We start from the raw sequence: 46,497 nt of genomic DNA, 5'->3' as shown, positions 1-46,497 counted from the left end.
CTCCGTAAAATAGATCCGACGTCGATAAGCCATTCCAACACTCCATCTTTGCTCTCAAAGTGAAGTGTTGCGTCGATCCATTGAGACCGCCGGACAAAGCGGACATTCCGGACTACTGTATGTGGTCGTCTTTTTCCTAAAAAAGACTGCCTGAGCGAACCTATTGATCGTTCGCCGTGCAGAAGAAAGCCGTAGCAGAACTCGCTTTTTTGGCGTGCGGTCTGTATGCAAGTTGTAGAAGCGGCTCCCAACGTTTATCGGGAGCCTTGTTTACTGAATAGGAGGGTCTTTGGAAAATCAGGCGTGTCCACCACCGATCAAACCGATACCCGAAGTCAGACCGAACCAAGCTTTGACCCGCAGACCAACCGCCTTGATGATGCCCATTGCTTGGATCCCGTGTGCGACAAGTGTTCCTTCCATTTCACCTTCAAAATTGGTGGTGTAAGATTGGACGATGCAACCGCTACCTGGCACCAAAAGTTCGCGGTGTTCTGGGTGCACCAGATCGAGATGCACAACGATCTGACCCCGTTTCGCCTTTTCACTTGGCTCAATCAGGCGACCGCTAGGCGCTAGTTGACCGGAAGATATCTGCTCCTGAATACGTACGATCCTTGCAGGAAGAACGGTATTGCGCATCGAGATGTTGAAGTTGCTTTCGCACGCCACCTCTGCGGCCATACCTTCGTACAATTCAGTGCGAGAAACCTGCGAGAAACCGGCGACGATACGTCCTTTCTCTAGGTCTTTGCGATCGGGTACAATCAGCATTGCCGGGCTCATTGCGGCTTGTGCGGCGCGTGAACCGACATTCAGGGTGACTTGTTCAATTACACCATCGACAGAGCTCAGCGTCAGAGTCTTTGACAGCTCCACCTGAGCCTGCGTCAACGATGCGCGCGCCGATGCAAGCTGGGCGGGCAGAACAGCAGTCGCCTGAACTTGTGCCACGCCAAGTTGCGTCTCAGCAGCCTCAACCTCTGCTTCCCGAGTGCTCAAGGTCGCCTGCGCGCGTTCCAGCTGGCTTACTTGAAATGCCGCTGAGCCTTTTGCCTGAAGCGCTTCGTGGTCCATCAGCACCAACTCAGCCTGTTCTCTAGCGGTAACTGCGGCATCCACAACGGCCTGCGCGGTCTGGACCTGCAACTCTGCTGCCAGTTTCGCGCTTTCTATCTCTTCAACTTTGCGCATCGCAAAATCTACAGCGGCTTGTTCCGACGCATTCTCGACTGCAAACAGCGGATCGCCCGGTTCGACACGATCGCCGCCCTTTACATAGATGTCTGTGACGGTTCCGCCGTTCTCGGCAACGACCGGAACAGTTCTGAATGGCACGAGGCCGGTGTAGGACTTGGGATAGTAGTAGAATACAGCAAAGAACACGATCAGGGCCAGGACGAACCACATGAAGAGCGCTCGGTGAACATTGTAGAGGGTGACCGGTAGCCCGCGCCATTTCAGATAAATCACGCGCAGGACAAACGGAAAAGATGTGACGAGAAGCTCAATCATTTTGCCAACTCCTCTTTCGATGGACGCCACCACAGCATGAAGTCGCGAGCGATTGCGGTCAGGATTAAGGCACCCGGCAGTAGACTGCTGAAGTGGCTCAGGGCAGGCATCAGCTCATACGCCAAGGCGACAGTGAGCATTGTCGGAATAGTTGTGCGCAGCGGAGTGCCGATTGACTTGTGTTCGGTGTAACGTTCAAAGCGCGCATACAGATGTACGACCAGCAGGATCGCAATGGCGAGAACGACCAAGCCTACCCAAGCATAGGTGTCGGTTTGATTGGGCGCGACCCACCATCTGGGATCGCCGCCAGCGGCAAAGGCCGGAGTTGAAATGACGCCAATTAAGGGCGCCACAAGGAACGCGGGTGGTTTCATGTTTCAGGTCCTTTTGTTACGCAGCCACGCTGCGCATGTAGATTTTCAGTGTTTGGAGAACGTCAATTCTCGGTGGGTTGTTGTGCGGTTTCTGAGGGTTGTTCCGGCAGGGTGTAGGGAGGGTCCCAGCGACGTCCGTTCGGTGTTTTTTCACCAAGCGCCCAAGTGTGCAGACCTTGGATGTTTCCCCCGGACCACTCTTGTTTGACGGAGTTTTGGATTGCCTTCAGTACGCGGTAGTATCTTGCGAAGTAGATCATGGTCGTTTCCTTTCTGATGACCCGGACCTAACCGTCATCGCGCTTGCGATCCTGAGGGTTCTGGACATTTGTTATTGGCTTCTGGACAATTGCAGTAACTGCAGGGAGTTGCGTGCAAGTCAGGGGAGGACGCACAAATGCCACGCATTAGCGCTTACAGACTGCAAAACGTTGGGCTGCGTTATTCGCAAGAACCCGGAACACGCATTCCGTTTCCTGAGGTCTTGGAGATGGCTGGGGTGCCCATTGATATCGGCAACAGCCCCGATGCCACTGTCGAGTTGCTTCACGAGGCGGGTACAGTTGAAACTGCGTGCCGGGTTTTGAAAGACAAAACTTTCGCAGCGCGGGTTGGCCTTTCGGCGCAAGGTCCCGGAACACTTCTGGCATACATCGTGCGGGCAGCCGAAACGGTGAAAGACGCGCTAGCCTTGACGCAACGCTTTTATGCAATGCAGGATCCTGACTTGCGTCTTGACGTAGTGGGGGCGCCCGAAGAGCCAAAGATCACTCTGGAGAGCAGTGTTATCCCGGCGCATCAATACCCTCGCCACCGTGAGATGCTGATATTCGGTCTTTATAAGCGTGTTCAACAAATCACCTCTGGTGGGCTTACCCCGATCTCTATTGAGTTGGAAACGGACGATGCCGAGCACTGCCAGTTGCTGGCCGATTTGGCAGGATGTGAAGTCTTAGGCTTCAAGTCCGGATACGCCTTGGCTCTGCCGTCAAACGGCATGAGTTTTCGGATACCTACGGCAGACTCCACATTGTTGGGGCATTTACGTATGCACGGGGAAGAGCAACTGAAGGCTCAACCTGATGCAGTCCGCAGTCTATCCGACCGCATTGTGGACATGCTCGGGGAGCGTCTTCCCGGACCGATACCAAACGGCGACGATATCGCCGCAGAGCTTGGACTGACGCGGCGCACTATGTCCCGGCACCTGTCGGCCGAGGGAACAAGCTTTAAGGTACTCTTGGAAGGGGTGTTGTGCGACCTGTCCAAGCGGATGCTTCGTAGTGGTGAGGGTGTTGCCCGTGTTGCCTTCATGCTTGGATTTGCGGATCAGGCCGCTTTTTCGGTGGCTTTCAAGCGCTGGACAGGTGAAACACCCGCGAGGTTCCGTAAAGCTGGCCGCTAAAGGGCTTAGTGACAGGGGACGGAAGATGTCCAAGATCCACAAAACCTTGTCCCGTCTCCAAAAGAAAGCGGGCCATCGGGTCACCTAGTTCAATGGCACACAGCAGCTGCGGTGGTTGCTGACCCAGAACAAGGAAAACCCTATGAAGACCTCGAAGAAGAAAATCTTTATTGCCCCGATCTCCGGCGCACTTCTAATCACCATGGCAGCCACGGCTCAGGCCGACTACGTCACCGACAAAGCGATCAAGGGCGCAGTTGTCGGCGCCACCATCGCCGGTATCGCAGGCGAAAGCATCGTAGGTGGTGCTGCCGCAGGTGCCGCAGTTGGCGCCGTGGGGGGTGCGATCCAGAAGGACAACTTCGAAGACGCGCAGGACGAAGCCCAGGAGCGCCGCGACGACTTCAAGGAAGAACACAAAGACTGGAACGACTAAAGCTCGACCGCCAACGAAACAGAAAAAGGAGAAACACAGCCGAACAAACCCGACCGGTTGGCATGCGCTGTTAGCATCCAGACGCAGTTTGACTGACCATCCCGCACAGAACTCGCACAGTTTCTGATAGGTTGCCATTCGGCTCGGAAAACGAGCCGGGTGGCAACTTTGTTTTGAACCCTCAAACGTCACACGTTTGCGGAAGCCGCGGGTCCGGACTTCGGTCGCCAATCTCAACCGCCGCTTTGTCCAAAACCCAAAAACAACCGTCCAGAACCCAAACGAACTGAAACCGGCACCAACCCAAATCCGGCTCATCTGAATGACATCGACGAGCTGGCAGCCGAGTTACTTCTGTTCACTGCCGCACTTTGCAACCCAATGCCAAAGGAAACGGCAATGAACTTATTCGCAAACTTCGACGCAGAAACCCTGGCACGCATCCAGTTTGCCTTTACTGTGTCGTTTCACATCATCTTCCCGGCCTTTTCCATCGGCTTGGCGAGCTTCTTGGCCGTCCTCAATGGCCTCTGGCTATGGCGCAAGAACAACGTCTACCTCAACCTCTTCAACTACTGGAAAAAGATCTTCGCCGTAGGCTTTGCCATGGGCGTCGTGTCCGGCATCGTGATGTCTTACCAGTTCGGCACAAACTGGAGCGTATTCTCGGACACCGCGGGCCCTGTGATTGGTCCCTTGATGGCCTACGAGGTCATGACCGCCTTCTTTCTTGAGGCTGGGTTCCTCGGCATCATGCTCTTTGGTCGCGAACGCGTCGGTCCGAGCTTACACATGATGGCCACTGCAATGGTCGCTCTTGGTACTCTGATTTCGGCTACGTGGATCTTGTCGGTCAATTCTTGGATGCAAACCCCGGCTGGGTTCGACATCAACGAGCTGGGGCAGTTCATCCCCGTTGATTGGTGGTCGATTGTCTTCAACCCATCCTTCCCCTACCGCCTGACCCACATGGTCCTTGCTGCCTATCTCACAACCGCCTTCGTGGTGGCAGGGGTTGCGGCTTGGCACTTGCTACGTCGTAATCGCACGGCCGAGGTTACCCGGATGTTCTCGATGGCAATGTGGATGGCCGTTCTGGTCACCCCGCTGCAGATCGTTGCCGGCGACCTTCATGGTTTGAACACGCTGGAGCATCAGCCGCAGAAAGTGATGGCGATGGAAGGTCACTTTGACAGCCATCCCGAAGGTGCACCGCTTATCCTGTTTGGCATTCCAAACGAAGATGAAAAGCGCGTGGACTATGCCATCGAAATCCCGAAACTATCATCGCTGATCCTCAAACATGACCTTAACGCCCCGCTTGATGGGCTGGACACTATCCCCGACGACGAGGAACCCCCTGTCGCGATCGTGTTCTACAGCTTCCGCATCATGCTCGCTATCGGCTTTGCCATGCTGGTCGTCGGCCTGTGGTCGCTTGTTCAACGGGTACGGGGTCGCCTCAACGAAGATCGCTGGTTGCACCGGACATCCGTTCTATTGGCGCCCAGTGGGTTTGTAGCGGTACTGGCCGGTTGGATTACCACCGAAGTGGGGCGCCAGCCGTACACGGTATACGGGCTGATGCGGACGTCAGATTCCCTTTCACAAGTGGATGCACCTACTGTTGCCGCGTCTTTGGTAGCCTTCATCGTAGTGTATTTCACTGTGTTCGGAGCGGGCACGTTCTACATGCTGCGCCTCATGGGGAAACCACCTGTCGAAGGTTTCCAGCAACGTCACAAACCCCTTGAAATCTCTATTTTGGCGGAGGCAGCGTAATGCTTGAACTCTCGACAATTTGGGCGGGCATAATTGCTTTTGCCGTTCTGACCTATGTGATCCTGGACGGGTTCGATCTAGGAATTGGGATCCTCTTTCCATTCGCAAAAACCGACAAAGATCGCGATGTCATGATGAACTCGGTCACTCCAGTATGGGATGGGAACGAGACCTGGCTGGTTATGGGCGGCGGAGGTTTGTTCGCTGTTTTTCCGCTGGCTTATTCCGTGGTGATGCCCGCGATCTATTTGCCCGTTATCATCATGCTTCTTGCGCTTGTTTTCCGCGGTGTCGCCTTCGAATACCGGTGGCGAACGGTGCGTGGGCGCTGGCTGTGGGATGTCGCGTTTCACGGTGGTTCAACCGTGGCTGCCTTCTGCCAAGGCATCACGCTTGGCGCGCTGGTCCAGGGCATCCCGGTCGAAGATCGGCTCTACGCAGGTGCACAGTGGGATTGGCTGACGCCGTTCTCTGTCCTAACGGGTGTGGCCTTGGTGATCGGGTACGCCTTGCTGGGCGCGACCTGGCTCAATATGAAAACAACGGGCGGAATACAGCACCAGATGCGTTCCTATGCACGTCCACTGATGCTCATGACGCTCGGGTTGATTGGCCTCGTCAGTCTTTTGACCCCGCTCCAAGATCCGATCTATCTGATCAGATGGTTTTCTTGGCCCGGTGTCGTTTTCTCTGTGTGTGTGCCGGCTGTTGTTGCTCTCATTGCTTGGATGCTTCATCGCGGCCTGAAGACACAGCGCGACTATCAGCCCTTCTTCTGCGCCATTGCATTGTTCGTCGCTTGCTTCATTGGCATTGGGATCAGTTTCTACCCCTATATGCTACCCCCAAGCCTAACGATTGCCGAAGCCGCAGCGCCGGACAGCAGCTTGGCCTTTGCTCTGATCGGAGCCGTCATTCTGCTGCCTGTGATCCTGGCCTACACCGCCTACACGTACTGGGTTTTCCGCGGAAAGATCGATCCAGAGGAGAGCTACCATTGAAACTGCTAAAGCAAGTTTTCTGGTTTAGCGCAATCTGGTTCGGCAGCGTCTTGTGCCTAACCACTGTCGCTTACGTAATCAGGATGTTCATCACTTGAAATGGCAAGGATACCAATGTTCGCGCGTCGGCATGTCTAGATCACGCAAATATTAGTCCAAGCGCCGAAAGAAACCCCGTTCCGGCCTACCAAATTCCCAAGAACAAGCGGCTGGCTGGGTCGTCTCTAACTTAACCATTCAAGGGGGCTTTGATGCTTTCTAATCCAAAACAAATGTCTGTGCAATGGGATCAGATTGATCCGGCTCTGCCCACTCCGCCTAAGCCAAAAAACCGGAGCAACAAACGCTCGTCTGGCAAGTTGCCAAAATTGTTCACCGGGCACCTTGCCGCAGGGCTTTCGACCTTTGTTCTATTGCCCTTCACCTCGGCCCTAGCAGGGACGGTCACGAAAGATCTCTCTCCAATTGTGGACATGTTGCTAGTCCTGCTCTCTGCATTTGTTGTTTTTGCTTTCACAGCCGCAATAGTTTTGAAAGGGTCAACACTGCGGGCTGTCCTCGGGCGAGGATTGGCCTCTCTCGGTACAGCGCTCATCGTTTCGCCCGTGGGGCTCTCGGTCCTGTTCGCATTATACCTGCAAGACTGGTTATCGATCGTAGTAGACACGTCTATCGAGCAGGCGGGAAAAACAGCGATATCCCTGTTTGGCGGTATCTTCGTTGCCAATGCCCTCGCAATGGGATTGGCGTTTGGATGTTTGTCCTTGCTACTTGGAATCAGGCTAATGCAAAATCGTCCAAAACCACTCGTTTCACCTTAGGCGAGTGAACTTCCGCTTTGGACTTTAATCGGTCATTGAAACTAAATAGAATAGCGGACTTCATGCCAGTCCTGAATAATCAAATAAAATACAAAAAGGCCTACTCACTTTCGCAAGCAGGCCTCTAAGAAGGTCACTCTCCGATCAACCGATCACATCCGCGAGGCGACGTTTTCCCAGTTCACCAGGTTGTCGAGGAAGTTCGACAGATACGCCGGACGCTTGTTGCGGAAGTCGATGTAGTAGGAATGTTCCCATACGTCACAACCCAGCAGTGCGGTCTGACCAAAGCACAGCGGGTTCACCCCGTTCTCGGTCTTTGTGACAGCCAGCGAGCCGTCGGAATTCTTGACCAGCCACGCCCATCCCGAACCGAACTGACCAGCACCGGCAGCGCTGAACTGCGACTTGAATTCGTCAACCGAACCGAAGCTTTCGGTCAGAGCCTTCTCCAGCTCGCCGGGCATGGCGTTGCCGCCTGGGCCCATCATCTCCCAGAATTGGTTGTGATTCCACAGCTGGCTGATGTTGTTGAAAATACCGTTCTGCGCGACGGCGTTTGCGTCGTAGGTGCCAACGATGATCTCTTCCAGCGACTTGCCGTCCCACTCGGTGCCGGCGATCAGCTTGTTGCCGTTGTCGACATAGGCCTTGTGGTGCAGGTCGTGGTGATATTCCAGCGTTTCCGCCGACATACCCTTGGCTGCCAGCGCGTCATGTGCATAAGGAAGATCAGGAAGTTCAAAAGCCATGTCGGCCCCCTGTTGAAAATGAATGTTGCGGTTCCAAAGGTTAAATGCTTTGACAGCCGCCGCAGGTCAAGGCCCGCGACACAAAAACCCGGAGGTCCGCGATGCTGACACAGGCGCGCAAAATGTTTTATCGCGCCCGCGGATACTATGCGGGCAACCTGAACGGTGAGCGCTTTCGTCTGGACCCCTACCACTCGAAATTCTGGCGGAAGGCATCAGCCGGGGAGTGGGAGCCTGAGACATTTTCAGTGCTGGACCAATATCTGTCGCCCGCGCAGGATTATCTCGATATTGGTGCGTGGATCGGCCCCACGGTCCTCTATGCGGCGCGGCGCGCTCGCCATGTATGGTGTTTTGAGCCTGACCCAGTGGCTTACCGCCACTTGGCCTGGAATCTAGAGTTGAACGACATCCGCAACGTATCAGCTTTCAGCATCGCCTTGTCTGATGGGTTTGGGGTGACCCGAATGGCATCAGCGCACGGAGAGGCAGGTGATTCCACCTCGTCATTGCTCCACGACGGAAGCCATGGCACTGACGCACTCACTGTCGGTTGGGATCAATTTTCTGAATCCGTAGACCTGACTAATGTTTCTTTGGTCAAAATGGATATTGAAGGCGCCGAATTTTCGGTTCTGCCCTCTCTGCTTCCCTGGCTGGAAAAAGAAAGCCCATCGCTGTTGCTCTCAACGCATGCACCTTATCTTAGCGCAGATAATCGTGGCGCAGCTATGAACAAACTATCAGAAGACCTGGCCTTCTATCCCCATTGCCACGACCCACTTACTGGCGAAACCGGCAAATCAGCCCTCACCAGCCAACGGGCACTCACCCAGTTCCCGACCTTCCTGTTCAGCGCGAACTCCTGACGCTGAGAAAAGGTGGTCCGCACTTCATCTGGCCCAAGGTATCCTGGGGGTGAGGCCGCAGGCCGAGGGGGCAAAGCCCCCTCACCCATATATCATCAAGCGATCAGGGATTAATAAACCCCAACCTCACTGCCCGGCTGCGCTGCAACCTTGAACAGTTTGAAAACATAGTCCGCCGCCGAGCGGAAACAGACAATGCGGAAGGTCTCGGCGTCGTCCATCCAGAAGGCACCGGCCACCTGCGCCAAACGCGATCGGCGGATCTGGCCGGGTTGGAATGCTTCAGCCGACAGCTCGACCGGGGCCAGTTTGCCAAGAACCTCACGCGCATTGGAGCCCGACACCCGGAACACTGCCCGGGCATCTGAAACGTTGACCGCCAGCGCGTGCGTGGCGCTCAGCGCGTTGGTCATCGCGGCGAGTTTGGCCTCGACCTCAGCATAAGGCACCAACACCAGCAACTCGTCGGTGGACATCCAACAAACACCGGTGTCGCCGTCGACAAGTGCTTCACGTTGGCCAGGCACTTTCTGCCCGGTGGCATCCTTTACAGCCTTAGCCAGCACCTTATCGGACAAATCACCGCGTAGTGTGATCATGCCCTGCAGACCGCATTCCTCAACCTTGGCGATGCCATCATAAGAGGCGTGGTTCAGTGCGCTGATGGGTTCAGACATTCTGCTTCTCCCCGTCCTTGTCATAGAAGATCGGGTCCACGATCTTGGCTTTGTAGGTTTTGCCATCGGTGCCCGGGAACTCGACCACTTCGCCCATCCGATCCGGTCCATGCTTGATCAGGCCCATAGCAATGCCTTTACCCAGATTGGCCGAATAATAGGTCGAAGTTACACGCCCGATCATATTACGCTGACCGTTGGCATTGACGCCTTCGCCCACCGCATAGGCGCCGTCCGGCAGAACCGATCCATCCACAGTCTCAAGACCGACTAATTTCCAGCGTTCTGGATCGGCCATATGGCTGCGCGAATGGGCACGTTTTCCGAGATAGTCCTCTTTCTTCTTCGACAGCGCCCAGTGCAGCCCCAGATCCTGCGGGATCACGGTGCCGTCAGTCTCGTCGCCGATCATGATAAAGCCCTTCTCGGCCCGCAGGATGTGCAGACATTCGGTGCCGTAAGGCATCACGCCGAATTCCTTGCCTGCGTCCATCAGAGCATCCCAGAACGCCTGCCCTTGAGAGGCGGGAACCGCGATCTCATAGGACAGCTCGCCAGAGAACGAGATGCGGTAGGCCCGCGCGTCGAACTCTCCGATCTTGCCATCGCGCCATTCCATGAATGGCAGCACCTCTTTCGATAGATCCATGCCACCCAGCTTTTGCAGCACCTTGCGAGCGTTCGGACCGACAACGGCAACCTGAGCATATTGCTCGGTCACGTTGGCGACATAGACTTTCCAGTCCCACCACTCGGTCTGAAGCCACTCTTCCATGTGACCATGGATACGCTCTGCTCCACCTGTGGTGGTGTGGCAGAGCCATGTGTCCTCGTCGATACGAGCGACCACGCCGTCGTCGATCAGGAAGCCGTTCTCCGAGCACATCAGGCCATAGCGGCATTTGCCGACCTTCAGAGTGGACATCATGTTGGTGTACATCATGTCCAGGAACTTGCCTGCGTCGGGGCCTTTGACGATCAGCTTGCCCAGCGTCGAGGCATCCAGCAGACCGAGATTTTCGCGGGTGTTCTTCACCTCACGATTCACCGCGTCATGCACGGACTCACCGGGACGCACATAAGCATACGTCCGACGCCAATGACCGACTGGTTCCCAATCAGCGCCATTTTTGTCGTGCCAATTGTGCATCGGCGTCTGCCGGATCGGTTGGAACACGTCACCGCGGGCTTCGCCACCAATCGCACCCATCGAAATGGGCGTATATGGCGGGCGGAAAGTAGTGGTTCCCACTTTCGGGATCTCGGACTCAAGCGCATCAGCCAAGATCGCCAAGCCATTGATGTTACTCAGCTTACCCTGATCCGTCGCCATACCCAGAGTGGTATACCGCTTGGTGTGTTCAACACTCTCATAGCCTTCGCGGGCTGCGAGCTGCACATCAGAGACTTTGACGTCATTCTGAAAGTCCAGCCATGACTTCATGCGCAGCTGAATTTCTGCGTTGGCAGGCATGAGCCAGACGGCTTCCATCGCAGCTTCTTCGGTGGTTTCACCAACAGGAGCCTTGGTGTTTTTGGGTTTGAAGCCCGCTGCTTTCGCGGCTGCTTTACCTGCCGCATGTGCATCAGTCAGCACCTCGGCCAATGCCAGTGGTCCGTTCGACGCCCCAGCTGCAACGACGAACCCATCGCCATCGGCACCCAGAGGCGGACGCGCCGGGTCGGGACGGAAATGGGCCTGGGCCTCATCCCAGATCAGCTTGCCACCACAATGCGACCACATGTGAACAACCGGAGACCAGCCGCCCGACATCGCAACCGCATCACACTCAACCTCTTCGCGGGCGCCACCGATGCCGTTCTGATTACACAGCTCGACCTTCTTGACGCGTTTTCCGCCTTTGACCTTTGCAATCGCCTTGCCCGGATCAACACGGATGCCCAGCTGTCGCGCCTCTTCTGCCAATGGACCTGCGGTATCGCGCGCATCGACCACACGCAGAACATCCACACCCGCCTGTTTCAGAATGATCGCCGTGCGATAAGCATCGTCATTGTTCGTCGCAACGATGACACGCTCACCCGGTGTCACACCCCAGTTGACCACATAGTCGCGCATTGCTGCGGCCAGCATTACACCTGGTACGTCATTCCCAGCGAAGGAAAGCGGTCGTTCGATTGCACCGGACGCCGTAACCACCTGTTTGGCGCGGATCCGCCAAAGACGGTGACGTGGCCCCTGGGTGCCGGGCTTGTGGTCGGTCAGGCGTTCGTATCCCAACACATAGCCATGGTCATAGACTCCTGCCCCCATGCAGCGGTTGCGCATGGTGACATTGTCCATTGTTTCGAGTTCGGAAACCAATTGTTCCACGAACTTATCCACAGGCTCACCGCCGACAGTTCCACCATCAACAGAGGCGCGACCACCCCAATGGGCTGTCTGCTCGATCAGCAACACCTTGGCACCCGACTGCGCAGCCGTTTTGGCCGCTTGCAGACCTGCGATACCACCACCAATCACCAGAACATCGGTGAAAGCATAGAAGTGTTCGTAGGTGTCCGCGTCCTTGGTTTCCTTATCCGGAGCTTTGCCCAGTCCCGCCGACTGACGGATGAAAGGTTCATACACATGTTTCCAGAACGGCTTCGGGTGGATGAACATCTTGTAATAGAAACCGGCCGGCAAGAACCGCGACAGATGCGTGTTGATTGCACCAATGTCGAACTCAAGGTTCGGCCAGTGGTTCTGCGACACCGAGGTCAGACCATTGAACAGTTCGGTCGTGGTCGCGCGCTGGTTCGGTTCGAAGCGGCCGCCCTGCCCCAACCCGACCAGAGCGTTAGGCTCTTCCGCGCCGCTGGCAACGACGCCGCGCGGACGGTGATACTTGAAAGACCGGCCCATCATCATCTGGTCATTGGCCAGCAGAGCCGACGCAAGCGTATCGCCTTCATAACCCTGCATTGAGGTGCCATTGAAGGAAAAGTTGACCGGTTTCGACCGGTCGATCAGCCGGCCTTGTTTTGCGAGACGGGTGCTCATTGTGCGGACCTTTCGCGGGTGGAGGCGTCAAAGCCTCCGGCGGGAGTATTTTTGAAAAGATGAAGCATCAGGAGAACTCTCTCCACGTCCATCCAGGACGTTTTGCGGTGATGGTGTCTTTGATTTCTTTTGGCGGCTCGGTGGTCTGGGCGGAATAGGTCCCGAACACTTCGAGCGATTGGGTGCAACGGGCGGCGTGGAACCACTTGCCGCAACCGTTGGCGTGGCGCCAGCGTTCGAAATGAACACCCTTGGGGTTTTCACGCATGAACAGGTAGTCATGGAATTCGTCATCAGACGAACCAGGGCCAAAGCGCTTCAGATGCGCCTCGCCACCTGCAGCCAATTCAGTTTCTTCGGCGTCGACGCCGCAATAGGGGCAATTTAGGATCAGCATATGTTCATCCTTTTGGCGGTTGGTCGACAACTTGGCCGACCAGAATTCTAATCAGTGGCGCGTTTGGGCTGTACCCCTAGTGCGCCACCCCGGCGGCGACGCTTTCGTCGATGAAGCGGCCTTCTTTGAAGCGGTCGAGCGAGAAGGCTTCAGTCAGCGATGAGTGGCCTGTCGCCATCAGCTGTGCCATGCCCCAGCCGGATCCCGGGATCGCCTTGAAGCCTCCGGTGCCCCAGCCACCGTTAATAAAGCAGCCCTGCAACGGCGTCTTCGACAGGATTGGAGACCGATCGCCAGTCATGTCCACGATACCGCCCCACTGGCGCAGCATCTTGAGGCGAGAGATCATCGGAAAGGTCTCGACCAGCGCACGGACGGTTTCCTCAATGTGGTGGAACGAACCGCGTTGGGTGAAGTTGTTGTAGGCGTCTGTGCCGCCACCGATCACCATCTCGCCCTTGTCGGACTGAGACATATAGCCATGCACCGTGTTGGCCATGACGACCACATCCATGCAGGGTTTGATTGGCTCGGACACCAGCGCTTGCAGGGCAACGGCCTCGAGCGGCAGACGGAATCCCGCCATCTCGGCCAACTGGCCAGAATGGCCCGCAACTACGATGCCCAGTTTGTCGCAATCAATGGCACCCTTGGTGGTGTCGACACCGACAACGCGGCCATTTTCCTGGCGCACGCCGGTAACTTCGCACTGCTGGATGATGTCCATACCCATTGCGGAACATGCACGTGCATAGCCCCACGCCACGGCATCATGGCGCGCGGTGCCGCCACGCTCCTGCCAGAGCCCGCCCAGAACCGGATAGCGCGGGCCTTCCAGATTGATGATCGGCACCAGCTCTTTCACGCGCTCGGGTCCAATCCACTCGGTCTGGACACCCTGCAGCGCATTCGCATGCGCGGTGCGCTGATAGCCGCGAATCTCGTGCTGAGTCTGCGCCAGCATGATCACGCCGCGCGGGCTGAACATGATGTTGTAGTTCAACTCCTGGCTAAGATCCTCGTACAAGCCGCGCGCCTTTTCGTAGATCGCCGCCGAAGGATCCTGCAGATAGTTCGAACGGATAATGGTCGTGTTCCGACCCGTGTTGCCACCGCCCAGCCAGCCCTTCTCGATCACCGCAACATTCTGAATGCCGTAGTTCTTCCCGAGATAGTAAGCAGTTGCCAGACCATGCCCACCTGCACCGACGATGATAGCGTCATAGCGCTTTTTCGGTTCAGGAGAACGCCAGGCGCGTTCCCACCCGGTATGGTAGCGCAGCGCTTCGCGCGCCACAGCAAAGGCTGAGTAGTGTTTCATGAGCGAATCCGTTCGGTCTTCGATGATTGGCGCAGATATGCCGTGCATTGACATATTAGCCCTGCCGCACAACGTCGCAATAATGCACTATTGCGACATGACCGCCCCCAGCGGCCATTTGTCCCTTTTTTCCATGCGCGGACAGGTCTAAGTCAGGGCAACCATTTTGGAGGGACCATGTCGTTTTGGGTTCTCATCTTCCTGATTGCACTGCTCATCGCCGTTTTTCTGGGTTACACTATGCTTCGCGGTCGTCGCGACTCGGGCCCTACCGCCGCCTATGACCTGCGCGTCTATCGCGAGCAGCTGACAAGCGTTGATCGAGACTTGGCGCGCGGGGTTATCGCAAAAGCCGATGCCGAACGCGTGCGCACGGAAATCGCTCGCCGAATCTTGGCGACTGATGCGCAGATGCGCGGCGAGGCTGAAAGTACAGGACCATCACCAACAGTCACCGTCGTGGCCTTCGTCGTCATGGCGGCCATACTGATTGGTGGAGCGCTGGCAATGTATCGCCAACTGGGTGCGGCCGGATTTCCAGATATGCCACTTTCGGCGCGGTTGGAAATGGCAGAAGAACTGCGCGAGAACCGGCCTGGCCAGGCAGAAGCCGAGGAATTGGCAACGCCGGTGCAAGCACCGCCACTGGACGAAAGTTACGAAAAGCTTCTGAATCGATTGCGCGAAACAGTGGCCGTACGACCGGATGATCTGCAAGGGCAAACTCTGTTAGCGCAGCATGAGACCAATGCCGGAAACTTTAAAGCAGGTTATGAGGCGCAGACGCGTGTAATCGAGCTGTCGGGTGAAAACGCACCGGCACAAGCTTACTCCGATCAGGCCGAGATGATGATTCTGGCCGCTGGTGGTTATGTCTCTCCCGAAGCCGAGGAGGCATTGCGATACGCGCTCGAGCGAAATCCAAGATTGGGTCTTGCGCGATATTATTGGGGACAAATGCTGGCGCAGACCGGACGACCAGATATGGCCTATCGGGTTTGGGTGGACACATTGCGCGACGCACCTGCAGGTGCGCCTTGGGCAGACGCCATTCGTGCCCAGATCGACGATTTGGCGTTTCGCGCAGGGGTATTCAACGCGCCGGATCTGTCTGCAACGCCAGCGGCACCAGGTCCCAGCCAGGAAGATATGGACGCTGCCGCCGAGCTATCGCCCGAAGAACGTCAGGACATGATACGAGGAATGGTGGATCGGCTTTCTGAACGGCTGGCCAGCGAAGGTGGATCGCCCGAGGAATGGGCGCGACTGATCGCAGCCTTAGGCGTATTGGGCGAAGCGGCGCAGGCGATAAAAATTCGTGACGAGGCTGTTGCAGTTTTCGCGGGCAACGATCAGGCGTTGCAAATGATCGACGCTGCATCAGTTCAGGCTGGTATCGCACAATGATCCACGACGCCTTCGAGGAATTCGCCGCTGCCCTTTCACCGATGTCAGCCCTCATGGGTCTGGATCTGGGCGAGAAAACCATTGGGGTTGCGGTGTCCGACCGAATGCGTGGCGTTGCGACTCCGCTTGAAACTGTTCGTCGCAAGAAATTCACGCTAGATTCCGCGCGTCTGATCGAAATTGTCACTGACCGTGAGATCGGGGGTATTGTCTTGGGGCTGCCCCGCAACATGGACGGCAGCGAGGGACCAAGATGTCAGTCCACGCGTGCATTTGCCCGTAATCTGGCACGTTTAACCGAGCTGCCCATCGGGTTCTGGGACGAACGGCTTAGCACGGTTGCGGCAGAAAAAGCACTGTTGGAGGCGGATACGACACGAAAACGTCGCGGACAGGTTATCGATCACGTCGCCGCCGGCTATATCCTGCAAGGGGCGCTGGACAGACTGCGCTTTCTTTGACGGATCGGATATCGCCAATGACGAATATGGTTTGGAAACGGGACGAGGTCGAAAGCCCTTGCATCCAGATCTGCGTCGTTCACCCGACCGAGCGTATCTGCACTGGTTGCTATCGTACAATTGACGAGATCTCGCGCTGGTCCAAAATGAATAGCAGCGAACGGGCCGAGATTATGCAAGACCTTCCCGAACGCAAACCGCGTCTGGCCAGGCGTCGTGGCGGGCGTGCCGCACGTTTGGGCAATTCATAAAGCTATATGTCAGAATTTAGCTTTCTGAGTTGGTGGTAATTCTTGGAGCACATTTCGGTCTCGTAATTCTGCGCCGAACAATTCGACCAATTCAGCCCGATTTGCCGCCTGTTTCAAGTTTTTGCGCGCTTCATCTGGGACTCTGCTGACTCGAGGTCGATCCGACCTTTCACAAATCAAAACTCGGTTCAAAACTGAGCGGAGTTTCATCTTAGGGCCAGATCAAAAAAATAGCCGCGCCGCTGTGGTTCAGACCCGAACTCTGAGGGGGTAGAAGAGCCCGGAGACCGAAGGTCGAGTGAGTGGCCGCCCACAGCGGCGCGAAACAGTTTTCACCCTTCCCTCGCAACGTGGGAAAGATAAAACGCACACTTTAATTTTTTGACCAGCCAGTCAATAAAAACGTACTCGATAGCCTGCATTCCGTAACGTCACCTTGGAAAAGATCAATTTGGCGCCGGTCAAGGCATTGTTTCCAATAGCTATTACTTGAGCAAGCTTACCCTGCCGCAAGCCAGGTTTTCGCATTTTCGAACTCTTCTGCAGGAAAATACTGTGTCCGGGTCCCCAATACGTGACTGGCCATGCGTTGCGCCATCTTTTGCCAGCTCTTATCGCCAACAATCGCTGCACGGTCCAACATACCGATATGACCAGCGGCCAACCGAAAATGCGCCGCCATCGCAGTAAGCCCTTGCCAGCCATCAAATTCGCGCAGATCAATCAGGAGACGAAATCCGTCGCGTTCACGTAACATTGCATCCAGGTCGGATTGCGCCTGACCGTATTCTTCAGAATCAAGCTTGCCCATCAGACTAATCTGAACACACGGCCCACCTAGATCGGTCACATGGATCGCCCCGAGAGACTCACGCATCCAGCGGCGCGCCTCTTCCACTTCATCCATCCCAAAAACCTGCACAGGGCACGGAAGTATGGGGGCGGCCAATCGGATACTTGTCTGAACCCAGCCTTGATCGGCGACAACCCCGATCCGATCAAAACCACGCCAATGACTGAGCCCCAGCTTGGTATCAGACCATGCTGCGCCGAGGTCGTATCCTTTGAACTCGGGCGTTGCGATCGCCAGCAGGCGAACCGAATCGTGATCCTCAAGCGCCGCCTCGATTGCGGGCACCAATGTGGCGGCGTAATCCGCGCTTGTCACCTCGCCTGAAAGCTCCACTTCGATCAGTGCACCATCAGAGTTTGTATGAACTGTAATCATCTAAATCATCCTCCAAAGCCAAATAATGGCAGGAGGTTACGGAGTTTCCAGCCATTGTGCCACACCGCCCGGCAACTCGGGACGGAAATAGGCGATCATCCGTCCATCAGGCCCGGCATTCGCATCAGCGCCCCATGGGGCAACACCATGCAGACAGTGACGATGCAACAGATAGGCCTCACCCGGCCGTGCAGGCAGTTCAATCCGCCGACAGTTTTGAAACACCTCCAATCGGGCAGCCTGATAGGTATCCGTGATATCAGTGTTGGCCAATTCGCCCGAAGAGACATCTTTCAGCGCGTTGCGGAACGCTGCGCCAAGTATTTTATGGCTACCATCCCAAACCACCATGGGTGAGGCATCACAAGACGCTTCTGTCAGCGGAATGCCCAATATCCAAGCATGCGGTTCATCCACGTGCCGTCGCCGGTCTGGTCCCGATGGCTTCAATCCATCCACATGCGCAGCATCGCGATTGGCGCGATATCGTGCGGCGGCTTCACTTTCTCCCCGGCGGGGCTGAGGATACCCAGGATAAATGACCGATACCTGCGCCTTATGCAGGTCGATCACCCCGAATTGTCGATACGCAAATTCTATTGCCGTGCCGGACAACGCAGGCGACTCTTCCACCCTGCCCTGCGCGTCGTTTTCCAGCGCGTCCACACCGATGAACCAAGTCCCCTCGCAATCATGCCAGATAGAATGTAGCGGATCGTCGATCGCCTTGCGGGCCGCAGGCAGAACCTGCGCCACCCACTGGGCGAGTGCTGCATCATGAGAAAACCTGACCCAACCGCGGTTGTAAAAGGCGTCTACCATCCCAGTGCCTTGCGCAGCATATTCAACGCCACGAGCGTAAGGAACACCGCGAATACGCGTCTAAGCGGTTTCGGGTCCATTGCATGAGCAAGCTTTACGCCCCATGGCGCAGTGATCATGGTCATGGCCACAACGATACTGAAAGCCACAAGATTGACCGCTCCAATCGTCAGAGGCGGGCGATGCTCAGGTGCGATGTTAAGAAACAGAAAGCCCAGCACCGATGGCACTGCGATGATCACGCCAAATCCAGCGGCGGTCGCAACTGCGCGATGGATCGGAGTGTTGTATAGGCTCATGAGTGGGACACCAAAGCTGCCCCCGCCGATCCCCATTAAAACCGATAGAAATCCGACCGAGGGGGACAAGGCGGCACGGCGCAAACCTTTGGGCATCGCGTCCCCCAGCCTCCATTCGGATTTACCCAATCCCAGATAGGCTCCGATGACCATGCCAAGAATACCGAATAGCGCCTGCAACAACTCTGTTCTCAGCGCCGAAGCCACCAGAACGCCGATAACCGCACCAGCCGCAATGCCCGGCCCCCAACTGCGCAAAATATCCCAGTCAACCGCACCTTTTTTGTTGTGGCTCAGCACCGAACGGACAGAGGTCACTATTATCGTCGCCAGCGAAGTTGCCAGACACAATTGCATCAACTGTGGGCCGCCATATCCAAGTGTTTGAAACGCATAGAAGAAAGCAGGCACAAGCACGATACCGCCCCCAACGCCCAACAACCCGGCCAAAACCCCTGCGAAGGCGCCAATGACAAGCAAAAGCCCCAGCATCTGGGCCAGCAACATCGTATCCGGCATCATCCCTCCAAATCGGCCAAGGGCCGTGTCAAACCGCCTGCTCTACTGATGCATTCGACACTATCGAATCCAGAGCCCGCAGGATCACCTCAGGCCCTGCATTTTCGCGCACTGCGCCCTCAGATAGCATCCGTCGCCACCCCCGCGCACCCGGACGTCCTGCGAACAGACCCAGCATATGACGTGTGATCTGGTGCAATCGCCCACCACCGGCAAGATGGGCTTCGACATAGGGCAACATTTTTTGAACCACGTCCATCGGATCTGCAATCTGGCCGATTCTAAAAATCAGCGGATCTGCTCCGGCCAGAATATCCGTTGGCTGATGATAGGCCGCGCGCCCGATCATGACGCCATCAAGCCCTGCGTCCAGTTGCTCCTGCGCCTGTGCCAGCGATGTAATTCCGCCGTTGATCGAAATGTGAAGGTCAGGAAAATCTGCCTTCATCTGATGAACCAGTTCGTAGTCAAGCGGAGGGATATCCCTATTTTCCTTAGGGCTTAGCCCTTGCAGCCATGCCTTTCGAGCGTGGATTGTGACACGCTCACATCCCGCCGCTTTGATTTGCTCAAGGAAAACGGGCAGTACCTTTTGAGGGTCTTGCTCATCAACCCCTATCCGGCACTTTACAGTTACCTCAGCCTCCACGACCTCACGCATAGCCGCAACACATTCCGCAACACGCGCAGGTTCGCGCATCAAAACGGCGCCAAACGTGCCCGATTGCACACGGTCGGACGGGCAGCCACAATTCAAATTGATCTCATCATACCCAGCCTCGGCCCCCAACTTGGCAGCCAGTGCCAACTCGCTTGGATCGGACCCACCCAGCTGAAGCGCGATTGGATGTTCCTGGGGGCTGTATTCAAGCAAATGCAACGCCCCGCCCCGAACCAAAGCGGGTGCCGTCACCATTTCGGTGTACAACAGCGTTCGCGAACTCAGCAGGCGATGCAGATACCGACAGTGACGATCCGTCCAGTCCATCATTGGGGCGACAGAGAGGCGGGCGGCAGTGCGGGTTTCTGAAAACTTAGCGTCCGGCATGTCTCAACTACACCTCTAGAATGCGGTTTATGGCAAGCGCCGGATCACCCCCGAGACCTTATTCGGCAATCGATGCAAGTCCGGGGAAATGGTACCGCCTCCCTGGCTTGAACAGGGGACCTCTGGATCCACAATCCAGCGCTCTAACCAACTGAGCTAAGGCGGCACTCGTGAGGGGCGATTTAGCGAAGGCGTGCGAGGATTGCAAGGGGATTAAAGCCGAATTCGCCAGCTTTGTTCCACCAGATCGACCCCAAAAGAATGTACCGGCTTGCTGTCTGTAAGCTGCCATCCAAACGAGCGGTAAAGCCCGCAGGCCGCAGCGTGGCTTTCATGAGTCCAAAGCGCCATTTCACGATATCCCGCGCTGCGCGCAAAGCCCATGCAGGTGGTCAAAAGACGCTTGCCAAGCCCCAGCCCGCGAGCTTCGGGTACCAGCAAAAACAAGCGCAGCTTGGCAGTGTGATCGTCCTGCGTGACGCAGAATATACTTCCAAGTCGCTCACCTGCGCGCTCGGCAATCCAACCGCATTCGCGTTCCGAGCTACTATTGGCAATAAAATCCTCAAGAATTCGCGCCACCAGAGGGGCGAAAGTCTCGTCGAACCCCTCATCGCGGGCATACAGCGTACCGTGACGTTCCACCAGCCACGCGGTGTCATCTGGACGAAAGGGCCTAAGGTTGATGTCATCCATTCCCTATCTGACCCTATAGCCCGCTTGATTCTCAACCCGTTGCACGCTAGCACCAAGGCTGAATTCCCGGAGGCACAAATGGGCATCAACACCGAACGCGAAATCGAAGCGAACCTGCAGATCGGCCCCACCGATCAGGGTATGGTGCGTCTGTTTATTGAAGGTTCAGGTATTGAGATTCCGATGGATTTTGACCCGGAGGAGGCCGAAGAAATCGCTGAGGAAATCCGCGCCGCTGCTCAGGCAGCGCGGGCAGTCAGCAGTTAAAGTCGCGGATCACGCAGCGTATGCAGCCTGCGGGCTGCGTCTACAGCAAATTTCTGGATCATCTTCTTTCTTCGCGCCGGGGCCACTTTGCTTTCCGGGCTCATTCGGATGATCTCGGCATCATATGCGTCAGCAATAATCAACCCTGTGTCTTCAGGCAGCAAATCGGTCGGAAAGTCAGTGTCTACCGCCCAAAAGAATCGATCACACCATTCCAGATAGCCCTGCCACTTAGAGTCTGACTGATAGTCAGCCCGACTGGATTTGCACTCGATCACCCACAGCTCGCCCTTTGGGCCCAAGCCCATCACATCGACGCGCAGACCCCGTGCCGGTACAAATTCCTCAATTGAAACATAGCCATGGGTTAACAAATGTCGCGAAACACCGCGTGCCAGTTTTTGTCCAGGTTGTAGATCGAGTGTCATACCTAAAATGTGAACAATTAGTGAACAAAAATCAAGCTCTTGACATGATACCATTTGGTATCTCATTAATATGGTACCTAATGGTATCATATGGAGTGTACCATGGACCCGAAGATTCAAAACGCGTTCCGGGCGCTTGCTGACCCTACCCGTCGGGACATTGTGCAGATGTTGGCGGCCAAGGACATGACGATCGCACAACTCACCGAACGCTTCGACATGACACGGGCGGCGGTCAAAAAACACCTGACTGTTCTGTCAGATGGCGGTCTGATTACGGTCGAAGCAAAGGGCCGTGAACGCATTAATCGGCTTGAACCCAAGGGGATGGCCCCTGTTCTGGACTGGCTCAGCTATTTTGATCGGTTCTGGGACGACCGCCTTTCGAACTTAAAAGAAGCGATAGAGAGGAATAAAAAGTGACCAATGCCGTATTGCAAAAGACCATATTCTTGCGGGCCGAGCCCGAAACTGTTTGGGCTTACCTAACCGAACCTGACCGTCTGGCAGAATGGTTCCACAAACCCGAACAACCTTTGGCAGCGGGTAAAAAGCTTGAGATGTTCGGGACGACCAGCGGTGATCTTCTGATCTGGGGTGAAGTGCGTGAGGCGCGCCGCCCGGAATATCTGGAATACACATTCACCGTCAAACCGATGGGTAACGCCGTGAGCGTGGTCAAATGGACCTTGGAACCGGTCCCGGGCGGTACACGCCTTGGCTTGTTGCACGAAGGGCTACCACAAGGGGTCGACGCCTTTGGCCTGATCCTTGCACTGGACAACGGCTGGGACGAACATTTCGGTAAGATGCGCACAGCACTGCACGAAACTGTTGATGCATAACCCCTTGTGCGAACCCGCTTCACGCCCTACTTAAGCGCTTGGCGGGTTCTGCCCTTCTCGTGCACGGCAGCATTCCGGTGGCCTTAAGCAATTCCGAGGGAGCTGGCTCTGTTCAGGTCCTGGCCTGATTACCTGGCGCCCACCTGTATACACAGGTCCTCGGGAATCAAAGCCCCACGGTTGACTGGTGGTCCCGCCACATTTTCCCTTTTCAGATCAATGATCTGATCGCACTTCCTGTTTGACGACTGCAGGTCGGAAATTGTGGGCAACAGCTGATCCGCCGCGCGGCCCCTGGGGTTTTTCTGCCATGCTCATGATCTTGTAGGCGAACTGAACCCCTGCAAATACGATCCCGTTCATAAACCAGATCATCACCAATGCGATCAGTCCGATCTCTGACCCTGTAATCAGGTGGCGCAGGTTGGCAACGTTCATCGCCAGAAGCACCCCGACAAAAACAGCCGAGATGGCAAAGCCCCACGCAACTTGAGTGATATACAGTCGGACCAGTTTGGGCATGGTGAACCTCCTTGCGCTCTGCCTTTCAGGCTAGCGCAAATCTGTTCCGGGTAAAGGCGTCAGAACGCCTCGGGTTGGGCTTCGCGCGCCATGTGATCCAGCACAGCGTTGACGAATTTGGGTTCTTTACCTTCGGGGAAGAATGCACGGGCCACGTCGACAAATTCAGTGATGACGACTTTGGGCGGTGTGTTGCTTTGGGTCAGCTCCGCTCCGGCGGCTCGAAACAGGGCGCGCAGGGTCGGATCGATGCGAGCTATGGGCCATTTCGCCACCAGTGCGCGATCCGTCATTTGGTCGATCGGCGCCTGATAGTTCACGGCGTCATCCACCAGTTTGCGGAAGACGCTGATATCGCCATCCAGCATTTCTTCGCCTTCATAGACGGCGCCAAAACGGTGATCCAGAAACTCGGTTACGACTGCTTCAGTCGTCTGGCCCGATTGCTCCATCTGGAATAACGCCTGCACGGCATAGAGGCGTGCGGCGGATTTCATTAGGCGTTTCTGGTTGGCCGGTTTCGGCGCGTCTGTCTTGGTCATGCGGTTGTGGATCCGTTGCTGTCGCCCGCCACAAGGATGGACTCGGACGGCGGCTTGAAGCCCACGCCCTTTTTGGAAGAGCCCCACTTACGGCTGAGCGCGATCAGATGCAAGGCCGCAGCGGCGGCTCCGCCGCCTTTATTCATCTTTTCAGGGTTTGCGCGAACTTCGGCCTGATCGTCATTCTCGACTGTCAGAATTCCATTGCCGATGCACAGGCCCTGCAGGCCCATCAGCTGGAGGGCACGGCTCGAGTCGTTGCAGACTGTTTCATAATGAGTGGTCTCGCCGCGAATGACACAGCCCAGCGCGACATAGCCGTCAAAATTGCACTGACGGTCGGCCATGGCGATAGCAGTCGGAATTTCCAACGCGCCGGGAACTTCGACAACCTCGCAGGTACCGCCAGCCGCCTCGATCTCGGCTTTGGCACCTGCAATCAGGTTGTCGGCAATTGCGCGATAGAAAGGAGCCGCCACAATTAGCAACTTCACCGGTTTATCGAATGTCGGCGTCGGCAGGATACCATGTTTGTCTTGTTCAGCCATTTTCAGTCTTCCTTGAGGATCGAGCGGGTTCCGACAATGGACAGCCCAAAGGCGTCGAGCCCCAGATATACAGTTTCGGGTGAATCAGTCAGCAACACCAGTTCCTGAACACCCATCTTGGATAGAATCTGCGCACCCAGGCCGGTTTGCTTGATAGTCCGCGGACCTTCATCTTCGGCAGCATAGAGAGAATTGCGGGGCTGGCGGAAAAGGCAAACGACGCCGCGCCCCTCTGCGGCGATCTTCTCCATCGCGCGAGGCAGCTCGCGCGAGGATTTCGGGCCGAGCCCCAGAATATCCGGTGCTTCATGCAAAGCATGGGTCCGAGTCAGCACCGGCTCGGGCGTGGTGATATCACCCTTGATCATGACAACATGTTCGATGCCATGGGTCTGATCGGTAAAAATCCGCATCTCCCAGTTGCCACCGTATTCCGAGGTCACCGTCTCACGCGAGGTTTCGACGACCAAATTATCATTACGCGAGCGATAGCTGATAAGGTCGCTGATTGTCCCAATCTTCATGTCATGCTCTTTGGCGAACTCTACCAAATCAGGCAGGCGCGCCATGGTGCCGTCGGGGTTCATGATCTCACAGATCACTCCCGCTGGCTTCAACCCGGCCAGACGCGAGATATCCACTGCCGCCTCGGTATGACCCGCGCGCACAAGCACCCCACCGCGCTTGGCACGCAACGGGAACACATGGCCCGGTGTCGCAATATGTGCCATCGTGTTTTGCTCGTTGATCGCGGTCGCGACGGTCAGCGCGCGGTCAGCGGCGGAAATACCAGTGGAAACTCCCTCGCGCGCCTCAATCGAAACGGTGAACGCCGTCTCGTGACGTGATGAATTGTTAACGGCCATCATCGGCAGCCCAAGATGATCAATCCGTTCTGCTGTCATGGGCAGACAAATCAGCCCGCGCCCATGGGTGGCCATGAAGTTGATGGCATTCGCGTCGGCAAATTCTGCAGCAATTACGAGGTCGCCCTCATTCTCGCGATCTTCGTGATCGACAAGAATGTACATCCGGCCTTTGCGGGCCTCTTCGATGATGTCCTCGATCGGGCTAATCGCCTCGCGCAACTGGGCCTCAACCGGTCCGGGGGTTTCAAAGCTCATGGGGTAAGCCTTTCGCATGGCAAGTTTGCTGGCGAAATAGACCACGTGCGCGTCAATGACCAGCCCGTATGCGCTCCGGTTTGTGCGATCCGCCCTTGGCATTGGAATGTGCAACAAGTAATTCAATCTAAGACGGGCGTAAAAACTGGCCACTGCGGGTGTATATATGCCTGTTTCGATACGCCGATATTGTTGCCATTTTCTGAACCTTTGAGGGGCAAATGTGGGCTTTGTCCACAAATTGCCGCAATCAAGCCCTCGGAATGCCCGATATCAAAGGCACCTAAAACTCAACAATTCCCTAGTGTGTCGAGATATCGAGCCCAGTGTCCAAGACCGCCTATCTCCCTGCTTCTAATGCAGTTCTGATAAATTCCCTTTGGCGTAACAGGCTGTTATTGTCACTGGTTGCGCTGCAAATCGCATGCGCCATCGCCGTCAGCCTCTATGTGGGCCGGTCATTTTGGGATTCCTCGACCCCCATCCTTTTAGGAATATCGCTCCGTCTGCTTTGCTTTATGTTCGCAAATTTCATCCTCTGGAGGCTTGGTGTTGCGATTTTCGTGGTCAAACCCCAAAAGCCAATTCATTGGATGTTGCAAGACCTGCGAACCAAACTGACAGACGTCGAAAAAGCACCCGACGTTTTGATCTGCTTCGTCAGCATCGTTGCTCTGATCGTAACCTACACATTTTTGAAGAACGAAATTCACTCGTTGAATCCCTCTCTTTGGGACACACAGTTTGCGCAATGGGACAGGTTCCTACACGGCGGCGTCGATCCCTGGACTTTGCTAAGGCCCGTCCTTGGGTCGCCAGTGATTACAACAGCTTTGAATGCGGCCTATCATATCTGGTTTCCGATGCTTTATATCGCCGTCTGCGTGGCCTGCCTGGATCGCCGTGATCCAATTCGTAGCACGGTATTCCTGGTCGCCTTTGTGCTGTGCTGGTTTGTCGGGGGAAACGTGATCGCGACGGTCTTTGCATCTGTCGGTCCTGTTTACTATGAACCCTTCAATCTGGGCACAGATTTCGTTCCGCAGATGGAATTGCTGCGCCAATCACATGAAATCAGCCCAGTCTGGGCGCTGAAAGTGCAAAGCATGCTGCTGGATGGCTTTCAAAATTCGGGGCTCGCACGGGGTATCTCAGCGATGCCCAGTATGCATGTCGCTTCAAGCGCGCTCCTGGCGTTGTATGGGTTCACTTATTCGCGGTGGCTAGGCTGGGGGCTGACAGTGTTTACCTTTGTCATCCTGTTGGGATCGGTACATCTTGCGTGGCATTACGCCATTGATGGATATGCTTCGATCCTGTTGGTCCTTTTCTTCTGGTGGCTGGCCAAAAGGTTCACGGCACGGTTCGGGCCGGGAACCTGAGGTTCAGGACATCTCGGCCAGACGGGCCACGTATCTGGCCAGAGTATCGATCTCAAGATTCACCTTGTCACCGACCGCGACATCACCCCATGTGGTGACCTCTTTGGTATGCGGGATGAAGTTGATACCGAAGTCACATCCCTCAACATCGTTGACCGTCAAAGACGTGCCGTTCAGCGCTACCGATCCTTTTGGCGCGATAAACCGAGCAAGATCAACGGGTGCGCGCAAAGTCACACGCGTGCTATCGCCCTCGTCAGCTACCGCAATCACTTCGGCTACGCCATCAACATGGCCCGAGACGATATGCCCCCCCAGTTCATCCCCGACTTTCAAGGCGCGCTCCAGATTTACCTGCGTGCCGACCTGCCAGTGATCCAAATTGGTCTTCGAAACCGTTTCGGCGCTGATCTGAACATCGTACCAGTCAGCCCCCAGCGCGATAACGGTCAGACACACACCATCGCTTGCGATCGAAGCACCCATATCGATCCCTGCTGTGTCATAGCTGGTCCTGATCCTTGCCCGTAGGTCACCCTGCTGGTCAAGTTCGGCAACAGTGCCAATATCGGTGACGATCCCTGTAAACATTTCATCAACCCCAAGAGCCTAATTTCAATAATCGAGGTAAAGGCACCCAGCCCGACGGACAAGCCCTGCCTTGCCCAGAATCCAACAAAGAGGCATAATTTCATCCAAACGTTCCACGAATATTCCTTGCGAGCAGACTATATGGCATCTTCAACCAGCTGCCCTGACCGGCGTGTGTTCCTGTTCCTGCAAGGTCCCCATGGTCCATTCTTCAATGCACTAGGTGGTATGCTGCGCGCAGCCGGAGCCAAAGTCATCCGTGTTGGGTTCAACGCGGGCGATCAGGCGTTTTGGAGCGACACGACCAGCTTTATTCCCTATCTGGGGAATCCCGACGATTGGCCAGCTACATTCACCGACATAGTTACACTCAATGGTGTCACTGATATCGTACTCTATGGTGATACCCGGCCTATCCATGCAAATGCGGTTCGAATTGCGAAATCACGCGGCATTACTATCCATGTTTTCGAAGAGGGATATCTGCGCCCCTGGTGGGTGACGTATGAGCGCAATGGCTCGAACGGAAACTCGCGTTTGATGGAGCTTGATGTGGAAGAGATGCAGACGGCATTGGCGCAGTCTGAGGGTCAAACCCCTCCGCCGCCCTCGCATTGGGGGGATATGCGCCAGCACATTTTCTACGGCGCGCTTTACCATTGGTTCGTGATGCTCATGAACCGGCGCTATCGAAATTTCCAGCCTCACCGCGAGCTACCGGTCGCCAAAGAGTTTCAGTTGTATTTCAAGCGCCTGGCACTGATGCCATTCCACAGATTACAACGCAAATGGGCGACAACTCGGGTCAGGCGGGGGGGCTTTCCCTATCACCTTGTCCTGTTGCAACTGGGTCATGACAGCTCGGTGCAGTCCCATTCGGATTATTCCTGCATGAGTGAGTTTCTCAGCCAGGTGATTGACGGTTTTGCCAAGGGCGCCCCTGCGCACCACCACCTCGTCATCAAAGAGCATCCGCTGGAAAACCATCGTGAACCACTTCGGCAAATGGCCCAGCGCATGGCCGAAAAACTCGATATCACTGATCGCATTCACTATGTGCCAGGTGGTAAGTTGGCAAAACTTCTCGATGAAGCAAGATCAGCAGTAACCGTGAATTCAACTGCAGGCCAACAAGCCCTGTGGCGCGGCATTCCCCTGCGCAGTTTCGGACGGTCGGTATATGACAAGCCACAGTTTGTTTCCCGGCAGCCAATCGAGGCTTTTTTTGCTGACCCCAATGCTCCGGACAGCAAAGCCTACCGGGACTATCGACAATTTCTTCTCAATACCAGTCAGATTCCGGGTGGTTTCTATTCCCGAAAAGGACGTCGACAATTATTGCGCCGTGCCGCAGATATGATGCTTATGAAACAGGGCCCATATCAATCGGCACTGGAAGACAACGAGGCCGCAACGCCACAGTTGCACCTTGTTAAGTAACTTGAATCAACCCGTTGCTGGATGTTTGGCATTGAAACGGGTAACCTGCCCAAAACAAAGACGACTGAGGTAAATCGGCAGTGCAGCGTTTTCCCACCCGATGGATACGGGGGGCTTCCTTTGTGGTGGCCCTTGGTATGCTGGCAGCGTGTCAGCTTCCGAAATCCGGACCGAACAAAACAGAAATCCTGGCCGGTTCTTTCGAAAACGGCGGCAACGCCTTTGTTGTCGAGGTCGACGACCGCGTGGCACGTGCCGCCTCTGTGGTTCCGCAATACGGGTTCTCACAATCTTTTCGCAGCGCCCAAAGCATTGCGTCTGATACTGTGCGTCCCGGCGATGTTCTAAATCTTAGCATCTGGGAGAATGTCGACGACGGGTTGCTGACTTCAGAAGCTGGTGGTGCGACCAATCTGGATCAGGTTCAAGTCGACAATGACGGATATATTTTCGTTCCCTACGCTGGTCGGCTGCGTGCGGCGGGCAATACTCCCGAGCAATTACGCACCCTGATTTCCAGCAAACTGGAAGAGCAAACGCCGGATCCACAGGTTCAGGTTACGCGCACGCCGGGCAATGGGTCGACTGTTTCCTTGACCGGGACCATCGGTGCACCGGGTATTTACCCGATCGAGCGCCCGACAGGAACCTTGTCGACCATGCTCGCACAAGCGGGAGGCGTCGCAGTTGCATCGGATATAGCTTTGGTTACCGTCATCCGCGGAAATCAAAAGGGAACGATCTGGTACAACGATCTTTTCCGCAATCCGGAAACCGACATCGCCCTGCGCGGCGGTGATCGCATTCTGGTTGAACAGGATAGCCGCTCGTATATTGCACTGGGTTCGACTGGGCAGTCCCGCGTGGCGTTCGAAAGTCAGGATTTATCGGCTCTCGAAGCTCTAGCACAAGTTGGGGGCCTTCAATCGCTGTCGTCAGATCCGACCGGGATATTCATTCTGCGCGACGAACGGCAGGACATTGCACGTAGCGTTATGGGGCGCCCCGAGCTGACGGGTGATCAACGCATGATCTACCTGCTGAACCTGACCGCACCCAACGGCTTGTTTGTTGCACGTGATTTTGTGATCCGCGACGATGACACGATCTATGTCACCGAAGCCCCATATGCACAGTGGAGCAAATCAATCTCGTTGATCGCCGGAGGTCTGACACCATTTGCGAATGTAGCGACACTTACAGGAAACTAGTGAATGTTTCCTGAACCGGAGAGCATGGCCGGGGGCGAACGCTCCCGGCTATTTGTTTACAACGGTGGTTTCCTGACACAACGGCGTGTGCGCCGGATCCTGTCTTTGTCCGGGTATGACATTCGGCTTGGTCTGCCACAACACGAAGATCTTGTTGGGGTCTGGGGCAACAGCCCAACTGCTCATCGCGGCTTGACCATAGCGCGGAAACGCGATGTGCCCATCTTACGGATCGAAGATGCGTTCCTGAGATCTCTGCAACCCGGACGCAGCGGCGAGGCCCCGCTGGGATTGCTGCTTGACCGTGCAGGTCTACATTTTAATCCTACTACGCCATCCGATCTGGAAACCCTGCTTACGACACATCCGCTGGATGACACTGCCCTGCTAGATCGCGCGCGCGGCGCGATTGCGCGCCTACGCGAATTGCACCTCAGCAAATACTCAGCCTACGATCTTGATCAACCACCCCCTGAACCCGGCTACGTTCTGGTGATTGATCAAACCCAGGGAGATGCGGCCGTTACTGCGAGCCACGGCGACTATGCGCGGTTCCGCGAGATGCTGGTCTTCGCACAAGAGGAAAACCCAGGCGCGCGCGTCATCATCAAAAGCCATCCCGAAACGACCGCAGGTCATCGAAAAGGATATTTTTCTGATCAAGATCTGAGTGACCGCGTGTCCATTCTGGACCGCCCCATAAGCCCTTGGTCACTGTTGGAAGGCGCTATCGGTGTTTATACTCTGTCGTCACAGATGGGATTTGAAGCCATTCTGGCGGGACATAAACCCCGAGTGTTCGGGCAACCGTTTTACTCAGGGTGGGGGCTGACACAGGACGACATCCCCCTCCCCCGTCGACAACGCAACCTCACGCGGGCGCAGCTATTTGCAGCAACAATGATCCTGTATCCGCGCTGGTACGACCCCTATCAAGACTGCTTGTGCGAATTGGAAACCGTGATCGATACACTCGAGGCGCAGACCCGCGCTTGGAGACAGGATCACAAAGGTTGGACTGCATCGGGTATGCGGGTGTGGAAGCGGCGGCGCCTGCAGCGCATTTTCGGTCAACACGGTAAGCTGCGTTTTACATCCGAGCAGCCAAAAGATACCGCACATCCCCATATGGCCTGGGCGAGCCAAGCGCGTGATACTTTGAGCGCAACACGCGTCGAGGATGGCTTTCTACGCTCGCGTGGATTGGGTGCGGAATTGGTGCCACCGCTTTCGCTTGTGACCGATGATATCGGTATTTACTACGACCCGACCCACCCCAGCCGGCTAGAGGAATGGATCACCGTGCGAGAGACGCTGCGACCGGACCAGAGGCTTCGATCAGAACGGCTGATAGCCCGGTTACTCTCTGACGGCCTGAGCAAGTACAACGTCGGTCATCCTGCCCCGGACCTGCCAAAAGGCCATCGCATTCTGGTGCCGGGGCAGGTAGAAGATGACGCCTCGATCAGACTGGGTACAAGCAATATTCGCAACAACCTCGATCTGCTGCGTGTAACGCGCAAGGCCAATCCAGATGCTATTCTGATTTACAAACCTCACCCGGATGTCGAAGCCGGATTGCGAGAGGGCAAAATCGAATCAGATTTGGCTGACATTGTGGTCAAGCGCACCGACCCCGCCATCCTGATGACTCAGGTAGACGAGGTTTGGACTATGACCTCTCTGCTGGGGTTCGAAGCTTTGCTGCGCGGCGTCAAGGTCACGACGCTAGGCGCGCCATTCTATGCTGGGTGGGGGTTGACGACAGATTTGGGGGCTGTGCCTGCTCGTCGCGGCGCGCAGCCTTCATTGATGGGCTTGGTACACGCAACCCTGATCGACTACCCGCGATACTTTGATCCCGTGACTGGACAGGCTTGCCCAGTCGAGATCGCGGTTGAGCGGCTTGCGCACGGCGCACCAACGGCGACAGGACCTATGAACCGCCTTCTGTCCAAACTACAAGGAATGATGGCAACGCATGCGCGTTGGTGGCGCTAAGGCCTAATGCGTGACGCGCGCCCAACGGTGCAGGATATCACCGCCAACAACCTGCGTTTCGATCAGATCGAACCGGGGTGCGGTTTCCAAAGTATCCAACCCTAAGGCTCCGATCGCCGAAAGACCTTCGGCTCCGATCGTAAGCCCGGCGGTGAAACCAACCAGCTCATCGACCAGATCACTTTCTAGCAAGGACGCAGCCAAAGCTGATCCGCCTTCACAAAAGACGCGGGTCAGCCCCGCTTGCCCGAGCTGGTGCAGCAGATCAGCGGCTTCAACGTGATGATCGTCCAATGCGCATGGGATCAGTCGCGCACCAAGCCCCTCCCAGGCGCGGGCGCGATCAGGATCCGGATGAGGACCATGGCAGAGCCAGACCGGAATTTTGGACGCGGTCCGCGCGAGATGCCCCATCAAAGGCAAGTCCAGATGCCGAGACACCACCACGCGGACCGGCTGGCGTTCTACGCCTAAATCGCGAACCGTCAGCGACGGATCATCAGCCCGCGCCGTTCCCGCGCCGACCATGACCGCATCATGGCGGGCCCGCATGGCGTGCACTGCACGGCGTGCATTGGGGCCGGTGATCCACTGGCTGTGCCCGGATTCAGTGGCAATCCGACCATCAAAGCTGCTGGCCAGTTTCAGTGTTACAAACGGTCGACCTTGCTCGGTTTTCAGAAAGAACCCCGCGTGATCCCGTGCCGCCTGTTCGGCTAGAACCCCGGTAACGACATCAATCCCAGCTTCACGAAGCAAGGTGAACCCTTGTCCAGCCACACGCGGGTCACTGTCTTCGATTGCCGAGACAACACGTGCAATTCCAGCCTCGATCAATGCTTCGGCACAGGGTGGCGTTTTTCCGTGATGCGAGCAGGGTTCAAGAGAGACATACGCTGTCGCCCCTTGTGCCGCCTCGCCTGCTTTGGCAAGTGCGATGGGTTCGGCATGCGGGCGGCCTCCGGGCTGCGTCCAGCCGCGTCCGACAATACGCCCATCGCGCACGATCACGCACCCGACGGACGGGTTCGGCCAACACGTGCCCTGGCCGCGCCGCCCCAAAGACAAGGCAAGCGCCATAAATCGCTTATCTGCTTCGTTCACTCGTCCGTCGAAGGTTGCGGCGGGCGCAACTCGTGGACAAACTCCTCGAAATCGTCGGCCGCCTGGAAATTCTTGTACACACTCGCAAAACGAACATATGCGACCGTATCAATCCGGGCCAGCGCTTCCATGACAATCTCACCGATTTTGTTCGATGGGATATCGGTTTCACCCATGCTTTCCAATCGGCGAACGATACCCGAAATCATCTGATCGATCCGCTCTGGATCAATCGGCCGCTTCTGCATCGATATGCGGATTGAACGCTCAAGTTTGTCGCGGTCGAAATCTTCTCGTTTTCCATTGGTCTTGATCACAACCAGATCGCGCAACTGCACACGTTCATAAGTCGTAAACCGTCCGCCGCAGGCCGGACAAAACCGGCGTCGGCGGATCGCGACGTGATCCTCAGCCGGGCGTGAATCTTTAACCTGAGTATCGATATTTCCGCAAAACGGGCAGCGCATCCGCCGTCTCCTCGTCCCTAGTTCGGCCTCTTTTGTAAGCGCTGCGGCTTACTTATCCACAACTATAGGGCAGCCGCTAGGGTTTGGGTAGTCGGAATTTTCCACCCCAATATAAAGCGTCACGCAAAGTGCGCTGCGACCTTTCTCATATGCGGTGCATTGCGATGTTCAAACACGTAAATACCCTGCCATGTGCCCAGCACAGGCGCCCCACTCCTCACCGGGATCGACAACGAAACCGGCATCATCGCAGCCTTGATATGAGCTGGCATGTCATCCGGCCCCTCATATGTATGGCGCAGATAAGCCATCGAAGGATGGTCGGAAGGCGGCACAAGCCGGTCATAAAAGGCATGTAAATCGGTCTGCACTTCGGGATCAGAGTTTTCCTGAATCAGCAAAGAACAAGAGGTGTGCCGCACGAAGAGGGTCAGCAGGCCATCTGATACCGGCCTCAGCCAATCGCGCACAGGGGCGGTGAACTCATAGAGCCCCGCACCCTGCGTTGAGATCGAGAATTCGGTCTGCACCGCAGATCACCTAAAGTTAATGCGACGACTGCACCGGCCATTTGCACCTTGCACAGACATACTGTCGCCGGCTTTGAAGCCAGCCGATATACTGCCTTGCTGGTCTACATTTGCAGGAGGCTTGAGCGAAAACTGCACCGCCGTCTTTCGGCCGGTCGTCACGCTTGGCCCGTAGCCGCGCAGGACATAAATACGCTGTTGCCACCCCGCACCTAAAGACCGTCGTGCGAAATCCGCCGCAGCACACCAATATCCATCGACATCTCTGCGCGCCCTTGGGATGACTTCGAATTCCGTATTGCTGATCGCTTCGGTTTGATATCCGTTTGGTGCCGCGCTGGTCATTGCCGGAGAACCGAGCAACATAAGTGCGCCCAACGTAGCTGATAATATCTGTTTCATCCTCGTCATCTTCCTGTTTCCACCTGAAATATACCTAGTGCGCCTCACCACTCCAAACAGTAGAGATCACAATCAATTCAAACTGACCTCAATTCGCTCCGATCCGGCTCAAGCCACCCGCTATATCGGATCAGCAAACCCAGGCCTGGCACATAGGCAGAGATGTCAAAACAAAAGCGGTCCATTGAATCTTGGGTTTCCGCCGAGGCTGACTGCGGTAGCAGAAACTTTGGACAAGGTATTCCAAACAGGGCGAGCCGACGGATTTGAATCGACAGCCCTGCCTCGGTTCGCACAGGCTGTAACCCAATTGCGAGCCCCCCGATCCTTTCGTGGACGCAATTGTATCTCCGGTCAAAACTAATGCGTGAACATGTCTCATGCCCGGAAAAGTCCCGCTTCCAAATCCAATGCCCTTTTGTTCGCCGTATGGTGAGAGTGATCTTAAGGTCGTCCCCTCCTGGCGGGAATCCTCCGATGCGCAAAGCCAGGGCGACCAACCGCCCCTGACCTCGAATTATGCTGCATCTTCCCGAATATTGCCCCTCAGCCGAGTGCAGTTTTTGAATTGCCTCCGGCAGCTTATCATCCACGCCCAGAGCTTGCAGGAACGGGTCGTGCTCAGAAGCCATCTGAAGCGAACCGAGACCGAAGGCTAGCATCGGGAACCAAACAATGTTTGTAACAACCAAACAACGCATATCGATTACGGGCAATCGAGTGATACAGCCGATCCTTAACAAACACTGGCAGATATCGGCACAAGGACAGCAAGAACCAAGCTCCCGGTAACGCGCGCATCGCGGCGGCAAAAGCATCAAGCTTCTGGTGAACTTTACCATCTACGATGACCAGATTGGTCTCAAAATCCTTGGTCGGGAGATTCAGCCGTGAATAGAGTCTCCTCCCCAAATCCGACTGGGCGGTCGCAAATCTGAACCTTTGGCCCCGATCATGGCGCAACATGAACTGAAAAAACCGCGAACACAAAACGCATTCACCGTCAAAGACAATCAAATCAGTTTCAATGTCTGGCAAGTCAGGCACTGTAAATCCAAATACCACCATCAATTCAAGAAGATACTGGCACAGCATAAATCTCGCAGCAATGCGACATGACCGACCACTAAGGAGAGCTGTGCCGGGGAACCCATTGAAACGGCTTGGTGGACCGTCGGCTCGGGCTCGACCTTATCCCCAAAAGGTGCTGACCCGGCAACGATGGATATTTAGGTGTCGCTCCTGCGGTATTCTTGGCAATTTCAGCCAAATCCTTTCGAATATCCGACACGTCACAAGAGTCTGTAACAGAGGCTGGCAAAATACAGCGCCTTTCCGCTATCGTGATCAGATTATCAGGATGAGTTTCGGACAAGGTTATGGACGTTGATATTTCACGCATTCAATTGCTGATGCGCGCCCTCGAACAACGCGCGAGTTTATCGGTTGTCGATCAGGTTCTGAAAAACAGCGCATTGACCCGGATGGATGTTGAAGCATCTGCCACACTATTTAGCGCCCGCAAAGAGGCCATGTTTGTTCGCCATGCCTGTGATGCGCTCGGTGACATCACATTCGGTGCAGGCGCGGGATTAGAGTTCAATTCTTCCTCCAGTGTGACGGCATATATCAGTAAATATTCGCGGGATCTGAAACAGGTGTTGGAAAACACAACGCGGTTTCATGGTATCATCGACCCCGCACTGGCGTTCAGTCTGCGTGTTTCCGGCAATTCCGCCTCGTTGGAGGCTGAATGGAAGGACCCAAGTTTTTCGCGATATCATCGTCGAACCGAGTTTTTGTTATTCGCAAGCATTGCTCGAATGCGGGCTTTGACGCAGGTGAAACTGTATCCTATCGAAATACGATTTCAGCACAGTGTGGGGCGACATGCGGACACCTTTCAAAAGATCGGAGGCTTTCCAGTAAAGTTTGAGGCTGAACGGTTGGAGGTTATTTTATCACTACCCTCACTCGAAACACCGATCCCTACCTATGATCCCAGTCTGCGGGCGCATCTGCTGGAATATGGCGAGCGTCTGCTGGCGGAAGGACGTAAGCCAGAACAAAAAACCCGTGCACAGATCGAAGGGTTAATCACCAGGTCAATGCCCGGAGGGATAACTCAGGCGGATGAAGCCGCCTCTCGACTTGGGCTCAGCTCGCGCACACTTGCCCGTCGTCTGGCGGATGAAGGCACTTCCTACCGCGAGATTGTCGAAGATCTGCGCTGTGATCTAGCGCAAACCTTTATCAAGAACGGCATGAATCTAGCTGAAATCTCGTATTCTTTGGGCTATTCAGATCAGGCTGCGTTCTCGACGGCCTTCAAACGCTGGACCGGTCAGGCCCCGACAGCGTTCCGTAAACGGGTTTCACGTCCGCTTACACAAAAAGGAAAGTAGCCGGGGGTCATCAGCGCTGCCGCCTCGCCCCGGCCTGTCCATGAGTGGACATGTGTGGACATAGGCACAGCAGCGCAACGCAACATGCGATATTTCGCCAATTTGATATGTTGTTCAGTCAATGTGAGGCGAGGCATGAAAAAGGCGCCTCGTGGGCGCCTTTGACCTATTGATCCAGGAAGGACCGAAGCTTCCGCGATCGGCTGGGATGCTTTAGCTTTCGCAGCGCTTTCGCCTCGATCTGGCGGATACGTTCGCGGGTAACACTGAACTGCTGACCCACCTCTTCCAGTGTGTGGTCAGTGTTCATGCCGATACCAAAACGCATCCGCAGTACCCGTTCCTCGCGCGGCGTGAGTGAGGCCAGAACCCGCGTGGTGGTTTCCTTGAGGTTCTCCTGAATCGCGCTGTCGAGCGGCAGCACGGCATTCTTGTCCTCAATGAAATCGCCAAGCTGGCTGTCTTCTTCGTCGCCGATGGGAGTTTCGAGGCTGATCGGCTCCTTGGCGATCTTCATCACCTTTCGAACTTTCTCGAGCGGCATTTGCAGCTTTTCTGCCAGTTCTTCCGGAGTCGGCTCGCGACCGATCTCGTGCAACATCTGGCGTCCGGTCCGAACCAGTTTGTTGATCGTCTCGATCATATGTACCGGAATACGGATGGTGCGCGCCTGATCCGCGATTGACCGCGTGATCGCCTGACGGATCCACCAAGTGGCGTAGGTCGAGAACTTATAACCACGGCGGTACTCGAATTTGTCCACCGCTTTCATCAGGCCGATGTTGCCTTCCTGAATAAGATCAAGGAATTGCAGGCCGCGGTTCGTGTACTTTTTGGCGATCGAGATCACCAGACGCAAGTTGGCTTCAACCATTTCTTTCTTGGCCTGCCGCGCCTCTTTCTCGCCTTTCTGAACCTGCTGCACGATGCGGCGGAATTCAGGGATATCTAGACCGACATACTGACCGACCTGAGCCATGTCGTTGCGCAGTTCCTCGACCTTAGCGGTCGAGCGTTCAATGAACATCTGCCAACCCCGGCCCGGCTTTTCGGCCATTTCTGCCAGCCAGTTCGGATCCAGCTCACGCCCGCGATAAGCGTCGATGAATTCACGACGGTTGATACGAGCCTGGTCGGCTAGTTTCACCATCGAGCTGTCCAGCGACATGACCCGGCGGTTGATGCCATAAAGCTGGTCGATCAACGCTTCGATACGGTTGTTGTGCAGGTGTAGACCATTCACCAGCTCAACAATTTCCGCGCGTAGCTTCTGATAGGTCTCTTCGTCTTTTTCGCTGAACGATCCGTCTTCATTCAGAGTGGCCGAAATTCGGCTATCCTGCATTTCGGAGAGCATCGCAAAGTCGCTGGAAATCCGCTCTAGCGTAGTCAGAACCTGATCCTTAAGCGCTGCTTCCATCGCAGCAAGCGACATATTGGCCTGATCGTCTTCGTCATCGTCGTCGTCGTTGGCAATCGGGTTGCCATCGGCATCCAGCTCTGGACCTTCATCCTTGGCGGGTTTGGCTGCCTGAACCGACGATGTGTCAACGACCGGCTCCTGTACGTCGCCATCTTCATCCAACTGGTTGCCGAACGTTGTTTCAAGATCAATAACGTCGCGCAACAGAATGTCTTCGCTCAACAATTCGTCGTGCCAGATCGTGATCGCCTGAAAGGTCAGTGGGCTTTCGCACAGGCCGGCGATCATAGTATTCCGACCAGCCTCGATCCGTTTGGCAATGGCAATCTCGCCCTCGCGGCTAAGCAGTTCGACTGATCCCATCTCGCGCAGATACATGCGTACGGGGTCATCAGTACGATCCAGCTTTTCGGTAGCGGCACCAGCCAGCGCAACTTCGCGTGGGCCTTCGGTCGTGACCAGTTCGGTCGAACCTTTGTTCTCTTCTTCCTCGGCCTCTTCATCTTCGATGATGTTGATGCCCATCTCGGACAGCATCGACATAACATCTTCGATCTGTTCCGAGCTGACCTGATCAGGCGGCAGAACCTGATTAAGCTGGTCGTAGGTGATGTAACCTTTCTCACGGGCCTCGGCGATCATTTTCTTGACCGCTGCCTGGCTCATATCAAGCGAGATCTCCTGTTCCTGCTCGTCGGATTTGCGGTCTTCGTTCGTATCCTTGGCGGCCATTCAATGCTCCTGCAGGGATGGGTGATTCGTTTTGACCGAATCATTAGCGCGTAGAAGTGATTCGGCCACCCGTTTACCTGTTTTTCTTTTCCAGTGCCTTACGAAAACACCACTTTATCGGCGTTTCCGCTCAAAATTGATACCCGACATGATCGCTTCAAACGCGTCTTTCTCGTCACGGTTGATTCGCGCACCATTGTCGGCGATGTCGAAAACGGCCCTGTCTTCGTTCTGGCTGCGGCTTGTCCGGTTGCGCTCTTCGGCGGCTTGCGCCAGCCGATATGTCAGCGCCTCATCGGCCAGATCAGACAATTCCTCCGCCGCTTCGGCAATCTCAGCATCCAACCCCCGGAGCGCTTTGATCTTTGCGAGTTCCTCGGCCAGCGTCATCTGGGCCTTTTCAACGTCGCCTGGTTTGTACACACAGGGGATCACTACGACATGGCGAAGGGCCAGAAGGTTTTCAAGGGGTTCCGGCCCCAAAGTTTGTACGATGTGCTCTTGCAGATTGTCCGGATCGTCAATCGCATGGCGCAAGATCGCCCCGCGCAAAGCTGCGTGATCGGGATCGTAACAATCCATTTCTTCCAACTGGTGTTCGAATTGAATTACAACTTGCGGATTTAGAATAGAAATTGCGAGAATGGCCGCTTCGCGCAATTGGATGTCTGCGTTCTCGGACGACGCCAGAAACGATGCGCGCGCACCGGGCGTGGCAGGCTGGGGTTGCGCCTGCCATTTTCCGCGCGGCTGCCACGTTCGATTTTGCGATTGTCTCTGAGGACGAAATAATTGCCAGCGCAGATCCTTAATTTCCTGCCCGTAATGCGATCGGATCGAGGGGTCGCGGATCAGCTTGATCTTCTCACGCAGGGATTTATCCAACGCCGCCTTCCGTTCAGGGCTGTCGAACACCTTGCCTTCCGTCTCACGTTGCCACAGCAGCTTGACCATCGGAATGGCCCCTTCCAGGACGGCTTGCACCGCCCTCGGCCCTTCGGCACGCAGAAGATCGTCTGGGTCCTTGCCTTCGGGCATGAGTGCAAATCGCAAGGATTTGCCTGCCTCCAGCAACGGCAGGGCCAGGTCAATCGCCCGCATCGCGGCGCGCAGGCCCGCTGTGTCACCATCCAAGGCAATGATCGGTTCATCTGAAACACGCCAGAACAACTGTAGTTGATGTTCGGTGATCGCAGTTCCTAATGGCGCCACCGACGCGCCAAAGCCCGCCTCGGCCAGCGCGATTACGTCCATGTAACCCTCGGCAACGATCAGGGGCTGCCCCTTCCCAGCCGCCTGTCTCGCAGGACCGTGGTTATAGAGGCTACGGCCTTTGTCGAACAACTCGGTCTCGGGCGAGTTCAGGTATTTCGCGTTGTCATTCGGGTCCATCGCCCGACCGCCGAATGCAATGCAACGCCCGCGTGGGTCGCGGATTGGATACATGATGCGGTTTCGGAACGTGTCATAAGGTTTTTTGCCCTTGTTGGACGGTTTGGCCAGACCTGCTGCAAGGATCAATTCATCGGCTACATTCTTGCCGGTTAGATGATCCCACAGCGCCTGCCAGCCGTCGGGGGCAAACCCGATCTCCCATCGATCCAACGCCTGTGCATCCAACCCTCGGCAGGTCAGGTAATCGCGCGCCTCGGCCCCTGCCCCGGTCTTGAGTTGCAAGCGAAAGAACTGAACCGCCTGCTCCATGACGTCGGCGAGTTGCGAGCGTCTGTCCTGTTTCTCCTGCGCTTTCGGATCGCGCGCGGGCATCGGCATCCCCGCTTCACGCGCCAGAATCTCGACCGCTTCGATGAATGAGACATTCTCGGTCTCTTTCACAAAGCTGATAGCATCGCCTTTGGCATGGCACCCAAAGCAGTAATAGAATCCCTTCTGATCATCGACGTGGAATGAGGCGGTCTTTTCGTGATGAAACGGGCAAGGTGCCCACATATCCCCCTTGCCCTGATTGGATTTGCGCTGGTCCCACATGACCTTACGCCCAACAACCTGAGACAGGCTGAGGCGCGTGCGCAGTTCATCCAGAAATCCGGGGGGCAAAGACATGGGTCAAACCTGCCAGAAATGAAAACGCGCGCCAAGGGGATGGCACGCGGTTGTCCACAGAGAAATGATCTGGTTGTGGATTATTGCTGTAAACACAACTCCAGCCAAGCGGCACCGAGATCTTTTTTGCGCATGTCGCGCATTTTTTGTTCGTACACCCAAGGCGTGATCAACGGAATCGCCGCATTGTAGTTCTCGGGCCATGTCGGACCGCTGTCTGCTACTGCCTGTGCCACGTCGCGTTCCTTGACCCGGTCCAGACGTGCCTTCTGCACCGCAGCCACGACATCTGCCTGATACTTGCAACTTTGCTCTTTAGTCTCCTGAGCAGCCAAGGGTGAGGCCAGCAAGACCGCGACAATGGCAATACGCAACATGGGGTTCTCCCGGAATCGTTTCCTTTGGCGCAGCATAACCCTGCACAGCAACACCTTCCATCGCCGATTTCAATTTCTACCACAGTCGAAGCGTCAGGCGGCTAACAACAGCTGCATACCCTGCCAGCGCAGCATTAGGCACAGACTTTTAGCAGATGTTTCAACACTCGCGTGCGGTCATATGGCGGCGTATCAGAGTTTCTTCTGCAGAAGCGTAGTACCCGAGGTAAATTTAACATCGACATAAACGCTGTCCCGGTCCAAATCCGCAACGACTGACGGCATATCGATCGATCCTTCTGCGAAACCGAATTAGGTCAAATCGTAAAAAGCGGCCACCCATGGGGCGGCCGCTTTCAGAAATTCGATTGCCTGAGTGCTCAGAGTCCTTTTGCCCGATAACTTTTTGAGACCCGATCAATCGCCACAATATAAGCTGCGGTGCGCAGGTCATCGACATCAGCGCGGTCATGCCAAACCTCGCTCATAGCCTGATAGGCGATGCGCATTGTGTCATCGAGGCCTGAGCGCACCAGCTCCAACTCGTCAGCACCCTTGAGGTATTTGGCCTTGAAGTTCGGCGACATCGACCAGGCATCACCCAGGTATCGATCCAGCCGTTCAAGCTCGCTGACGATCAGTTCATGGCGCGCTTCTTCCTGGCGGCGCTGCATGCGGCCAAAGCGGATATGGCTGAGGTTCTTGACCCACTCAAAATAGGATACTGTAACACCGCCCGCATTTGCATACATATCGGGGATAATGACTGTACCTTTATTGCGCAGGATTTCATCCGCGCCCGCCGTGACCGGACCGTTTGCAGCCTCGATAATCAGCGGCGCTTTGATCCGTTCTGCATTAGACAGGTTAATCACCCCTTCTAGTGCGGCCGGGATCAGGATATCGCATTCGGATTCAAGCACTGCACCGCCCTCGGCTGAATGCGTCGCATCCGGATAGTCTTTCACGCCGCCATGCTTAACGATCCACTGACGCACCGCTTCAACATCAATGCCATCGGGATTGTATAATGCACCATCCCATTCGATGATGCCAATCACGCGCGATCCGTCTTCTTCACTGAGGAATTTTGCCGCGTGGTAGCCCACATTGCCCAAGCCCTGCACAACAACGCGCTTGCCGTCCAATTTGCCTGTCATACCAGCCTTTTTGACATCTTCCGGATTCCGGAAGAATTCGCGCAACGCATATTGAATGCCACGCCCAGTCGCTTCGACCCTACCTGCGATACCCCCAGCGTTCAGCGGTTTACCCGTCACACAGGCGCGCGCGTTGATATCTGTCGTGTTCATTCGGGCATACTGGTCGGCCATCCACGCCATTTCGCGTTCGCCTGTTCCCATGTCGGGCGCGGGGACGTTCTGAGACGGGTTGATCAGATCGCGTTTAGCCAATTCATAGGCGAAACGGCGGGTGATCTGCTCTAGCTCGTGTTCTTCATATTGGCGCGGATCGATACACAACCCGCCTTTCGACCCCCCAAATGGCGCTTCGACCAGAGCGCATTTGTAGGTCATCAGAGCCGCGAGCGCCTCGACCTCGTCTTGGTTCACCGCGAGGGCATAGCGAATACCACCTTTGACCGGCTCCATATGTTCTGAATGAACCGAGCGGTATCCGGTGAATGTGTGAATCTGCCCTCTCAGCCGAACTCCGAACCTGACCGTGTAGGTGGCGTTACATACCCTGATCTTTTCTTCCAGTCCGGGCGGCAGGTCCATCAGAGACGCAGCTCTGTTGAACATCAGATCAACACTCTCACGAAAGCTGGGTTCTATTATGCCGGTCATACAATCCTCCGTACTGGCAAATGACAAACGTCATGACGTTTTGTCGCACTGCTTGTAATTTACCGCAATCAGTAACTGCACTTATTTTAAGCAATTTGCGAAAGGCCAATCGACGTGTTCGAAGTGAGTCGACCATCGATCACCTACGCGCAATTGTCCCGAGGCGGGAAACAAAGACAGCAAAAACGCCACGAATAAAGCTGAAAACCGTTAAAAACGAGCAGCATAGTGACGATCACGCCTAATTCTCGCCACGATCCCTGTATAATTAATTAGCGCTGCAAACCGCTGGCATTGGTGCGCCCTGTCGACAGAGGAATTCACTATGCGCAATTATGATTTAAAAGAATTGTTTAACTTTTTGTGCCGAGAAAACAGGTGCGTCCGACGTTTGCGGCAATTTGCATCTGAAACAGAAGGCACGATGACGATCCTTGCGCTCTTCTTGGTAATGATTGTCTTCACCGTTGCCGGATTTGCCGTCGATATCATGCGTTACGATCGGGAAAGGGTGCGACTGCAATATGCCCTTGATCGCGCCGTTTTGGCAGCAGCGGACCTGGATCAGGAGCTTTGTCCCCGTGTTGTCGTCAACGATTACATTACCAAGGAAGGCTTCAACCCTGATATTATCAGTAATATCGAAGTCGAACCCGAGACATGTAAGACAAATGCGGATGGCTCTGTTGAACAAATCGCCGAGCTTGAAGGCAAGCGCAAGGTGGTAGCCAGTGCTGACATGAGCGTCGAGACCCACTTTATGAAGTGGAGTGGTGTCGATCATATCGATTCAACCGCGACCAGCGTTGCCGAAGAATCGATTGGTAACGTTGAAATCTCGTTGGTTTTGGATGTGTCAGGCTCAATGCGCGGAACAAAGCTGACCAACCTACAGAAGGCCGCAAACGACTTTATTGATGAAATGGTTCTGAAGTCAGAAGAAGGTAGATTGTCAATTTCGATCGTACCCTATTCCGAACAGGTCTCGGTGCCTGACTATCTGATGGATTCCTTGAATACGATCGGTGCCAACGAAGTTGCAAATTGCATCGACTTTCAGGCCTCGGACTTCACGACAACCAATTTCAACTATTACGATATCGTCGATGATGGCGGGAATATCATTAGGAAAGGGGATTACATTCCTCAGACCTTACACTTCAAGGACAGTGGCACGAACGACAGAAGATTCAGTGATACTTTGGTATCCAGTAACATCTGCCGTCTTGAATCCGCGACTGACCAACGGGAAATGACCGTTATTCAGAACGACCCGGATATTTTGAAGGACCAGATTGATAATCTGGTCGCAAGCGGCTGGACTTCGATTGATCTTGGATTGAAGTGGGGCTTGACCTTGCTTGATGACAGTATTCAGCCATTGATTGCCCAGATTGCAGACAGCTCCGAAATCCCAGACTCGTTCGCCATTCGGCCCGCACCGAACACCACGACGGACACCCTTAAGGTTCTCGTGCTGATGACGGATGGGGAAAACACCTATCAGCACAAGGTAAACTCACCCTATAACGAAGGTGGCTCCAATATTTATTGGAACGAAAGTGCACAGACTTATTCCATCTATGATGATCAAAATGGGCATTGGGCTTGGCCAAATGTAAATACCACCATTTGGGATAATAGTACCGGCGGGTACTGGACACGTGACAAGTTCCAGGATCATGCGCACGGAAATGGTACCTACAAACGATATCGTTGCCGGGATTACTACAATGGCACCTGTTACGATATCGACAGATCGAATGATCGCGACTTCAACGAAAGCGGTTCGTCGCCAGCAGAACTAGAATGGCCTGATGTCTGGGCACATACGGAGAAAAACGCGATCCGGAATATGTTCCGCCATGCCTACGGTTGGACCCGTGGCAATGAATTCGCGGCTGCGTCGACCACCGAAATCGGCCCTTCAACCAAAAATCCACGGGTTGTCGATCTTTGCGTAGAAGCTGAGAAAGAAAAAGTCATAATTTTCTCGATCGCTTTCGAAGCCCCCTACGGCGTCAAGCAGATGCTGAAAGACTGCGCGATCAAACCTGCCCGCTACTACGAAGCAACTGGCACCCAGATCGAGCGCGTCTTCGATTCAATCAGCACTTCGATTCAAAACCTGAGGCTGACCCAATGATCATGTCGTTTCGAGAACGGGCGCAAAGGTTCTGGCGTAAAGAGGATGGCGCATCCTCGAGCATTGAGTTTATGTTCTGGTTCCCTCTCTTCTTATATGTCGCATATTCTGGCATGGACCTGGGATTGATCTCATTTCGCCACGCCGACCTTGAGCGGTCGTTGGACATGACGATCAGGGAGGTTCGACTGAATCGCCTGCCACCTGGCGAAGACACGTGGGATCATGCCCTTCTGAAGAAGATGGTGTGTGAGAACGCAATCATTTCCGACTGTTCTGAAAATCTCGCGCTCGAGATGAAATCCATCGACCCCCGCGTCGGCAACCAGCTGGATCCTACGCCTTATTGCGTTGATACACCGGCGACGATCAGAAAACCCGAAGATGTTGCCTTTGAATTGGGAACCTCGAACGAAATGATGATTATTCGAGCCTGCCTCGAAGTCTCGCCTGTATTCGGCCTCTCCATGATGAACGATCTGGTAAGGCAAGATAATGACGGGCAGTGGGAAATACACGCCTCTTCTGTGTTTGTTCATGAACCATTTGGAGGCTCATCAAGTACTCCCACTGGAGGTGGCACTTCTGAACCGGAGGACGTAGCAGATGCCGGCGGCTGATTTCTCATTCAGAGGCGTATTTGCAAGAGCTGTCCGTCGCTTCCGGCGTCGGGAAGACGGCATCATGTCTGTTGAAGCCATGCTGATATTGCCGTTGCTATACTGGTCTATGCTTGCTTCATACACCTACTATGACGCCTATCGGCAAAGTGCGCGTAATATCAAGGGTGCCTACGCGGTTGCCGATGTGGTTTCGCGTGAAGATGGCAATGTGACCGAAGCCTACGTAAACACGATGTATGACCTTTTGGAGACCATGGTCGAAACGCGCGCGCCGGTAACATTACGGATGACCTATCTTACATTTGATGCCGAGAACGACATCCATAATGTACTGTGGTCCTGCGTTCGTGGCACAGGCCTGCCGAAATGGTCAAACGCAGACATTGACGACATAAAGCCTCGACTACCCGCGATGCCTGAC

At 55.3% G+C, this 46,497-nt stretch carries 49 protein-coding genes and 1 tRNA gene (1 of these 50 cut by a window edge); 20 read left to right on the top strand and 30 right to left on the bottom strand.

The annotated features are described in order from the left end of the window. Window positions 1–297 precede the first annotated feature (297 nt). From ACR0KN_RS11155 to ACR0KN_RS11145, 3 genes are all read right to left on the bottom strand, one after another. Window positions 298–1,515: an HlyD family secretion protein gene (locus ACR0KN_RS11155; RefSeq protein WP_480653511.1), complete on the bottom strand. Its 1,218-nt coding sequence runs from the start codon at window positions 1,513–1,515 to the stop codon at window positions 298–300. After that, window positions 1,512–1,892 carry a hypothetical protein gene (locus ACR0KN_RS11150; protein ID WP_480653509.1) on the bottom strand — a complete coding sequence of 127 codons (381 nt, stop codon included), beginning with the start codon at window positions 1,890–1,892 and terminating at the stop codon, window positions 1,512–1,514. Before ACR0KN_RS11150 ends, ACR0KN_RS11155 begins: the two co-directional genes overlap by 4 nt. 62 nt (window positions 1,893–1,954) lie before the next feature. Then, the gene (locus tag ACR0KN_RS11145) at window positions 1,955–2,152 is read right to left on the bottom strand and encodes a hypothetical protein (RefSeq protein WP_480653507.1); all 198 of its coding nucleotides are present in this window, start codon (window positions 2,150–2,152) and stop codon (window positions 1,955–1,957) included. Between the two features lie 137 nt (window positions 2,153–2,289). Between ACR0KN_RS11145 and ACR0KN_RS11140 the strand changes: the two genes are divergently transcribed. From ACR0KN_RS11140 to ACR0KN_RS11120, 5 genes are all read left to right on the top strand, one after another. Continuing rightward, window positions 2,290–3,297 carry a helix-turn-helix domain-containing protein gene (locus ACR0KN_RS11140; protein ID WP_480653505.1) on the top strand — a complete coding sequence of 336 codons (1,008 nt, stop codon included), beginning with the start codon at window positions 2,290–2,292 and terminating at the stop codon, window positions 3,295–3,297. A gap of 142 nt (window positions 3,298–3,439) precedes the next feature. Continuing rightward, window positions 3,440–3,733, top strand: a complete 294-nt coding sequence (locus tag ACR0KN_RS11135) for a hypothetical protein (protein ID WP_480653503.1) — start codon at window positions 3,440–3,442, stop codon at window positions 3,731–3,733. Between the two features lie 399 nt (window positions 3,734–4,132). Continuing rightward, the gene (locus ACR0KN_RS11130; protein WP_480653501.1) at window positions 4,133–5,515 is read left to right on the top strand and encodes a cytochrome ubiquinol oxidase subunit I; all 1,383 of its coding nucleotides are present in this window, start codon (window positions 4,133–4,135) and stop codon (window positions 5,513–5,515) included. Then, entirely contained in the window at window positions 5,515–6,516 is a 1,002-nt protein-coding gene (cydB, locus tag ACR0KN_RS11125; protein ID WP_170773109.1) for a cytochrome d ubiquinol oxidase subunit II, read from the top strand. The genes ACR0KN_RS11130 and cydB overlap by 1 nt, the downstream gene beginning before the upstream one ends. A 251-nt stretch (window positions 6,517–6,767) precedes the next feature. Further along, a complete protein-coding gene (locus ACR0KN_RS11120) occupies window positions 6,768–7,337 on the top strand; it encodes a hypothetical protein (RefSeq protein ID WP_480653499.1) in 570 nt (189 codons plus the stop codon). 152 nt (window positions 7,338–7,489) lie between these two features. On the opposite strand, the gene ACR0KN_RS11115 is transcribed toward ACR0KN_RS11120, so the two are convergent. Next, entirely contained in the window at window positions 7,490–8,089 is a 600-nt protein-coding gene (locus tag ACR0KN_RS11115; protein WP_170375882.1) for a superoxide dismutase, read from the bottom strand. Window positions 8,090–8,190: 101 nt separating this feature from the next. Here ACR0KN_RS11115 and ACR0KN_RS11110 point away from each other — a divergent pair, with 101 nt between their 5' ends. Further along, window positions 8,191–8,958, top strand: coding sequence for an FkbM family methyltransferase (locus ACR0KN_RS11110; RefSeq protein WP_480653497.1), 768 nt, complete (start codon window positions 8,191–8,193; stop codon window positions 8,956–8,958). 110 nt (window positions 8,959–9,068) lie between these two features. Here ACR0KN_RS11110 and ACR0KN_RS11105 read toward each other — a convergent pair whose 3' ends face one another. From ACR0KN_RS11105 to ACR0KN_RS11090, 4 genes are all read right to left on the bottom strand, one after another. After that, entirely contained in the window at window positions 9,069–9,635 is a 567-nt protein-coding gene (locus ACR0KN_RS11105) for a sarcosine oxidase subunit gamma (RefSeq protein ID WP_480653495.1), read from the bottom strand. Beyond that, complete coding sequence (locus tag ACR0KN_RS11100) at window positions 9,628–12,642, bottom strand: sarcosine oxidase subunit alpha family protein (protein ID WP_480653494.1); 3,015 nt, start codon at window positions 12,640–12,642, stop codon at window positions 9,628–9,630. Before ACR0KN_RS11100 ends, ACR0KN_RS11105 begins: the two co-directional genes overlap by 8 nt. A 67-nt stretch (window positions 12,643–12,709) precedes the next feature. Further along, window positions 12,710–13,039, bottom strand: a complete 330-nt coding sequence (locus ACR0KN_RS11095) for a sarcosine oxidase subunit delta (protein ID WP_480653492.1) — start codon at window positions 13,037–13,039, stop codon at window positions 12,710–12,712. Window positions 13,040–13,115: 76 nt separating this feature from the next. Then, complete coding sequence (locus ACR0KN_RS11090) at window positions 13,116–14,360, bottom strand: sarcosine oxidase subunit beta family protein (protein WP_010442020.1); 1,245 nt, start codon at window positions 14,358–14,360, stop codon at window positions 13,116–13,118. A 177-nt stretch (window positions 14,361–14,537) separates the two neighbouring features. Between ACR0KN_RS11090 and ccmI the strand changes: the two genes are divergently transcribed. The 3 genes from ccmI to ACR0KN_RS11075 are packed head-to-tail and all read left to right on the top strand — an operon-like array spanning window position 14,538 to window position 16,479. Next, window positions 14,538–15,767, top strand: coding sequence for a c-type cytochrome biogenesis protein CcmI (gene ccmI / locus ACR0KN_RS11085; RefSeq protein WP_480653490.1), 1,230 nt, complete (start codon window positions 14,538–14,540; stop codon window positions 15,765–15,767). Continuing rightward, window positions 15,764–16,228, top strand: coding sequence for a Holliday junction resolvase RuvX (gene ruvX / locus ACR0KN_RS11080; RefSeq protein WP_170540741.1), 465 nt, complete (start codon window positions 15,764–15,766; stop codon window positions 16,226–16,228). Before ccmI ends, ruvX begins: the two co-directional genes overlap by 4 nt. A gap of 17 nt (window positions 16,229–16,245) precedes the next feature. Then, on the top strand, window positions 16,246–16,479 hold the full coding sequence (locus ACR0KN_RS11075) for a DUF1289 domain-containing protein (RefSeq protein WP_010442017.1): 234 nt from the start codon (window positions 16,246–16,248) through the stop codon (window positions 16,477–16,479). Between the two features lie 499 nt (window positions 16,480–16,978). Here the strand turns inward: ACR0KN_RS11075 and ACR0KN_RS11070 are convergent, their stop codons facing one another. From ACR0KN_RS11070 to ACR0KN_RS11045, 6 genes are all read right to left on the bottom strand, one after another. Beyond that, window positions 16,979–17,707, bottom strand: coding sequence for a SpoIIAA family protein (locus tag ACR0KN_RS11070; RefSeq protein ID WP_010442016.1), 729 nt, complete (start codon window positions 17,705–17,707; stop codon window positions 16,979–16,981). Window positions 17,708–17,743: 36 nt separating this feature from the next. Further along, window positions 17,744–18,529, bottom strand: a complete 786-nt coding sequence (locus ACR0KN_RS11065) for a hypothetical protein (RefSeq protein ID WP_480653487.1) — start codon at window positions 18,527–18,529, stop codon at window positions 17,744–17,746. Then, window positions 18,523–19,347: a sulfite exporter TauE/SafE family protein gene (locus ACR0KN_RS11060; protein WP_170472371.1), complete on the bottom strand. Its 825-nt coding sequence runs from the start codon at window positions 19,345–19,347 to the stop codon at window positions 18,523–18,525. Before ACR0KN_RS11060 ends, ACR0KN_RS11065 begins: the two co-directional genes overlap by 7 nt. A 28-nt stretch (window positions 19,348–19,375) precedes the next feature. After that, complete coding sequence (gene dusA / locus ACR0KN_RS11055; protein WP_480653485.1) at window positions 19,376–20,395, bottom strand: tRNA dihydrouridine(20/20a) synthase DusA; 1,020 nt, start codon at window positions 20,393–20,395, stop codon at window positions 19,376–19,378. 89 nt (window positions 20,396–20,484) lie between these two features. Then, window positions 20,485–20,561: transfer RNA gene (locus tag ACR0KN_RS11050), tRNA-His, on the bottom strand. Window positions 20,562–20,608: 47 nt separating this feature from the next. Continuing rightward, complete coding sequence (locus ACR0KN_RS11045) at window positions 20,609–21,091, bottom strand: N-acetyltransferase family protein (protein WP_480653483.1); 483 nt, start codon at window positions 21,089–21,091, stop codon at window positions 20,609–20,611. A 78-nt stretch (window positions 21,092–21,169) separates the two neighbouring features. Between ACR0KN_RS11045 and ACR0KN_RS11040 the strand changes: the two genes are divergently transcribed. Continuing rightward, window positions 21,170–21,358 carry a DUF6324 family protein gene (locus tag ACR0KN_RS11040; protein WP_010442011.1) on the top strand — a complete coding sequence of 63 codons (189 nt, stop codon included), beginning with the start codon at window positions 21,170–21,172 and terminating at the stop codon, window positions 21,356–21,358. Here ACR0KN_RS11040 and ACR0KN_RS11035 read toward each other — a convergent pair. Continuing rightward, on the bottom strand, window positions 21,355–21,786 hold the full coding sequence (locus tag ACR0KN_RS11035) for an MmcB family DNA repair protein (protein WP_029621999.1): 432 nt from the start codon (window positions 21,784–21,786) through the stop codon (window positions 21,355–21,357). The genes ACR0KN_RS11040 and ACR0KN_RS11035 overlap by 4 nt on opposite strands. Window positions 21,787–21,888: 102 nt before the next feature. On the opposite strand from ACR0KN_RS11035, the gene ACR0KN_RS11030 reads away from it, so the two are divergent. Together ACR0KN_RS11030 and ACR0KN_RS11025 are read left to right on the top strand one after the other, a co-directional pair. Continuing rightward, complete coding sequence (locus ACR0KN_RS11030) at window positions 21,889–22,209, top strand: ArsR/SmtB family transcription factor (protein WP_260022663.1); 321 nt, start codon at window positions 21,889–21,891, stop codon at window positions 22,207–22,209. Beyond that, on the top strand, window positions 22,206–22,631 hold the full coding sequence (locus ACR0KN_RS11025) for an SRPBCC family protein (protein ID WP_480653480.1): 426 nt from the start codon (window positions 22,206–22,208) through the stop codon (window positions 22,629–22,631). The genes ACR0KN_RS11030 and ACR0KN_RS11025 overlap by 4 nt, the downstream gene beginning before the upstream one ends. 216 nt (window positions 22,632–22,847) lie before the next feature. Here the strand turns inward: ACR0KN_RS11025 and ACR0KN_RS11020 are convergent, their stop codons facing one another. Genes ACR0KN_RS11020 through ribB form a run of 4 tightly spaced genes read right to left on the bottom strand, consistent with a single transcriptional unit; the run spans window position 22,848 to window position 25,367 of the window. Beyond that, window positions 22,848–23,153: a hypothetical protein gene (locus ACR0KN_RS11020; protein ID WP_170540768.1), complete on the bottom strand. Its 306-nt coding sequence runs from the start codon at window positions 23,151–23,153 to the stop codon at window positions 22,848–22,850. 59 nt (window positions 23,154–23,212) lie between these two features. Then, on the bottom strand, window positions 23,213–23,695 hold the full coding sequence (gene nusB, locus ACR0KN_RS11015; protein ID WP_010442006.1) for a transcription antitermination factor NusB: 483 nt from the start codon (window positions 23,693–23,695) through the stop codon (window positions 23,213–23,215). Continuing rightward, a complete protein-coding gene (locus tag ACR0KN_RS11010) occupies window positions 23,692–24,243 on the bottom strand; it encodes a 6,7-dimethyl-8-ribityllumazine synthase (protein ID WP_480653478.1) in 552 nt (183 codons plus the stop codon). The genes nusB and ACR0KN_RS11010 overlap by 4 nt, the downstream gene beginning before the upstream one ends. A gap of 2 nt (window positions 24,244–24,245) precedes the next feature. Then, window positions 24,246–25,367: a 3,4-dihydroxy-2-butanone-4-phosphate synthase gene (gene ribB, locus ACR0KN_RS11005; protein WP_480653476.1), complete on the bottom strand. Its 1,122-nt coding sequence runs from the start codon at window positions 25,365–25,367 to the stop codon at window positions 24,246–24,248. 593 nt (window positions 25,368–25,960) lie between these two features. Between ribB and ACR0KN_RS11000 the strand changes: the two genes are divergently transcribed. After that, window positions 25,961–26,749: a phosphatase PAP2 family protein gene (locus ACR0KN_RS11000; protein ID WP_480653474.1), complete on the top strand. Its 789-nt coding sequence runs from the start codon at window positions 25,961–25,963 to the stop codon at window positions 26,747–26,749. 3 nt (window positions 26,750–26,752) lie between these two features. On the opposite strand, the gene ACR0KN_RS10995 is transcribed toward ACR0KN_RS11000, so the two are convergent. Next, a complete protein-coding gene (locus ACR0KN_RS10995; RefSeq protein WP_480653472.1) occupies window positions 26,753–27,340 on the bottom strand; it encodes a riboflavin synthase in 588 nt (195 codons plus the stop codon). A 141-nt stretch (window positions 27,341–27,481) separates the two neighbouring features. Between ACR0KN_RS10995 and ACR0KN_RS10990 the strand changes: the two genes are divergently transcribed. The 3 genes from ACR0KN_RS10990 to ACR0KN_RS10980 all read left to right on the top strand — a co-directional run bounded on the left by ACR0KN_RS10990 (window position 27,482) and on the right by ACR0KN_RS10980 (window position 31,992). Beyond that, window positions 27,482–28,780, top strand: a complete 1,299-nt coding sequence (locus ACR0KN_RS10990) for a capsule biosynthesis protein (RefSeq protein WP_480653470.1) — start codon at window positions 27,482–27,484, stop codon at window positions 28,778–28,780. A gap of 80 nt (window positions 28,781–28,860) precedes the next feature. Continuing rightward, entirely contained in the window at window positions 28,861–29,991 is a 1,131-nt protein-coding gene (locus tag ACR0KN_RS10985) for a polysaccharide biosynthesis/export family protein (RefSeq protein WP_480653468.1), read from the top strand. 3 nt (window positions 29,992–29,994) lie between these two features. Further along, window positions 29,995–31,992 (top strand): capsular polysaccharide biosynthesis protein, encoded by a 1,998-nt coding sequence (locus ACR0KN_RS10980; RefSeq protein WP_480653466.1) that lies wholly within the window; start codon window positions 29,995–29,997, stop codon window positions 31,990–31,992. A 3-nt stretch (window positions 31,993–31,995) separates the two neighbouring features. Here the strand turns inward: ACR0KN_RS10980 and ribD are convergent, their stop codons facing one another. The 6 genes from ribD to ACR0KN_RS10950 all read right to left on the bottom strand — a co-directional run bounded on the left by ribD (window position 31,996) and on the right by ACR0KN_RS10950 (window position 35,563). Next, a complete protein-coding gene (gene ribD / locus ACR0KN_RS10975) occupies window positions 31,996–33,096 on the bottom strand; it encodes a bifunctional diaminohydroxyphosphoribosylaminopyrimidine deaminase/5-amino-6-(5-phosphoribosylamino)uracil reductase RibD (RefSeq protein ID WP_480653464.1) in 1,101 nt (366 codons plus the stop codon). Then, window positions 33,093–33,563: a transcriptional regulator NrdR gene (gene nrdR, locus ACR0KN_RS10970; protein ID WP_008756450.1), complete on the bottom strand. Its 471-nt coding sequence runs from the start codon at window positions 33,561–33,563 to the stop codon at window positions 33,093–33,095. The genes ribD and nrdR overlap by 4 nt, the downstream gene beginning before the upstream one ends. A 119-nt stretch (window positions 33,564–33,682) precedes the next feature. Then, on the bottom strand, window positions 33,683–34,093 hold the full coding sequence (locus ACR0KN_RS10965; protein ID WP_480653462.1) for a secondary thiamine-phosphate synthase enzyme YjbQ: 411 nt from the start codon (window positions 34,091–34,093) through the stop codon (window positions 33,683–33,685). 6 nt (window positions 34,094–34,099) lie between these two features. Further along, window positions 34,100–34,495 (bottom strand): hypothetical protein, encoded by a 396-nt coding sequence (locus ACR0KN_RS10960; protein WP_480653460.1) that lies wholly within the window; start codon window positions 34,493–34,495, stop codon window positions 34,100–34,102. Between the two features lie 77 nt (window positions 34,496–34,572). Further along, window positions 34,573–35,127, bottom strand: a complete 555-nt coding sequence (locus tag ACR0KN_RS10955) for a DUF4166 domain-containing protein (RefSeq protein WP_480653458.1) — start codon at window positions 35,125–35,127, stop codon at window positions 34,573–34,575. After that, the gene (locus ACR0KN_RS10950) at window positions 35,117–35,563 is read right to left on the bottom strand and encodes a thiol-disulfide oxidoreductase DCC family protein (RefSeq protein ID WP_480653456.1); all 447 of its coding nucleotides are present in this window, start codon (window positions 35,561–35,563) and stop codon (window positions 35,117–35,119) included. Before ACR0KN_RS10950 ends, ACR0KN_RS10955 begins: the two co-directional genes overlap by 11 nt. Window positions 35,564–35,874: 311 nt before the next feature. Here ACR0KN_RS10950 and ACR0KN_RS10945 point away from each other — a divergent pair, with 311 nt between their 5' ends. Then, entirely contained in the window at window positions 35,875–36,900 is a 1,026-nt protein-coding gene (locus tag ACR0KN_RS10945; RefSeq protein ID WP_480653454.1) for a helix-turn-helix domain-containing protein, read from the top strand. Between the two features lie 166 nt (window positions 36,901–37,066). Here the strand turns inward: ACR0KN_RS10945 and rpoD are convergent, their stop codons facing one another. The 4 genes from rpoD to ACR0KN_RS10925 form a co-directional block, all read right to left on the bottom strand. Further along, window positions 37,067–39,055: an RNA polymerase sigma factor RpoD gene (rpoD, locus tag ACR0KN_RS10940; RefSeq protein ID WP_010441993.1), complete on the bottom strand. Its 1,989-nt coding sequence runs from the start codon at window positions 39,053–39,055 to the stop codon at window positions 37,067–37,069. Between the two features lie 114 nt (window positions 39,056–39,169). Then, complete coding sequence (dnaG, locus tag ACR0KN_RS10935) at window positions 39,170–41,119, bottom strand: DNA primase (protein WP_480653452.1); 1,950 nt, start codon at window positions 41,117–41,119, stop codon at window positions 39,170–39,172. Between the two features lie 80 nt (window positions 41,120–41,199). Continuing rightward, the gene (locus ACR0KN_RS10930; RefSeq protein WP_480653450.1) at window positions 41,200–41,496 is read right to left on the bottom strand and encodes a hypothetical protein; all 297 of its coding nucleotides are present in this window, start codon (window positions 41,494–41,496) and stop codon (window positions 41,200–41,202) included. A gap of 380 nt (window positions 41,497–41,876) precedes the next feature. After that, a complete protein-coding gene (locus tag ACR0KN_RS10925; protein ID WP_010441990.1) occupies window positions 41,877–43,307 on the bottom strand; it encodes a Glu/Leu/Phe/Val family dehydrogenase in 1,431 nt (476 codons plus the stop codon). Between the two features lie 424 nt (window positions 43,308–43,731). On the opposite strand from ACR0KN_RS10925, the gene ACR0KN_RS10920 reads away from it, so the two are divergent. From ACR0KN_RS10920 to ACR0KN_RS10910, 3 genes are all read left to right on the top strand, one after another. Beyond that, entirely contained in the window at window positions 43,732–45,453 is a 1,722-nt protein-coding gene (locus tag ACR0KN_RS10920) for a Tad domain-containing protein (RefSeq protein ID WP_480653448.1), read from the top strand. Further along, complete coding sequence (locus ACR0KN_RS10915) at window positions 45,450–46,073, top strand: TadE/TadG family type IV pilus assembly protein (protein WP_480653446.1); 624 nt, start codon at window positions 45,450–45,452, stop codon at window positions 46,071–46,073. Before ACR0KN_RS10920 ends, ACR0KN_RS10915 begins: the two co-directional genes overlap by 4 nt. 64 nt (window positions 46,074–46,137) lie before the next feature. After that, on the top strand, window positions 46,138–46,497 hold the 5' portion of the coding sequence (locus ACR0KN_RS10910) for a hypothetical protein (protein ID WP_480606587.1). It continues 156 nt past the right edge of the window; the window shows 360 of its 516 coding nt (coding positions 1–360); its start codon is at window positions 46,138–46,140; the stop codon falls past the right edge of the window.

Source organism: Ruegeria sp. AP7, assembly GCF_056539905.1.
The sequence above is the reverse complement of the archived record's forward strand: the minus strand, read 5'-3'. Positions and strand labels throughout refer to the sequence as shown.

What these genes read in the sequence shown, in the direction of transcription:
- ACR0KN_RS11155 (WP_480653511.1), bottom strand. Translation starts at nt 1,515, where the DNA reads ATGATTGAGCTTCTCGTCACATCTTTTCCGTTTGTCCTGCGCGTGATT.
- ACR0KN_RS11150 (WP_480653509.1), bottom strand. Translation starts at nt 1,892, where the DNA reads ATGAAACCACCCGCGTTCCTTGTGGCGCCCTTAATTGGCGTCATTTCA.
- ACR0KN_RS11145 (WP_480653507.1), bottom strand. Translation starts at nt 2,152, where the DNA reads ATGATCTACTTCGCAAGATACTACCGCGTACTGAAGGCAATCCAAAAC.
- ACR0KN_RS11140 (WP_480653505.1), top strand. Translation starts at nt 2,290, where the DNA reads ATGCCACGCATTAGCGCTTACAGACTGCAAAACGTTGGGCTGCGTTAT.
- ACR0KN_RS11135 (WP_480653503.1), top strand. Translation starts at nt 3,440, where the DNA reads ATGAAGACCTCGAAGAAGAAAATCTTTATTGCCCCGATCTCCGGCGCA.
- ACR0KN_RS11130 (WP_480653501.1), top strand. Translation starts at nt 4,133, where the DNA reads ATGAACTTATTCGCAAACTTCGACGCAGAAACCCTGGCACGCATCCAG.
- cydB (WP_170773109.1), top strand. Translation starts at nt 5,515, where the DNA reads ATGCTTGAACTCTCGACAATTTGGGCGGGCATAATTGCTTTTGCCGTT.
- ACR0KN_RS11120 (WP_480653499.1), top strand. Translation starts at nt 6,768, where the DNA reads ATGCTTTCTAATCCAAAACAAATGTCTGTGCAATGGGATCAGATTGAT.
- ACR0KN_RS11115 (WP_170375882.1), bottom strand. Translation starts at nt 8,089, where the DNA reads ATGGCTTTTGAACTTCCTGATCTTCCTTATGCACATGACGCGCTGGCA.
- ACR0KN_RS11110 (WP_480653497.1), top strand. Translation starts at nt 8,191, where the DNA reads ATGCTGACACAGGCGCGCAAAATGTTTTATCGCGCCCGCGGATACTAT.
- ACR0KN_RS11105 (WP_480653495.1), bottom strand. Translation starts at nt 9,635, where the DNA reads ATGTCTGAACCCATCAGCGCACTGAACCACGCCTCTTATGATGGCATC.
- ACR0KN_RS11100 (WP_480653494.1), bottom strand. Translation starts at nt 12,642, where the DNA reads ATGAGCACCCGTCTCGCAAAACAAGGCCGGCTGATCGACCGGTCGAAA.
- ACR0KN_RS11095 (WP_480653492.1), bottom strand. Translation starts at nt 13,039, where the DNA reads ATGCTGATCCTAAATTGCCCCTATTGCGGCGTCGACGCCGAAGAAACT.
- ACR0KN_RS11090 (WP_010442020.1), bottom strand. Translation starts at nt 14,360, where the DNA reads ATGAAACACTACTCAGCCTTTGCTGTGGCGCGCGAAGCGCTGCGCTAC.
- ccmI (WP_480653490.1), top strand. Translation starts at nt 14,538, where the DNA reads ATGTCGTTTTGGGTTCTCATCTTCCTGATTGCACTGCTCATCGCCGTT.
- ruvX (WP_170540741.1), top strand. Translation starts at nt 15,764, where the DNA reads ATGATCCACGACGCCTTCGAGGAATTCGCCGCTGCCCTTTCACCGATG.
- ACR0KN_RS11075 (WP_010442017.1), top strand. Translation starts at nt 16,246, where the DNA reads ATGACGAATATGGTTTGGAAACGGGACGAGGTCGAAAGCCCTTGCATC.
- ACR0KN_RS11070 (WP_010442016.1), bottom strand. Translation starts at nt 17,707, where the DNA reads ATGATTACAGTTCATACAAACTCTGATGGTGCACTGATCGAAGTGGAG.
- ACR0KN_RS11065 (WP_480653487.1), bottom strand. Translation starts at nt 18,529, where the DNA reads ATGGTAGACGCCTTTTACAACCGCGGTTGGGTCAGGTTTTCTCATGAT.
- ACR0KN_RS11060 (WP_170472371.1), bottom strand. Translation starts at nt 19,347, where the DNA reads ATGCCGGATACGATGTTGCTGGCCCAGATGCTGGGGCTTTTGCTTGTC.
- dusA (WP_480653485.1), bottom strand. Translation starts at nt 20,395, where the DNA reads ATGCCGGACGCTAAGTTTTCAGAAACCCGCACTGCCGCCCGCCTCTCT.
- ACR0KN_RS11045 (WP_480653483.1), bottom strand. Translation starts at nt 21,091, where the DNA reads ATGGATGACATCAACCTTAGGCCCTTTCGTCCAGATGACACCGCGTGG.
- ACR0KN_RS11040 (WP_010442011.1), top strand. Translation starts at nt 21,170, where the DNA reads ATGGGCATCAACACCGAACGCGAAATCGAAGCGAACCTGCAGATCGGC.
- ACR0KN_RS11035 (WP_029621999.1), bottom strand. Translation starts at nt 21,786, where the DNA reads ATGACACTCGATCTACAACCTGGACAAAAACTGGCACGCGGTGTTTCG.
- ACR0KN_RS11030 (WP_260022663.1), top strand. Translation starts at nt 21,889, where the DNA reads ATGGACCCGAAGATTCAAAACGCGTTCCGGGCGCTTGCTGACCCTACC.
- ACR0KN_RS11020 (WP_170540768.1), bottom strand. Translation starts at nt 23,153, where the DNA reads ATGCCCAAACTGGTCCGACTGTATATCACTCAAGTTGCGTGGGGCTTT.
- nusB (WP_010442006.1), bottom strand. Translation starts at nt 23,695, where the DNA reads ATGACCAAGACAGACGCGCCGAAACCGGCCAACCAGAAACGCCTAATG.
- ACR0KN_RS11010 (WP_480653478.1), bottom strand. Translation starts at nt 24,243, where the DNA reads ATGGCTGAACAAGACAAACATGGTATCCTGCCGACGCCGACATTCGAT.
- ribB (WP_480653476.1), bottom strand. Translation starts at nt 25,367, where the DNA reads ATGAGCTTTGAAACCCCCGGACCGGTTGAGGCCCAGTTGCGCGAGGCG.
- ACR0KN_RS11000 (WP_480653474.1), top strand. Translation starts at nt 25,961, where the DNA reads ATGTTGCAAGACCTGCGAACCAAACTGACAGACGTCGAAAAAGCACCC.
- ACR0KN_RS10995 (WP_480653472.1), bottom strand. Translation starts at nt 27,340, where the DNA reads ATGTTTACAGGGATCGTCACCGATATTGGCACTGTTGCCGAACTTGAC.
- ACR0KN_RS10990 (WP_480653470.1), top strand. Translation starts at nt 27,482, where the DNA reads ATGGCATCTTCAACCAGCTGCCCTGACCGGCGTGTGTTCCTGTTCCTG.
- ACR0KN_RS10980 (WP_480653466.1), top strand. Translation starts at nt 29,995, where the DNA reads ATGTTTCCTGAACCGGAGAGCATGGCCGGGGGCGAACGCTCCCGGCTA.
- nrdR (WP_008756450.1), bottom strand. Translation starts at nt 33,563, where the DNA reads ATGCGCTGCCCGTTTTGCGGAAATATCGATACTCAGGTTAAAGATTCA.
- ACR0KN_RS10960 (WP_480653460.1), bottom strand. Translation starts at nt 34,495, where the DNA reads ATGAAACAGATATTATCAGCTACGTTGGGCGCACTTATGTTGCTCGGT.
- ACR0KN_RS10955 (WP_480653458.1), bottom strand. Translation starts at nt 35,127, where the DNA reads ATGGCTTCTGAGCACGACCCGTTCCTGCAAGCTCTGGGCGTGGATGAT.
- ACR0KN_RS10950 (WP_480653456.1), bottom strand. Translation starts at nt 35,563, where the DNA reads ATGGTGGTATTTGGATTTACAGTGCCTGACTTGCCAGACATTGAAACT.
- ACR0KN_RS10945 (WP_480653454.1), top strand. Translation starts at nt 35,875, where the DNA reads ATGGACGTTGATATTTCACGCATTCAATTGCTGATGCGCGCCCTCGAA.
- rpoD (WP_010441993.1), bottom strand. Translation starts at nt 39,055, where the DNA reads ATGGCCGCCAAGGATACGAACGAAGACCGCAAATCCGACGAGCAGGAA.
- dnaG (WP_480653452.1), bottom strand. Translation starts at nt 41,119, where the DNA reads ATGTCTTTGCCCCCCGGATTTCTGGATGAACTGCGCACGCGCCTCAGC.
- ACR0KN_RS10930 (WP_480653450.1), bottom strand. Translation starts at nt 41,496, where the DNA reads ATGTTGCGTATTGCCATTGTCGCGGTCTTGCTGGCCTCACCCTTGGCT.
- ACR0KN_RS10925 (WP_010441990.1), bottom strand. Translation starts at nt 43,307, where the DNA reads ATGACCGGCATAATAGAACCCAGCTTTCGTGAGAGTGTTGATCTGATG.
- ACR0KN_RS10920 (WP_480653448.1), top strand. Translation starts at nt 43,732, where the DNA reads ATGACGATCCTTGCGCTCTTCTTGGTAATGATTGTCTTCACCGTTGCC.
- ACR0KN_RS10915 (WP_480653446.1), top strand. Translation starts at nt 45,450, where the DNA reads ATGATCATGTCGTTTCGAGAACGGGCGCAAAGGTTCTGGCGTAAAGAG.